The 51,392-nt window shown below is 54.6% G+C and carries 52 protein-coding genes and 1 pseudogene; 30 read left to right on the top strand and 23 right to left on the bottom strand.

Going from position 1 to position 51,392, the window contains the following annotated elements; translation table 11 throughout:
- Positions 1 to 192: 192 nt before the first annotated feature.
- Complete coding sequence (locus AXE65_RS13205) at positions 193 to 639, bottom strand: pilin (protein WP_079214007.1); 447 nt, start codon at positions 637 to 639, stop codon at positions 193 to 195.
- A gap of 85 nt (positions 640 to 724) precedes the next feature.
- Positions 725 to 1,177 (bottom strand): pilin, encoded by a 453-nt coding sequence (locus AXE65_RS02390; protein WP_068387548.1) that lies wholly within the window; start codon positions 1,175 to 1,177, stop codon positions 725 to 727.
- 335 nt (positions 1,178 to 1,512) lie between these two features.
- Here AXE65_RS02390 and AXE65_RS02385 point away from each other — a divergent pair, with 335 nt between their 5' ends.
- Both AXE65_RS02385 and AXE65_RS02380 read left to right on the top strand, forming a co-directional pair.
- The gene (locus AXE65_RS02385) at positions 1,513 to 3,087 is read left to right on the top strand and encodes a sensor histidine kinase (RefSeq protein ID WP_338061930.1); all 1,575 of its coding nucleotides are present in this window, start codon (positions 1,513 to 1,515) and stop codon (positions 3,085 to 3,087) included.
- A gap of 184 nt (positions 3,088 to 3,271) precedes the next feature.
- Positions 3,272 to 4,609, top strand: coding sequence for a sigma-54-dependent transcriptional regulator (locus AXE65_RS02380; protein ID WP_068387543.1), 1,338 nt, complete (start codon positions 3,272 to 3,274; stop codon positions 4,607 to 4,609).
- A gap of 111 nt (positions 4,610 to 4,720) precedes the next feature.
- Here the strand turns inward: AXE65_RS02380 and AXE65_RS02375 are convergent, their stop codons facing one another.
- The 4 genes from AXE65_RS02375 to AXE65_RS02360 form a co-directional block, all read right to left on the bottom strand.
- Positions 4,721 to 5,143 (bottom strand): type II toxin-antitoxin system HicB family antitoxin, encoded by a 423-nt coding sequence (locus tag AXE65_RS02375; RefSeq protein ID WP_068387540.1) that lies wholly within the window; start codon positions 5,141 to 5,143, stop codon positions 4,721 to 4,723.
- 10 nt (positions 5,144 to 5,153) lie between these two features.
- Complete coding sequence (locus AXE65_RS02370) at positions 5,154 to 5,336, bottom strand: type II toxin-antitoxin system HicA family toxin (RefSeq protein ID WP_068387538.1); 183 nt, start codon at positions 5,334 to 5,336, stop codon at positions 5,154 to 5,156.
- Positions 5,337 to 5,550: 214 nt separating this feature from the next.
- Complete coding sequence (locus AXE65_RS02365) at positions 5,551 to 6,027, bottom strand: PIN domain-containing protein (RefSeq protein ID WP_500691238.1); 477 nt, start codon at positions 6,025 to 6,027, stop codon at positions 5,551 to 5,553.
- 18 nt (positions 6,028 to 6,045) lie between these two features.
- The gene (locus AXE65_RS02360) at positions 6,046 to 6,417 is read right to left on the bottom strand and encodes a UPF0175 family protein (protein ID WP_204376500.1); all 372 of its coding nucleotides are present in this window, start codon (positions 6,415 to 6,417) and stop codon (positions 6,046 to 6,048) included.
- Positions 6,418 to 6,631: 214 nt separating this feature from the next.
- Here AXE65_RS02360 and pyrG point away from each other — a divergent pair, with 214 nt between their 5' ends.
- Genes pyrG through eno form a run of 3 tightly spaced genes read left to right on the top strand, consistent with a single transcriptional unit; the run spans position 6,632 to position 10,461 of the window.
- The gene (pyrG, locus tag AXE65_RS02355; protein ID WP_068387556.1) at positions 6,632 to 8,272 is read left to right on the top strand and encodes a CTP synthase; all 1,641 of its coding nucleotides are present in this window, start codon (positions 6,632 to 6,634) and stop codon (positions 8,270 to 8,272) included.
- Positions 8,269 to 9,111, top strand: coding sequence for a 3-deoxy-8-phosphooctulonate synthase (gene kdsA, locus AXE65_RS02350; RefSeq protein ID WP_068387534.1), 843 nt, complete (start codon positions 8,269 to 8,271; stop codon positions 9,109 to 9,111). The genes pyrG and kdsA overlap by 4 nt, the downstream gene beginning before the upstream one ends.
- Before the next feature lie 54 nt (positions 9,112 to 9,165).
- Positions 9,166 to 10,461 carry a phosphopyruvate hydratase gene (gene eno / locus AXE65_RS02345; protein ID WP_068387530.1) on the top strand — a complete coding sequence of 432 codons (1,296 nt, stop codon included), beginning with the start codon at positions 9,166 to 9,168 and terminating at the stop codon, positions 10,459 to 10,461.
- On the opposite strand, the gene mltF is transcribed toward eno, so the two are convergent.
- A complete protein-coding gene (gene mltF / locus AXE65_RS02340) occupies positions 10,442 to 11,854 on the bottom strand; it encodes a membrane-bound lytic murein transglycosylase MltF (protein ID WP_153015369.1) in 1,413 nt (470 codons plus the stop codon). The genes eno and mltF overlap by 20 nt on opposite strands.
- Positions 11,855 to 11,967: 113 nt before the next feature.
- Entirely contained in the window at positions 11,968 to 13,440 is a 1,473-nt protein-coding gene (gltX, locus tag AXE65_RS02335) for a glutamate--tRNA ligase (RefSeq protein WP_068387525.1), read from the bottom strand.
- A 252-nt stretch (positions 13,441 to 13,692) separates the two neighbouring features.
- On the opposite strand from gltX, the gene mqo reads away from it, so the two are divergent.
- Both mqo and AXE65_RS02325 read left to right on the top strand, forming a co-directional pair.
- The gene (gene mqo / locus AXE65_RS02330) at positions 13,693 to 15,174 is read left to right on the top strand and encodes a malate dehydrogenase (quinone) (protein WP_068387523.1); all 1,482 of its coding nucleotides are present in this window, start codon (positions 13,693 to 13,695) and stop codon (positions 15,172 to 15,174) included.
- Between the two features lie 308 nt (positions 15,175 to 15,482).
- Positions 15,483 to 15,698: a DUF1127 domain-containing protein gene (locus AXE65_RS02325; RefSeq protein WP_068387521.1), complete on the top strand. Its 216-nt coding sequence runs from the start codon at positions 15,483 to 15,485 to the stop codon at positions 15,696 to 15,698.
- 111 nt (positions 15,699 to 15,809) lie between these two features.
- On the opposite strand, the gene AXE65_RS02320 is transcribed toward AXE65_RS02325, so the two are convergent.
- The 4 genes from AXE65_RS02320 to gbcB form a co-directional block, all read right to left on the bottom strand.
- Positions 15,810 to 16,193 carry a BrnA antitoxin family protein gene (locus tag AXE65_RS02320; protein WP_068387518.1) on the bottom strand — a complete coding sequence of 128 codons (384 nt, stop codon included), beginning with the start codon at positions 16,191 to 16,193 and terminating at the stop codon, positions 15,810 to 15,812.
- Complete coding sequence (locus AXE65_RS02315; RefSeq protein ID WP_068387515.1) at positions 16,180 to 16,446, bottom strand: BrnT family toxin; 267 nt, start codon at positions 16,444 to 16,446, stop codon at positions 16,180 to 16,182. The genes AXE65_RS02320 and AXE65_RS02315 overlap by 14 nt, the downstream gene beginning before the upstream one ends.
- Positions 16,447 to 16,596: 150 nt before the next feature.
- The gene (locus tag AXE65_RS02310; protein ID WP_079214006.1) at positions 16,597 to 18,471 is read right to left on the bottom strand and encodes a fimbria/pilus outer membrane usher protein; all 1,875 of its coding nucleotides are present in this window, start codon (positions 18,469 to 18,471) and stop codon (positions 16,597 to 16,599) included.
- Positions 18,472 to 18,788: 317 nt separating this feature from the next.
- Entirely contained in the window at positions 18,789 to 19,874 is a 1,086-nt protein-coding gene (gbcB, locus tag AXE65_RS02300) for a glycine betaine monooxygenase reductase subunit (protein ID WP_439144668.1), read from the bottom strand.
- A gap of 238 nt (positions 19,875 to 20,112) precedes the next feature.
- Between gbcB and gbca the strand changes: the two genes are divergently transcribed.
- The gene (gbca, locus tag AXE65_RS02295; RefSeq protein WP_068387553.1) at positions 20,113 to 21,402 is read left to right on the top strand and encodes a glycine betaine monooxygenase oxygenase subunit; all 1,290 of its coding nucleotides are present in this window, start codon (positions 20,113 to 20,115) and stop codon (positions 21,400 to 21,402) included.
- Between the two features lie 55 nt (positions 21,403 to 21,457).
- Here gbca and hldE read toward each other — a convergent pair whose 3' ends face one another.
- The 4 genes from hldE to AXE65_RS14390 form a co-directional block, all read right to left on the bottom strand.
- Positions 21,458 to 22,867: a bifunctional D-glycero-beta-D-manno-heptose-7-phosphate kinase/D-glycero-beta-D-manno-heptose 1-phosphate adenylyltransferase HldE gene (gene hldE, locus AXE65_RS02290; RefSeq protein WP_439144667.1), complete on the bottom strand. Its 1,410-nt coding sequence runs from the start codon at positions 22,865 to 22,867 to the stop codon at positions 21,458 to 21,460.
- A 123-nt stretch (positions 22,868 to 22,990) separates the two neighbouring features.
- Positions 22,991 to 23,803, bottom strand: coding sequence for a class I SAM-dependent methyltransferase (locus AXE65_RS02285; protein ID WP_068387500.1), 813 nt, complete (start codon positions 23,801 to 23,803; stop codon positions 22,991 to 22,993).
- A 3-nt stretch (positions 23,804 to 23,806) separates the two neighbouring features.
- The gene (locus tag AXE65_RS02280; RefSeq protein ID WP_068387498.1) at positions 23,807 to 24,406 is read right to left on the bottom strand and encodes a nitroreductase family protein; all 600 of its coding nucleotides are present in this window, start codon (positions 24,404 to 24,406) and stop codon (positions 23,807 to 23,809) included.
- A gap of 167 nt (positions 24,407 to 24,573) precedes the next feature.
- Positions 24,574 to 24,870, bottom strand: coding sequence for a transposase (locus AXE65_RS14390; RefSeq protein WP_369126234.1), 297 nt, complete (start codon positions 24,868 to 24,870; stop codon positions 24,574 to 24,576).
- 29 nt (positions 24,871 to 24,899) lie between these two features.
- On the opposite strand from AXE65_RS14390, the pseudogene AXE65_RS02275 reads away from it, so the two are divergent.
- A pseudogene (locus AXE65_RS02275) lies at positions 24,900 to 26,082 on the top strand (RNA-guided endonuclease InsQ/TnpB family protein); the annotation flags it as partial.
- A gap of 56 nt (positions 26,083 to 26,138) precedes the next feature.
- Here the strand turns inward: AXE65_RS02275 and AXE65_RS02270 are convergent.
- On the bottom strand, positions 26,139 to 27,167 hold the full coding sequence (locus AXE65_RS02270) for a metal-dependent hydrolase (RefSeq protein ID WP_068387495.1): 1,029 nt from the start codon (positions 27,165 to 27,167) through the stop codon (positions 26,139 to 26,141).
- Positions 27,168 to 27,186: 19 nt separating this feature from the next.
- On the opposite strand from AXE65_RS02270, the gene sbcB reads away from it, so the two are divergent.
- Positions 27,187 to 28,623, top strand: a complete 1,437-nt coding sequence (sbcB, locus tag AXE65_RS02265) for an exodeoxyribonuclease I (protein WP_239685019.1) — start codon at positions 27,187 to 27,189, stop codon at positions 28,621 to 28,623.
- Positions 28,624 to 28,690: 67 nt separating this feature from the next.
- On the opposite strand, the gene mvaT is transcribed toward sbcB, so the two are convergent.
- From mvaT to yaaA, 5 genes are all read right to left on the bottom strand, one after another.
- Positions 28,691 to 29,068: a histone-like nucleoid-structuring protein MvaT gene (mvaT, locus tag AXE65_RS02260; RefSeq protein WP_068387489.1), complete on the bottom strand. Its 378-nt coding sequence runs from the start codon at positions 29,066 to 29,068 to the stop codon at positions 28,691 to 28,693.
- Positions 29,069 to 29,193: 125 nt separating this feature from the next.
- Entirely contained in the window at positions 29,194 to 29,412 is a 219-nt protein-coding gene (locus AXE65_RS02255) for a DUF2788 domain-containing protein (RefSeq protein WP_068387486.1), read from the bottom strand.
- Positions 29,413 to 29,429: 17 nt separating this feature from the next.
- Positions 29,430 to 29,942 (bottom strand): Lrp/AsnC family transcriptional regulator, encoded by a 513-nt coding sequence (locus AXE65_RS02250; RefSeq protein ID WP_068387483.1) that lies wholly within the window; start codon positions 29,940 to 29,942, stop codon positions 29,430 to 29,432.
- A 1-nt stretch (position 29,943) separates the two neighbouring features.
- Positions 29,944 to 30,816, bottom strand: a complete 873-nt coding sequence (gene trxA / locus AXE65_RS02245; RefSeq protein ID WP_068387480.1) for a thioredoxin — start codon at positions 30,814 to 30,816, stop codon at positions 29,944 to 29,946.
- A gap of 21 nt (positions 30,817 to 30,837) precedes the next feature.
- Positions 30,838 to 31,614 (bottom strand): peroxide stress protein YaaA, encoded by a 777-nt coding sequence (gene yaaA / locus AXE65_RS02240; RefSeq protein WP_068387477.1) that lies wholly within the window; start codon positions 31,612 to 31,614, stop codon positions 30,838 to 30,840.
- A gap of 504 nt (positions 31,615 to 32,118) precedes the next feature.
- On the opposite strand from yaaA, the gene AXE65_RS02235 reads away from it, so the two are divergent.
- The 18 genes from AXE65_RS02235 (at position 32,119) to nuoN (ending at position 49,352) form a co-directional block, all read left to right on the top strand.
- Positions 32,119 to 32,952: a substrate-binding periplasmic protein gene (locus tag AXE65_RS02235; protein ID WP_193393230.1), complete on the top strand. Its 834-nt coding sequence runs from the start codon at positions 32,119 to 32,121 to the stop codon at positions 32,950 to 32,952.
- 146 nt (positions 32,953 to 33,098) lie between these two features.
- Positions 33,099 to 33,470: a hypothetical protein gene (locus AXE65_RS02230; protein WP_068387473.1), complete on the top strand. Its 372-nt coding sequence runs from the start codon at positions 33,099 to 33,101 to the stop codon at positions 33,468 to 33,470.
- Positions 33,471 to 33,774: 304 nt separating this feature from the next.
- A complete protein-coding gene (locus AXE65_RS02225) occupies positions 33,775 to 34,191 on the top strand; it encodes an NADH-quinone oxidoreductase subunit A (protein ID WP_068387470.1) in 417 nt (138 codons plus the stop codon).
- A gap of 10 nt (positions 34,192 to 34,201) precedes the next feature.
- The gene (locus tag AXE65_RS02220; RefSeq protein WP_068387468.1) at positions 34,202 to 34,876 is read left to right on the top strand and encodes an NADH-quinone oxidoreductase subunit B; all 675 of its coding nucleotides are present in this window, start codon (positions 34,202 to 34,204) and stop codon (positions 34,874 to 34,876) included.
- A 9-nt stretch (positions 34,877 to 34,885) separates the two neighbouring features.
- Positions 34,886 to 36,652 carry an NADH-quinone oxidoreductase subunit C/D gene (gene nuoC, locus AXE65_RS02215; protein WP_068387465.1) on the top strand — a complete coding sequence of 589 codons (1,767 nt, stop codon included), beginning with the start codon at positions 34,886 to 34,888 and terminating at the stop codon, positions 36,650 to 36,652.
- 3 nt (positions 36,653 to 36,655) lie between these two features.
- A complete protein-coding gene (nuoE, locus tag AXE65_RS02210) occupies positions 36,656 to 37,156 on the top strand; it encodes an NADH-quinone oxidoreductase subunit NuoE (protein ID WP_068387464.1) in 501 nt (166 codons plus the stop codon).
- The gene (gene nuoF, locus AXE65_RS02205) at positions 37,153 to 38,511 is read left to right on the top strand and encodes an NADH-quinone oxidoreductase subunit NuoF (protein WP_068387463.1); all 1,359 of its coding nucleotides are present in this window, start codon (positions 37,153 to 37,155) and stop codon (positions 38,509 to 38,511) included. Before nuoE ends, nuoF begins: the two co-directional genes overlap by 4 nt.
- The gene (locus AXE65_RS02200; protein ID WP_068387455.1) at positions 38,511 to 38,795 is read left to right on the top strand and encodes a hypothetical protein; all 285 of its coding nucleotides are present in this window, start codon (positions 38,511 to 38,513) and stop codon (positions 38,793 to 38,795) included. The genes nuoF and AXE65_RS02200 overlap by 1 nt, the downstream gene beginning before the upstream one ends.
- Positions 38,776 to 41,535: an NADH-quinone oxidoreductase subunit NuoG gene (nuoG, locus tag AXE65_RS02195; RefSeq protein ID WP_068387452.1), complete on the top strand. Its 2,760-nt coding sequence runs from the start codon at positions 38,776 to 38,778 to the stop codon at positions 41,533 to 41,535. Before AXE65_RS02200 ends, nuoG begins: the two co-directional genes overlap by 20 nt.
- Entirely contained in the window at positions 41,532 to 42,521 is a 990-nt protein-coding gene (nuoH, locus tag AXE65_RS02190; protein ID WP_068387449.1) for an NADH-quinone oxidoreductase subunit NuoH, read from the top strand. The genes nuoG and nuoH overlap by 4 nt, the downstream gene beginning before the upstream one ends.
- A gap of 23 nt (positions 42,522 to 42,544) precedes the next feature.
- Complete coding sequence (gene nuoI / locus AXE65_RS02185) at positions 42,545 to 43,093, top strand: NADH-quinone oxidoreductase subunit NuoI (protein WP_439144666.1); 549 nt, start codon at positions 42,545 to 42,547, stop codon at positions 43,091 to 43,093.
- A complete protein-coding gene (locus tag AXE65_RS02180; RefSeq protein ID WP_068387441.1) occupies positions 43,090 to 43,368 on the top strand; it encodes a hypothetical protein in 279 nt (92 codons plus the stop codon). The genes nuoI and AXE65_RS02180 overlap by 4 nt, the downstream gene beginning before the upstream one ends.
- A 14-nt stretch (positions 43,369 to 43,382) precedes the next feature.
- Complete coding sequence (locus AXE65_RS02175) at positions 43,383 to 43,574, top strand: hypothetical protein (RefSeq protein ID WP_068387438.1); 192 nt, start codon at positions 43,383 to 43,385, stop codon at positions 43,572 to 43,574.
- Between the two features lie 22 nt (positions 43,575 to 43,596).
- A complete protein-coding gene (gene nuoJ, locus AXE65_RS02170; protein WP_068387434.1) occupies positions 43,597 to 44,100 on the top strand; it encodes an NADH-quinone oxidoreductase subunit J in 504 nt (167 codons plus the stop codon).
- Positions 44,101 to 44,409: an NADH-quinone oxidoreductase subunit NuoK gene (gene nuoK, locus AXE65_RS02165; RefSeq protein ID WP_068387431.1), complete on the top strand. Its 309-nt coding sequence runs from the start codon at positions 44,101 to 44,103 to the stop codon at positions 44,407 to 44,409. It begins immediately after the preceding gene.
- Positions 44,406 to 46,256, top strand: coding sequence for an NADH-quinone oxidoreductase subunit L (gene nuoL, locus AXE65_RS02160; protein WP_068387428.1), 1,851 nt, complete (start codon positions 44,406 to 44,408; stop codon positions 46,254 to 46,256). Before nuoK ends, nuoL begins: the two co-directional genes overlap by 4 nt.
- 98 nt (positions 46,257 to 46,354) lie before the next feature.
- Positions 46,355 to 47,878 carry an NADH-quinone oxidoreductase subunit M gene (nuoM, locus tag AXE65_RS02155; RefSeq protein WP_068387425.1) on the top strand — a complete coding sequence of 508 codons (1,524 nt, stop codon included), beginning with the start codon at positions 46,355 to 46,357 and terminating at the stop codon, positions 47,876 to 47,878.
- A 7-nt stretch (positions 47,879 to 47,885) separates the two neighbouring features.
- Entirely contained in the window at positions 47,886 to 49,352 is a 1,467-nt protein-coding gene (gene nuoN / locus AXE65_RS02150; protein WP_068387422.1) for an NADH-quinone oxidoreductase subunit NuoN, read from the top strand.
- Here the strand turns inward: nuoN and AXE65_RS02145 are convergent.
- Entirely contained in the window at positions 49,301 to 49,921 is a 621-nt protein-coding gene (locus AXE65_RS02145; RefSeq protein ID WP_068387417.1) for an acyl carrier protein phosphodiesterase, read from the bottom strand. The two genes, nuoN and AXE65_RS02145, sit on opposite strands and share 52 nt — an antisense overlap.
- A 125-nt stretch (positions 49,922 to 50,046) precedes the next feature.
- Between AXE65_RS02145 and AXE65_RS02140 the strand changes: the two genes are divergently transcribed.
- Both AXE65_RS02140 and AXE65_RS02135 read left to right on the top strand, forming a co-directional pair.
- On the top strand, positions 50,047 to 50,502 hold the full coding sequence (locus AXE65_RS02140) for an MFS transporter (RefSeq protein ID WP_153015368.1): 456 nt from the start codon (positions 50,047 to 50,049) through the stop codon (positions 50,500 to 50,502).
- A gap of 10 nt (positions 50,503 to 50,512) precedes the next feature.
- The gene (locus tag AXE65_RS02135; RefSeq protein ID WP_068387405.1) at positions 50,513 to 51,289 is read left to right on the top strand and encodes a class II glutamine amidotransferase; all 777 of its coding nucleotides are present in this window, start codon (positions 50,513 to 50,515) and stop codon (positions 51,287 to 51,289) included.
- Positions 51,290 to 51,392: the final 103 nt, after the last annotated feature.

Genomic DNA, 51,392 nt, shown 5'->3' with positions numbered 1-51,392 from the left:
GATTTTCGAACGTTTGAAGTACCTATTTTTACCAGTCATATCAGGAAGTTATCATGCCATAAAAACATGTTTGCTTCCTAAGACCCTAAGCAAAAACCAAAACACCGCCCCGCATAACTGCGGGGCGGTGTTTTAACTTAACTTACTTTGCTTTTCAGCTCTGCAAGATTAGACAAGGAAAGAAACTGGCATTTATACTCTGCAAGAGGTGGGCGCAAACTTACGAATTGCCGGCATACTTATGCATTTCCAGCCACCATCCTCATCACGAACCCAAACTAGCCAGCCTTTATTGAGTTTCGTATGAGCCCCCTTAAATGTAGCATGCACTAAAACCCCGCCACCCTGATTAATAGTAACATCTGGACGCCCCTGATCTAACAAATTTGACTTGATATCACCTAATGCGCATCTGTCATCGCTCGTTGGCACACTTTGCCAATCAACACCAGCATCGCGTCCTTCGATAAGACAATCTTCCAAGATAGTCTTTAAGGAACCCGTCTCACCCATCACTCGGGAAAATTGTGAGCGAGCAACGTGGTTCTGATATTGCGGGATGGCGACAGCGACCAGAATGCCTATAATGGTCACCACAACCATTAGCTCAATTAGTGTAAATCCTTTTTGTGCTTGCATGGCAAATCCCTTCTTTAAACAAGCCGCCACGCATTACTGCTGCGAGGCGGCGTTTTAACTTACTTTGCTTTTCCGCTCTGCAAGATTAGGATCGGCAAGAGGTTGGCGCAAACTCCTGAACTTCTGTAGAACTGGTGCATTTCCAACCACCATTGGTATCACGATCCCATTGTAGCGTTCCGCCATTGATTTTTGCACTGGCTCCAGTAAATGTAGCCTTAATTTGAGCTACGCCGTTATTCCCGATCGGATCCGGAGTAACATCTGGATGACCGCCAACCATTAGGTTTGAGTCAATTGCGCCCAATGCACATTTATCATCGGCCGATGGTACAGATACCCAGTCAACCGAGGTACGCCCTTCCATAAGACAAACTTCCAAGATGGTCTTTAAAGAGCCTGTCTCACCCATCACTCTGGAAACTTGTGTGCGCGCAATATAGTTCTGATATTGCGGAATGGCAATGGCTGCCAGAATACCAATAATGGCCACCACAATCATCAGCTCAATCAGGGTGAATCCTTTTTGTGCTTGCATGGTAAAACTCCCGTTTAGTGTATGCGAAGTGAATAACTTAAGCTTCAGCCAGAGAGGATGTTGAAGTTTGAGTTACTTGCCAAAATAGAGATAGCACGGAGCATGCCAAGTTTTTCCAACTCTCTCCAACTTTTTGTAAGGCACTGAGTGTATTGATATAATCACGCACTACGGCCGCTTTCAGAGAGATTTTTAGATGGGTTTGCTGGCATTGTTGGACATAAAAGGAAAAAAGCTGACCTTTATTGTCAGCACCGCTCGCAAGCCATCAGCCAACAGGAAGCGGTCAATTGCCAAGCTTAAATAACTTAAATACAGACAACATGGAAGCGCAGTTGTCTGCGCAACCCAATCGCTTGCTGCTGCGTATTTATCACTGCTACCGCGTGATTATCAGCCTGCTTTTGCAGTTGATCGTCATCGGCGGTTGGCAGCATGTGCTGTGGGGAACGTCGCCCAATCTTGCCTTTGTGGCGAGCAGTTGGCTGTATTTACTGGTTAATGTGTTGCTGGCCATCGGCCTGCCACGGCCAAAACACATGCTGTCGGTATTGGTACTGGCACTTTCCGATGTGCTTTTGCTCAGTTTGCTCAATTACACCGCAGGGGGCGTCGCCAGTGGTATTGGCAATTTTTTGGTGGTATCGGTCGGGGTGGCCAATATCCTGCTGCACGGGCGTATTGGCCTGTTTATCGCCGCCATTGCCGCGCTGGGGCTGTTGCTGCCCAATGTTTACCTCTATCTGCAGACCGATGCCGCAGTTTCTGGATGGCTGCAAGCGGGCAGTCTGGGAGGATTATGCTTTGCGGCTGCGCTGCTGGCGCAGTGGCTCAGCAAAAGATCGAGCTTAAGTGAGCGCCTTGCCGTACAACATGCCAAGTCGGTCGCCCGTCTTGAAGCGCTCAATGCGCACATTTTGCAACGTATGCACACCGGCATTTTGCTGTTTGACGAGCAGTGCAACATCTTGCTTGCCAATGCGGAAAGCCAGCGGCTGTTTGCTTCGCCGGAACTGGTTGGGCGCTCTATTGATCATTTAAGCGCTGAGCTGGTTGATTGTTTTAAGCAATGGCAAGCCAATCCCAGCCTGCGTCCACCGAGCATAAAACTTCAGCAAGACGGCCCGTTGTTGCAACTGGGGTTTATGTCGATTGAATACGGCGGCAAGCAGCACCGTTTGGTTTTCCTCGAAGACCTCGCTAAAACCCTGCAACAGGCGCAGCAAATCAAACTGGTGGCGCTTGGCAGACTGTCGGCTGCCATTGCTCATGAGATCAGAAATCCCCTGGCGGCCATTAGCCATGCGGCGCAACTGCTGCAAGAAAGCGACTGCCTGCAAAATGAAGACGCGCACTTTGTGCGCATTATTGACCAACAAGCAGGACGGCTTAATCAGATAGTCGAAAATGTCCTGCAACTGTCGCGCCCGCGAACGCTTCAGGGCGAGGCAAGCTTGATTGAGCTTGGCGCCTGGCTTTCGCAGTTTGTCCTTGAATACCAAAGCCATCTGCCGCCAGAGCAGCGCCTGCACCTTAAGCGCTGCCAAGATAAGCTGCACACACAGATGGAAGCGTCCCAGCTTAGGCAGGTATTGACCAATCTGCTGCAAAACGGCCTGCGCTACAGCGCCCGCAAAAATAACGGCAAGGGGCAAGTCTGGCTTAAGTTGTACCGACGTGAAGACAGCCAGCAGCCGGTGCTGGATATACTGGACGATGGCGAAGGCGTGCCAGAAACGATCGCCGCGCACCTGTTTGAACCCTTTAACAGCAGCGAAAGCCAAGGTACCGGCCTTGGCCTTTATGTTTCCCGCGAGCTGTGCGAGCTGAACCGCGCCCGCCTTAACTATCTACCGCGTCCGGAGGGTGGCAGTTGCATGCGTATTGCTTTCGCTTATATCAAGACTTGACATCCTCCCCTTGCTAAAGAGGCTGTCGCAAAAGGCTCCGTTATCGGATTTCTGCTGCGGATTGGTTTTATTTATATCAATAAAATCATGTGGTTAAAAATTTAAATTCAGAATAAAATAAGATCTCTGCCCTTTTGCGACACCCTCTTCAGGGCGTGGCTTGTCGCGCTAATTGGTAAAAACCATGAATGAAGCACAAAACGTACTGATTGTTGACGATGAGCAAGATATCCGTGAGCTGCTGCAAATCACGCTAAAACGCATGAAACTTGCCAGCAAAAGCGCCGAAAATTTAAATCAAGCGCAAAAGCTTTTGGAGCGCGAACGCTTTGATTTATGCATCACCGACATGCGCCTGCCCGACGGCAGCGGGCTGGATTTAGTTAAACACATCGTTTGCCACCACCCGCAAACGCCGGTCGCCATGCTGACCGCCTACGGCAGCGTAGACCTTGCCATTGATGCACTTAAAGCCGGTGCTTTTGATTTTTTAACCAAGCCGGTAGACCTTGCCCGCCTGCGCGAACTGATCCATAACGCGCTGCGCCTTGCTGAGGCGGCTCCGGCAAAAGCTGAAAGCGGCGCACTGCTCGGCCAATCCAAACCCATGCAGGAGCTTGCCAAACAAATCGAAAAACTCAGCCGAAGCCAAGCGCCGGTCTATATCAGCGGCGAATCCGGTAGCGGCAAGGAAGTGGTCGCAAGGCAAATTCACGCTGGCGGCACGCGCCGCGACAAACCCTTTGTGCCAGTTAACTGCGGCGCCATTCCCTCAGAACTGATGGAAAGCGAATTTTTCGGCCACAAAAAAGGCAGCTTCACTGGTGCCACCTGCGACAAACAAGGGCTGTTTCAAGCGGCGCAGGGCGGCACTTTGTTTTTGGACGAAGTCGCCGACCTGCCGCTTGCCATGCAAGTGAAACTGCTGCGCGCCATACAGGAAAAAGCCGTGCGCGCGGTCGGCGACCAGCAGGAAGAAAAAGTCGATGTCCGCTTGCTAAGCGCAACGCACAAAGACTTGGCCGGCGAAGTGGCCGCTGGGCGCTTTCGCCAAGACCTCTACTATCGCCTTAACGTGATCGAACTGCGCGTACCGCCACTGCGCGAGAGGCGTGAAGACATCCCATTGCTGGCTTCAGCCATCCTTGCGCGCCTCGCCGAAGCCAGCGGGCAAAGCATCACGCTCAGCACCGAGGCGCTCGCCAAACTGCAAAGCTACCGCTTCCCCGGCAACGTGCGCGAGCTGGAAAACCTGCTTGAACGCGCCAGCACCCTCTGTGAAGGCAGGCAAATTGAGCCGCACGACCTGCAACTGGCCGAAACGCCCGCAGCAATCCGTGAAACCAGTGACAGCAACAAGCCAATCGACAACCTTGACGACTATCTGGAAGAAACTGAACGCAACCTGCTGATAAAAGCCCTTGAAGAAACCCGCTGGAACCGCACCGCCGCCGCCAAACGCTTAGGCATCACCTTCCGCTCGCTGCGTCATCGGCTAAAAAAGTTGGGGATTGGGGATTAGTGCAATGTATTGGCGCAATTGCGGCAGCTACACACAGAAACGAGCGCCTGGCGGCTGGCCATCAGCAGCGGATCTAACCCGCCCACTACTCGGGACGGGGACGTCGCGCGGTTAAGCGGCCTCGGCATAGACCATTAAGCGCCTGCCCAATTTGCCAAGCGCTTGCTCTAACGTACTGATTTTCGACGGGTGCAGAAAGTCAACCAAGCGGTCGCCTTGTGGCGGACTAATCCCCAGCAATCGGCATAAGTCCGCTTTGCGCATGCCTTGTTCTTGCATGGCATTCCATAGCTCAATCTTGGCAACGGTCGCTACCGGTAGATAAATCGCTTGCTCGCCTGCTCTGGCAGCGCTGGCTTGTGGAATGACGCGGCGCTGGTCTACGTAGATTGATAGCGTGGTTTCTATCGCGTCCACCGCCTCTTGCAGGGCGTGCTCAATATCCTTGCCGTAGCTGGTCAGTTCCGGCAGGTCGCGGCAGAACACGGCAATCCCCGCCTCTGTCTGCTCAAATCGTAGCGCGTAGTGGTACATGGCGTTCCTCTCAATTCAAGCCAAGCTGCTTAATAATGGCCTTTCGTGCGGGCTCTGGCAGTTCCGCGCTGCCGTGGTCTGCAAAGACGCTTCTATTGCCATTCGGTGCAGTCAATTTGAAGTGGCTGCCTCTGCCTTTTTGGAAAGTCACGCCTTGGCTTAGCAACCACCGCCTGAATTCGCTGCACTTCATGGCTTGTCTCTATTCACTGGATCAAGGCGCATAATACAACAAAAAAGATAACAATGCATCAATTTTGTTTAATTCTCTAATAAACTTCGCCTAACTCCACCGAAAACAAGGCATGAGAGGCGAAAATAACCCCCGCGCTGATTTTTGTGCATAAAAGTTGAAAATGAGGCTGGGTCTGACTTGACAGTAAAGCGGGGAAGGCATAAGCAATAAATCAAGCCTCTCCCACCGCCTTCAGCGCAGCGGCGATCAGCGCCGGGGCAATGCGGTAGCCGTTGGCCCGCATTTGTTGCAACAGCGGAGCCAGCGCTTCGATGCGCTCCAGTCTGCGCGCTTGCACCAGCACGCCCAGCACCCCGAACAGCGGCAGGTTCAGGCTGCGCGCCGCAGCGCGACCCCGGCGTTCATCTATCAACACGCCGCATTGCAAGGCGTGGGCGAGGCTGATGGCTTGGGATTCGCCTTCATCCAGGCCGGTGATGAGCCGCGTGTAGATGGCGTCGTGCCGGTCGGCATAAACCTGTGCGTGCTGCTGCACAAAGCTGGCAATAGCGCGGGCACCGGGACGTTCGGGGTCGGTGGTGGTTTCGGCCAGTACGGCGTGCGGCAAGTGGAGTGCGTTGAACAGCTCGGTGAGCAGCGTCAAGCAGTTGCAGCCCGCCAGCGCGATCAGCGGGCCGGAATCAGCCACGACGATGAGGCGCACGGGTCAGCCCGGCCGCTGAGCGGCGGCATCGAATGCGGCCAGCTCGTCATCCAACTCGGCGGGGTCGTAGTCCACGACGGCGATGCCCTGTGCGCTGACGTAGGCCAAAAAGTCGGCCAGTTTCATGCCCGCGAGCTTGGCGGCGCGACCCGGCGGCAGGTCGCCGCTTTGGAACAGCCGGGCTGCCATTGCTACATGCACCCCGGCGCGCAGCAGGTCTTCGGTGAAGGGAACACTGACAAACAGCGGCTGGCCGTGCCGGGTGACGAGCGACAACTCGCCTTGCTCGGCGGCGCGGCTGAGGTCGCCCGAGCGTTCGCGCAGTTCGCGGATGCTGAAGGTTTGCACGGCAGCCCCCTTAATTTGTGTACACATATTGTAGATCAAATCAACAGTTTCGCCATTCCCAGGCCGAGGGCGTGTCAGTGATAAGCACAATACATCGGTTTGAGTTAATCCCCCTGCTCCCTTAAACTATGCCCCCGTCTTTATCGGCTGCCTTTGGGCTTTTCCGTGTCTTACTCGCTGCCTTCCCTTGGCACATTCCCTTAGCACAATGCAGTCACAACGCAGATTTACGGAATTTTTTATGACGCGCTATATCTTCGTCACCGGCGGAGTGGTTTCTTCATTGGGCAAGGGCATTGCGGCGGCGTCCCTGGCGGCGATTTTGGAGGCTCGCGGGCTTAAGGTGACGCTGCTTAAGCTCGATCCTTACATCAACGTAGACCCCGGCACCATGAGCCCGTTCCAGCACGGCGAGGTGTTTGTCACCGCCGATGGCGCGGAGACCGACCTTGACCTTGGCCACTACGAGCGTTTTGTACGCACCACCATGAGCCAGGGCAACAGTTTTACCGCTGGCCGTGTGTATGCCGATGTGCTGCGCAAGGAGCGGCGCGGCGATTATCTCGGCGCGACCATTCAGGTCATCCCGCATATTACGGATGAGATTAAACAGCGCATTATCAAGGGTGCGGCGGGTGCGGATGTGGCGTTAGTCGAGATTGGCGGCACAGTGGGCGACATCGAATCGCAGCCGTTTTTGGAAGCCATCCGCCAGCTTCGGGTCGAAGTCGGCGCGCGCCGCGCCATGCTGATGCACCTGACTTTGCTGCCCTATATCGCAACGGCCGGCGAGACTAAAACCAAGCCCACGCAGCATTCGGTTAAAGAACTGCGCTCGATTGGCCTGCAACCGGACGTGCTGATTTGCCGCAGCGACCATCCGGTCGATGAAGCCTCAAGGCGCAAAATCGCGCTGTTTACCAATGTGGAAGAACGCGCCGTGATCGGCCTGCAAGATGTCGATACCATCTACAAAATCCCCGCCGTGCTTAATGCGCAGGGGCTTGATGACTGGGTGGTGGAACGTTTCGCGCTCACTTGTCCGCCGGCCAATCTGGACGAATGGGACAAAGTGGTCGATGCCAAGCAAAACCCCGAGCGCGAAGTGAGCATTGCCATGGTCGGCAAATATATGGAGCTGCTCGATGCCTATAAATCGCTGATTGAGGCGATTAGCCACGCCGGCATTCAAAGTCGCACCAAGGTCAATGTCCGTTATATCGATTCGGAAGATATTGAAACCGAGGGCTTATCGTTACTGGCCGAGGTAGACGCGGTGCTGGTGCCCGGCGGCTTTGGCCTGCGCGGGGTGGAGGGCAAGATCCAGGCGGTGCAATACGCCCGCGAGCAGGGCATTCCCTATTTCGGCATTTGTTTGGGTATGCAGGTCGCCGTGATCGAATACGCGCGCAACGTGCTGGGCTGGACGGATGCGCATTCCACCGAATTTGACGGCAAAACCACGCACCCGGTGATTGGCTTGATTACCGAATGGCGCGATGCCTCCGGTGAAGCCGTGCAGCGCAGCGATGCATCGGACCTCGGCGGCACCATGCGTTTGGGAGCCCAGGATTGCTTGCTGCAAGCCGGTTCACAAGTGCATGCCTGTTATGGCAAGGAGCGCATTGTCGAACGTCATCGGCATCGTTACGAGGTCAACAATAACCTGTTGGCAGAACTGGAAAGCGCCGGACTTCGCGTCACCGGCCGCTCCGCCGATGAAGCGCTGGTCGAAGTGGTGGAAGTGCCGGGGCATCCTTGGTTTGTCGCCTGCCAGTTCCACCCCGAATTTACCTCCACCCCGCGTGACGGCCATCCGCTGTTTTCTGGCTTTATTGAGGCCGCACTTATCCATCAAGCGCAGCGGGAGCAGGCCGCATGAATAAAACCATTCAAGTGGGCGCTGTTGAAATTGCCAATAACCGCCCGATGGTGCTGTTTGGCGGCATGAATGTGCTCGAATCGCGCGATTTGGCACTGCGCGTTTGCGAGCACTACGTTAAGGTTACGCAGAAACTCGCCATTCCCTATGTATTCAAGGCAAGTTTTGATAAGGCCAATCGCTCCTCATTAACGTCTTTTCGCGGCCCGGGTCTGGATGAAGGCTTGCGTATTTTTGAAGACATTAAACAAGCCTTTGGCGTGCCGCTGTTAACCGATATTCACGAACCCTGGCAGGCCGCGCCGGTCGCTGAGGTGTGCGAGATTATCCAGCTTCCGGCCTTTCTCTCAAGGCAGACCGACTTGGTACAGGCCGCGGCAAAAACCGGCGCGGTGATCAACATCAAAAAAGCGCAGTTTCTAAGCCCCAAGGAAATGCGCCATATCCTCCACAAATGCGAACAAGCCGGTAATGAGCGGCTGATTTTGTGCGAGCGCGGCAGCAGCTTTGGTTACAACAATCTCGTCGTCGATATGCTGGGCTTTGGTCTGATGAAAGCCTTTGGCTATCCGGTGTTTTTTGACGTGACCCACGCGCTACAAATGCCCGGTGCCGGGGAAAGCAGCGCCGGTGGAAGGCGTGGGCAGATTGTGGATTTGGCGCGCGCCGGTATCAGCCAGGGTATTGCCGGATTGTTTTTAGAAGCGCACCCCAATCCCGAACAGGCCAAATGCGACGGCCCTTGTGCGCTGCGTCTTGAGCTTCTTGAAGACTTTTTAGCGCAACTTAAGGCGCTCGATACTTTGGTTAAACAGTTTGCCGAATTGGCAACGGCTTGATTTTTCTTTCCTCTCCCCCAAGTGGCGAGGGCGCTTTTTAGGAGTTGCGCAAAAGTGGCAAAAATTATCGATATTAAAGGGCGCGAAGTGCTCGACTCGCGCGGCAATCCCACGGTAGAGGCCGAGGTGGTGCTACAAGGCGGTTTTATCGGCCGCGCCTGTGCGCCGTCCGGCGCATCCACCGGCTCACGTGAAGCGCTGGAGTTACGTGACGCCGACCTTAACCGTTATCTAGGCAAAGGCACGCTTAAAGCAACCCAGCATATCAATAGCGAACTACGCCAAGCACTGTTAGGCCAAAATGCCTTCGAACAACAGGCGCTGGATCAGCGGATGCTGGATCTCGATGGCAGCGAGAACAAGGCCAAGTTGGGCGCCAATGCCATTTTGGCGCTGTCACTGGCGACGGCTAAGGCCGCGGCTAAAGCCAAGGGCATACCGCTGTATGCGCATATCGCCGAACTGTTTGGAACGCCAGGGCAGTTCAGCCTGCCGCTGCCGATGATGAATATCATCAACGGCGGTGCACATGCCAACAATAATGTGGATATTCAAGAGTTTATGATTCAGCCGGTAGGCGCTGCCAGCTTTGCTGACGGGCTACGCATGGGGGTGGAAATTTTCCACCAGCTTAAAGCGCTGCTGAACCAACAAGGCATGAGCACGGCGGTGGGCGATGAAGGCGGTTTTGCGCCGGATTTTTCCTCCAACGAACAGGCGCTTGCAGCGATTAGCGAGGCGGTTGCCAAGGCGGGCTATACGCTGGGCAAAGACGTGCTGCTGGCGCTCGACTGCGCCGCCAGCGAGTTTTACCTGGAGGGCGCTTATCAGCTTAAAGGTGAAGGCAAAACCTTTGACGCGGCGGGCTTTAGCGATTATCTGGCTGACTTTTGCGAGCGCTACCCGATTGCCTCGATTGAAGACGGTATGGACGAATCCGATTGGGCGGGCTGGAAGGTTTTAACCGATAAGCTGGGTCAAAAAGTGCAATTAGTCGGTGATGACCTGTTTGTCACCAACAGTCAAATCTTAAAACAAGGCATCGAGCAAGGCATTGGCAATGCCATTTTGATTAAACCGAACCAAATCGGCAGCTTAAGCGAGACGCTGGATACCATTCGCATGGCCACCGCGGCGGGCTACCGCTGCGTGATTTCGCACCGCAGCGGCGAGACCGAAGACTGCTTTATCGCTGATCTTGCCGTCGGCACGGCGGCCGGGCAAATCAAAACCGGTTCGCTGTGCCGCTCTGAGCGTGTAGCGAAATACAACCAATTGCTGCGCATTGCCGAAAACCTGCCGCAAGCGGCCTTTGCGGGCCGCGCCGCGCTTAATCTTGCTGCTCGCTAAGCTGCGTTTCGCCGCCTTTTTCGCCGCCTTGTGTCTCGATAGGCGGCTCATCATTGTTTGGCAGCGGTGGACTTTGTACCGGCGCATCATTCATCCAGCGCAGAATGTCGTAGTAGCGGCGCACACTGCGCACAAAATGCAGGGTTTCCCCGCCGCGGGCGGAGCCGTAGCGGGTTTTCTGGTACCACTGTTTTTGGCTAAGGCGCGGCAGTAGCGGCCTGACCTCGGCCCATAGGTTGGGGTTAAGCCCTTCGTCCTGTGCCAGTGTACGCACGTCTTCCAAGTGACCGAGGCCGATGTTGTAAGCGGCCAGCGCAAACCAGGTGCGGTCAGGCTCCTCAATGCTCGGCGGCAGACGGCTTTTAATTTGTGCCAGATATTGGCTGCCGCCCTTAATGCTTTGCGCCGCATTTAAACGATTGACAACGCCCATTTCTTCGGCGGTATTAAGGGTTAGCATCATCAGGCCGCGCACACCGGTTTTGGAGGTGGCCTCGGGCTGCCAGAGCGATTCCTGATAACCGACGGCGGCAAGCAATCGCCAGTCAAGGCCGGTTTGTTCGCCGGCTTTGCGAAAATAAGCCTGATAACGCGGCAGCCTTTGCTCAAGGTGACGGGCAAAACGCAGTGCCCCGACATAGCCCAACACATCAATATGGCCGAAATAGCGGTTTTTCAGTTTTTCCAACAGGCCGTTTGCTTCGGCTTGCTGTAGAAACTGATTGACTGCCGCCAATAAGCTGCCGTCATCACGGTTGCCCACCGCCCAGCCAAGCTGTCCATCGCCGCCTTCAAGCTCAAAGGCCACGCGCACTTTGGGAAAGTACACCTGATGAATGGCCAGGCTGTTGGAGCTGACCAAGGTCAGATCAAGCTGCCCTTCATCCACCATGCGCAGTAAATCGCCTACTTCCAGTGCAGTGAATTGCTCAAACGAAAGGTTCGGCAACTGTTCTTGCAGCACACTTAACCGTTCGGCCTGATGACTGTTTTGAATAACCCCGATGCGTTTGCCGGGTAAATCCTCCGGCCGTTTGGGCGGCGCGTCACCTCGCCGGTAAACGACTTGGGTGGAAATAGGCAGATAAGGCACCGAAAAGCGCACCCGCGCTTGCCGCGGTTCACTGATGACCAAGCCCGCCGCCGCCAGCATCGGGCCGTTTGCGCGATCTAAGCTATCCAGCAGTTGCTGCAAATTGCCTGCGCTTTGCATGGAAAGGCGCACGCCCAAGTGTTCGGCAAAGGCTTTGGCGAGTTCGTATTCAAACCCGTGGTCGCCGTCTTGGTCTTGAAACCAGGTGGATGGGCTATTACGGCTGATAACGCTGAGTACGCCCGATCGATGGATTTGTTCAAGTGTACTGAGTGGTTTGCTGGTGGATAACAAGCCCATGGCAACGAAGGGCCACCAGTAGCGTATAGCGCGTTGAAGTTGAGCGCACCGGGCGCGATCTACGCCCCACTGCGCCATTCGCTTAAAGACCATCAAGCGAATGGCAGTCAGGATTAGCTCAGCCGTTTTTCCCATTCTTTGGCTTCTTTTTTCGACACGCCGCCTAAGCATTCAATGGCTTTGCGCAGACGAAAGCGGGTTAAATCTGCGCCTAAAATCGCCATCGCATCCAGCACTGATACGGAACTGGCCGCGCCACTAATGGCCGGGAATATCAGCGGCATTAAATCGCGCAGTTTAAGCGAAAGGCTGGCGGCGACCTGTTCGATACAGGCGGTGATAGTCTCTTTTTGCCAGTCGCGCAGCGCTTCCAGTCGCCACAATATCAGTTGTAGTGCTTGGCGCACCTCATCGGCCTTAAGCTTTTTATGCGTAAACAGTTCTGCCGAAAGTGGCACTTCGCCGCTAAAAAAGAAGCTGGCAAGCGGGGCGATTTGGCTAAAGGTTTCCACCCTGCCCTGCACCAGCGGCGCGATTTGCAGCAGGTAATCGGGATTGAGCGCCCACTTTTGCACGGCTTCAGCAAAGCGCAAAAGTGGCAGTTCGCGCAGCCATTGGCCGTTGAGCCAGGAGAGTTTTTCCAAATCAAAAATCGGCCCGCCCAAGGACACGCGCGACAGGTCAAACTGTTCGATCATCTCGGCGAGTGAGAATTTTTCCCGCTCATCCGGCATTGACCAGCCCATGCGGCCTAGATAGTTGAGCATGGCTTCGGGTAAAAAACCCATACGCTGGTAAAAGGTGATGGAAGTCGGGTTTTTGCGTTTGGATAGCTTGCTTTTGTCGGGATTACGCAAAAGCGGCATATAGCAAAGCTGCGGCGGCTGCCAGCCGAAATACTGATAAAGCAAGATCAGTTTGGGCGCAGAAGGCAGCCATTCCTCGCCGCGCAGCACGTGGGTAATACCCATTAAATGGTCATCGACCACGTTGGCGAGAAAGTAAGTCGGCAGGCGGTCGGCTTTCATCAGCACCTGCATATCCATCCTGTCCCAGGGGATTTCCACCGTGCCACGCAGCATGTCCGGCACCTTGCAGATGCCCTCTGTGGGTACTTTCATACGGATAACGTGCGACTCTCCCGCGGCCATCCGGCGTTTGCCTTCTTGCGCCGGGATATGCAGGCAGTGGCCGTCATAGCGCGGGGTTTGCTTATGCTCCATCTGCTCGCGGCGTACCTGCTGCAAACGCTCAGCAGAACAAAAACAGGGAAAGGCATGGCCTTTTTCCACCAATTGAGCGGCGTGTTTTTGGTAAATCTCAGCGCGTTCACTTTGCCGATACGGACCATTCGGGCCGCCAACATCAGGGCCTTCGTCCCATTCAATCCCCAGCCAGCGCAGCGCATCAAAAATTTTTTGCTCGGATTCGCGCGAGGAGCGCAGTTGGTCGGTATCTTCAATCCTCAGCACAAACTTGCCGCCGTGCGCACGCGCAAAGCACAGGTTAAACAAGGCGATATAGGCCGTGCCGACATGCGGGTCACCGGTCGGCGACGGCGCAATGCGCGTGCGAACAACAGTCATGGAAGGTTTCTCTAGCGGCTAAAGCGGATGCGCGATTTTAGCAGGTGATTGAGCCAACAGCGGATTTTGCGCCGCAAAAAGTCGTCAGTCTCGCTTAGTTCATCGTTATAATCGCGCCCATTTTTGAAAATTTGTGCGGCCACAAGCGCACAGATTAACCGGCGGCAACTTCACAAGAGTGCGGTAAAACATGGATAACCTGAACAGAGTCAGTAGCCTTGCAGATGTTCTCCTTGGCATGGGAGTGGCGCGATGACGCAGCCAAACGAAAGCGTTGATGCGCTGTTAGTTGGCGCGGGGATTATGAGTGCGACCTTGGGCGTACTGCTCAAAGCGCTTGACCCTGCCATCAAACTTGAAATCGTTGAACTGCAAGCCAGCGGCGCGGTGGAAAGCTCCAACCCCTGGAACAACGCCGGTACCGGTCATGCCGGTCTGTGCGAGCTGAACTATACTCCGCAAGCCGCCGATGGCTCCGTGGATATTCAAAAAGCCGTGCTGATTAACAGCCAGTTTGAGGTCTCCAAACAACTTTGGCGTTGGCTGGCCGAAAGCGGCGCGTTGGCTTCGCCCAAGGACTTTATCAACCCCATCCCGCATTTGAGTTTTGTCCAGGGTGATGGGCATGTCGCTTTCTTAAAAACGCGCTTTGAAGCACTGCGCGGGCAACACGCCTTTACTTCGATGGCCTATAGCGAAGATTTTGCCCGCTTGCGCGAGTGGATGCCGCTGATGATGCAAGGCCGCGAAGGCAATGAGCGCCTCGCGGCGACTTATATGGCCGGCGGCACTGATGTGAATTTCGGCGCATTGACCGCCAAATTGCTTAAGTGGCTGGAAGGTCAAGACAACGCCCGCTTGCTCTGCCTGCAAAAAGTGACCGGCCTTGCGCGCAGTGGGGATGGCTGGAAGGTCAATATCCGCAACACACAAAACGGCAGCGAGCGGCAGGTTAAGGCAAGGTTTGTGTTTTTGGGCGGCGGCGGTGGCGCATTGCCGCTGCTGCAATTGTCCGGCATCGCGGAAGGTCATGGCTATGGCGGGTTTCCGGTCAGCGGGCAGTGGCTGCGCTGCGACAACCCACAAGTGGTTCAGCAGCACCAAGCCAAGGTCTACAGCATGGCCGCGGTGGGTGCGCCGCCGATGTCGGTGCCGCATCTCGATACCCGCGTTATCGACGGGCAAACCTCTTTGTTGTTTGGCCCTTACGCGGGCTTTAGCACCAAGTTTTTAAAGCACGGCTCCTGTTTGGACTTGCCGCTGTCGATACGCCCCGGCAACCTGTGGCCGATGCTCGCGGTTGGGCGCAGTAATCTGGATTTAACCCGTTACCTCATCCAGCAATCCATGCAGTCACAAGAACAGCGCCTTAATGTGCTGCGCCGCTTTTATCCAACGCTAAACGCTGATGATTGGCGGCTGGAAGTCGCCGGGCAGCGCGTGCAAATCATTAAAAAAGACCCGCACAAAGGCGGTATTTTGCAGTTCGGCACGGAGCTGGTCAGTGCCGCGGACGGCTCTTTAGCCGCGCTACTCGGCGCATCCCCGGGCGCCTCGGTGGCGGTATCGATCATGCTGCAATTGCTCGAACGCTGCTTTGCCGAACGCCTCAATGGCTGGCAAGGGAAGCTCGATGAAATCTTCCCCGCGCGCGAAACAGCGCTGCAACAAGATGCCGCCGTCTGGCGCAAAGTGACCGCGCGCAGCAACGAAGTATTGGGGCTTGAGGCCTAGGGTCTATTCCCGTTTCAAACGGGAATAGACCCTAATAAGCGCAATAAAACAGTTTTATAAAATATGGCAAAAACAAAACTGTACTGCCAGGAAAACCCGCTTGCCTGCTCAAGGCTGCGGCTGGATGCAGGTCAAATACGCCCGCAAGCAGCACAGATAACGCGCTGCCAAGCAGTACAGTTGAGCGATAACATTACAGAAATCACGCAACTTGTGCCCATCTGTGACTGGTGAAAAAGCGCGGCGAAACGCATCATGTACACCGTCAAATCTATTTCATCCCGCCACAAGCGGAAAGGAGCACTACCATGGAACGTACCTTAGATTCCAACCTGAACTTCGCCGAGCAATCCTCGGTTCAATACGGCCACTTACCGGTTCGCCTGTTCTCCAACTTTATGCTCTGGCAGCGCCGCATCAATACCCGCCGCGAACTCGCCCGCTTGGACGACCGCCTGCTGGCCGATGCCGGTATCAGCGAAGCCCAGCGCCAGCGCGAACTGAAAAAACCCTTCTGGCGTTAATCTAAATGCCAGTCACACAAACCCCGCCATCGTGCGGGGTTTGTTGTTTATGTTTAGCGCAAATACGCGCACTGGCGGCCAAAAAAAGCGCAGGGAGCGTTAGATAACGCCCTACACTCGCCCTTGCTCCACGGCCTCGCGCAGCAGCGCATCAATGCGCGTTTGCCAGCCGCGACCCGTCGCACGGAAAGCGTCTATGACTTCGGGCGATAGCCGGATGGTGGTGGGTCGCTTGGGATTTGCCACCGGTGGGCGTCCCGTGCGCTTTTGTCTGGCACGGTCTTGTTCGTCCGTGACTAGCGTGATCGTGGCGGGTTTGCTCTTGTCGGTCAGCGCCGCATATACGGCGGGCGGCAGCACCTCGCGAGCGGGGCGGGCATTGCGCCAAAACGCCTCATCCAGTGGTGGATTATCAGGGTCTGCCAGTGCTGCCGCATGGATGGCCGCGTCTTCTTCGTCGGTGGGGCTGATATGGTTAGGCTTAAGCTTTGGCATAACGTCGTTCCTCGTATTTTTCAGCGCGGCGCAAACTGATAGCGCGAGGAGTATCGCCGCGCATACAAAAAATCAGCACATACAGGCGCTGCCCGATATATCCGGTAGCCTTAAAGCGCTGTTCGTCGTAATACTCGCTGCGGTCTTCCTCAATCTGCGCAGTATCCCACTCAAAATCAGAGGCGAGCATCAGCGACAGCTTGTGCTTGTCACGGTTAATCGCATCTTTGGCGGGGTCGAATTCAATCAGCATAAATTAATTGTATTGACTTTTGCTCAAAAATAGCCAGAAAACGGCATTTCTTAGCCTGTTACCTCTAAAAATACATTCCTATAAGAAATTTTAGCGATAAAAAAGAGGCACGCACTGCGCACCTCTCCACTGGCTTACTGGGCTGTCTGGCTAAGTGGGATTGCCCTTTTTATTCTGTTGTTGGGGCTTGTGAGGCTTGCGAAAATGCAGCTTGACGGTCGCCCCGGCGTAAGGCGCAATCTGTTGTTCTTGAACAACATTATCTTTGGACTTAAGCGCGATACGGTTATAGCGATAGGGCGATAAATGGGGTACCAGGGCGTAACCGTTACGATCAATGCGACTTTGTGGATAGCCGTCTATCTGCGCTCCTTTTGCGCCTTTGGCTTTGACCAGGGCAAAGGTATCGCTAAGCGGAGGACCAAAGGTCAGGCCGCCGCTGTGCAGCGTGACAGCGCCTTGCAGGTCGCTGGAAAGCTGCCAGTAATCTTGCCCGCGGCTGCCTGCAAGTTGCCAATTCACGCCAGCAAAGTCCTGCTGCAACTTGGCGTTTAACACCGGCCTTCGCTGCTGCTCGCTATGACTGCTGCCCAGGTTGTAGCGCGAATATTCGCTGAACTGGCCCAAAAGCTCGGTATCGTATTGAGCGCCGTTACTGGTGCTGTGCTGAAAGCCACTGTGCACACGGGTTTTGCCACTGCTGCCCAAGGGGATCGAGACGGATAAGCTGGTTACGGTTTCCTCGCGCCCGCTCTTATCTTTCACTGTACCGCTGTACTGGCGCAGCAGTGACAGACCAAGGCTAATGCCGTTTCCCCAAGTTTTGCGGTAACCCAATTGCCATTGCTGGTCATCGGTTGCGCTGCCGCGCCAGTCTTTGCGCACAGCCGCAATAAAGACTTCGCCGTAGTCACCCAGACTCTGGTTGAGATTGACTTCCAGCCTTGAGCGCTGTTGCTGCAAGTCCTGTGTTTGCCTTGGCTTTCGGCCACGAGCCGCCGCCCGTTCGGCCTGTACTTGCGGCAGTTCGCGGTAGCCTTCAGTGGAGTAGCGATAGCCGGCAATGGCAACGCGCGTATTGCTCTTGGCAAAGGTGCGGCTGTAGCTAAGCCCGGCCAACCAGCCGCTGCGTTGCTGATCATTGGGCAGATGGGCACGGCTGTGACTTAAGTTAAGGTCAAACGCGCCCAAGGCATTGCTGTAGACGGTATCGACGACCAGCCGCCCATAGCCTTCAGCCAAGCGCAGCCCGCTGCCGACGCTTAGGTTATTACGCAGTCCGTATTGATAGATCGCATCGGCAAACAGGCTATTGGCCGCGCTATCACGGGTACGCCCGAGCGCCAAGTTATAGCTGGAATGCCCCATACGCAAGGATTGCGGCAGGGCGGCAAACGGCAGGCTGAAGCGCTTGACCGAACCATCGGCTTCCTCGACCGTGACCTCCAGGTCGCCGTTGTAGCTGGTCGGCGACAGGTCATCAATCACAAAAGTCCCGGCGGATACCGAAGTTTGGTAAATCTCGCGCCCGTTCTGACTGATCAATACCCGCGCATTGCTCTGCGCCACGCCTTGCACCACCGGCGCATAACCGCGCTGATTGTCACTTAGCATGCGCTCATCGGAAGCCAGCTCAATGCCGTTATAGGCAAGGGCGGGGAACAAGCGTCCGCTGCTATAAAGCTCGCCGACCGAAAGCTCGCTGCCGATGCCCACCAGCGGCCTTTGCAGATAGCGTTGCAGACTATGCCAATGCACGCTGTCGCCTTGTACTTTGGCCAGATTGCCCTGCTGGCGAAACTGCCACAGCCCCAGATTAAAACCGCCCTGTAGCGATAAAAATGCCGAATCCTGCCGACTGTTCTGCTCGCCGCTGCGCTGCGCATGCCAGTAGTTGCCCTTGTAGTTGGCAAATAGCAGACGAGTGCCTGCGTCCAACTGCTGCGGCGCCAAAGCGGCCGCTTTTACATAAACCGGGGCGATCAATGCCAGCGTGAATAAGCGCTTAACTGTGGTTCGTGGCAAATCTTAAGATCCCGCTTAAATTCCAGGGGCTGTTCCCGTTTCAAACGCGGCCGCGACGGAGGCAGATTTTTCGCGCGGCAAGGCGCGAGAAGCGAAGTTTGCTCATGCAAATGAGCGACGAGTAACGCAGCGGCGCGAAAAATCTGCCCCGTCCCTTCGGGCTGCGCCCAAAATTTCGCCATACGTCGTTGCAGCATTTGCCAAGGTTGTACACATTGGCTGCATGCTGCGCCTAGTCTGGCGAAATTTTGAGCAGCAGCGCGGCTCGCGTTTGAAACGGGAACAGCCCTAGGATTTCGGCGGGAATGGGCAAAACTTTAGAACTCAACCACCACATCCGTCAGCGGCTTGCTGCAACAGGAGAGAATGTAACCTTCGGCGAGGTCTTCATCGGTAATGCCGCCGTTGTGCTCCATCTCCACCTCGCCGGATTTTTTGAGCACTTTGCATGTGCCGCAGATGCCCATGCCGCAGGCTTTGGGAATATGCAGGCCGAGTTTGGCGGCGGCGCTGTGGATGGTTTCAGAAGGTGCAATCGCAACGCTTTTACCGCTTTCACTAAACTCGATTTTGCAGTGCTCTTCGCTTGGCTGTGCATCCAGCGCCAGCGCCTCGCTGTTTTGCTCACGCACTTCTTCTTGAATATCCGCCGGGGTAGGACCGAAGGCTTCTTCGTGATAACGGTTTAAATCAAAGCCGTTTGTTTGCAACAGATGTTTAACCGCCTTCATATAGGGCGTAGGGCCGCAGCAGAACACTTCGCGCTCTTGATAATCCGGCGCGATCAACTCCAGCATGGCTTGGCTTAAATAGCCGCGATAGCCCGCCCAGGTTTCGCCTATCTCATAACGCTCACAAATTAAATGCAGTTTAAAGTTACTGATGCGCGAGGCCATATGCCGTAGTTCGCGGTGGAAGATAATGTCTTTCGGCGTGCGTGCACTATGCACAAAGACCATATCCACATTGCCATTGGTATCAAAAAACCAGCGAGCCATCGACATCACCGGGGTAATGCCCACACCGCCGGATAAAAACAATACCTTTTCCGCCGGAAAATCCATCGCATTAAAGTTGCCGACCGGCCCGTGTACCGCCAGTGTGTCGCCTTCTTTTAAATGATCGTGCAGCCAGTTGGAGACCTTGCCGCCCGGCACGCGCTTAATGGTTAAAGAAAAACTGTAAGGCACCGAAGGCGCACTGGAAATAGTGTACGAACGCATCACTGGCTCGCCGTTAATTTCCAGTTCCAGCGTCACAAACTGGCCGGGTTTAAAGAAAAACAACATCGGCTGGTCGGCGGAAAAACAAAAGGTGCGCACATCGTGGGTTTCTGCAATCACCTTGACGCAGCGCACCGGATGGCGGCCATTGCTCCAAGTCTGGGTAGAAACCGGCTGCATCGCCGCCGGGTTAAAGACATTGTTATTCATTGAAATGGCTCCGCACGGACAGAATTTATTTAGCCGCTATTTTGCGCCGCTGGGCGCGGCGGATATTTACCTGCCAGCGACCTATATCTGCACTATTCACCACAAAGTCGGAAAAAGTCTTTCGGCAGGTCGCCTGCAAGCAAGGTTACTTTCGCGTGTTTATCCACACTACAGGCTCCAAGAAAGCCTGCATAACAATGAGGAATGCATGATGAGCCACCATAGCAACCTGGTCGATACCCTGCAAAATGCCCGTCAAGCCACGGCCGCCATGCTTAAAGAGCGCGACCATAACTTCTCTCTGCCGCAGCCGTTTTATTGTGATGACCGACTGTTTGATATCGACATGCAGGAGATTTTCGGTAAGGAATGGCTGATTGCCGGAATGACCTGTGAAATCCCGGCCAAGGGTCACTTTATCTCGCTACAAATCGGCAAAAACCCGATTGTGGTGGTGCGCGGCGCAGAAGGGAAAATCCACGCCTTCCACAACGTTTGCCGTCACCGTGGCTCGCGCCTGTGCGTGACCGACAAGGGTAAGGTCGCCAAACTGGTCTGCCCCTATCACCAATGGACTTACGAACTCGACGGCCGCCTGCTATTTGCCGGAACCGAAATGGGCGCGGACTTTGACATGGCGCAGTACGGCCTTAAACCGGTTAATGTGAAAAGCGCAGGCGGCTATATTTTTGTCTCGCTCGCCGAAAATCCGCCCGCCATCGATGATTTTCTGCGCACCTTGGAGCACTACATGGAGCCGTATGACATGGAAAATACCAAGGTCGCGGTCGAATCCAGGCTGATCGAGCAGGCCAACTGGAAGCTGGTCATGGAAAACAACCGCGAGTGCTACCACTGCAACGGCTCGCATCCCGAACTGTTGAAAACCCTGCTGGAATGGGACGACGTTACCGACCCACGGGCGAGCCAAGCCTTTAAAGACCAAGTCGCCGCCTGCACCAAACGCTGGGACGCGGACAAAATCCCTTACGCGCATGCGAGCTTTGGCCTGCGCAATCGCATTGTGCGCATGCCGCTACTGGACGGCACGGTTTCCATGACGCTGGACGGCAAGCCCGGCTGCAACAAACTGATGGGGCGAATTAAAGACCCAGATTTAGGCTCGATGCGCATCCTGCATCTGCCGCATGCCTGGAACCACTGCATGGCCGACCATATGATTGTGTTTACCGTATGGCCGATTAGTGCGCAGGAAAGCCTGGTCATTACCAAATGGTTGGTGCATAAAGACGCGGTAGAAGGCCAGGACTACGACCCGCAGCGGCTGCGCGAAGTCTGGGATGCCACTAACGTGCAAGACCGTCGTCTCGCTGAGGAGAACCAACGCGGTATCAATTCCACCGCCTACCAGCCCGGCCCGTACTCAAAAACCTATGAGTTCGGCGTCATCAACTTCCTCGACTGGTATAGCGAACGCATGCTGCACCATCTGGACGGCACGCCCTCACAAGTGCCGCAGCTACGTCAAGTGGCTTAACGCGGTTCCCTCCCCTCGCCCATTGATGGGAGAGGGGCATGGGCGAGGATAGCGTTTAACGGATGAGGATTTTTTCCACGATGGCGGTGGTGGAGCTGTTTTCGACCAATCCCAGCACTTTAACTTCGCCGCCGTAAGCACGAACGATGTCCGCGCCGACTACGCCATCCAGACTGTAATCGCCGCCTTTGACCAGCACATCCGGGCGGATTTGCTCCAGCAGCCTACAGGGGTTGTCTTCGCTAAAGCTCACTACCCAATCCACCGCTTCCAAGCCGGCCAGTACCGCCATGCGTCGTTCGACCGCGTTAATCGGCCTGCCTGCGCCTTTTAGGCGGGTGGTGGAGGCATCGTCGTTGACGGCAAGAACCAAACGATCGCCCAAGGCGCGGGCTTGCTCCAGATAGGCGACGTGTCCGGCGTGCAGGATGTCAAAGCAGCCGTTGGTAAAGACAATTTTCTCGCCAGCCGCGCGCGCGTCCTCGATGCAGGCGAGCAGTTGCTGCGTGCCTAGAACGCCGCGTTCACTGCCAGTCTCGCGTTGCAAGGCGCGGCGTAGTTCCGGCGCACTGATGGCGGCTGTGCCGAGTTTACCGACAACAATTCCAGCGGCGAGATTAGCCAGTTTGACCGCTTGCGGCAGTGCCTCGCCCGCCGCCAGTGCGCAGGCCAAGGTGGAAATCACCGTATCGCCCGCGCCGGTGACGTCAAACACTTCGTGCGCCCGAGCGGGTAGATGCATGGGTGCGAAAGCATTGCTAAACAGTGTCATGCCCTGTTCGCCACGGGTAATCAGCAGTGCGTCCAGATTAAGTTCAGCAAGCAGCGCGGTGCCTTTGCTTAAAAGCTGCCGCTCATCGGCGCAGTGGCCGACGATGGCTTCAAATTCGGCCAAATTCGGCGTGAGTAGTGTTGCGCCTTGATAGATGGAAAAGTCGCGCCCTTTGGGGTCGGCCAATACGGCTATGCCACGAGCGCGGGCAAGGGCAATCAGTTGTTGATGATTTTGCAAGGTGCCTTTGCCGTAGTCCGATAGCACCAGTACGCAGCAGTCGTCCAGATGGCTGGCGATTTGTTCGGTCAAGGCGCGGCTATCGGTCGCAAAGGGCTGCTCAAAATCCAGCCGCAGCAGTTGCTGATGACGGCTGATCACGCGCAGCTTGACCAAGGTCGGCTGCGTGGCAATCGGCTGAAAGTGCGTTTCGACCCCGGCACTTTGCAGGCTGGTGGCGAGCGTTTGCGCCGCCTCATCCACGCCGGTAACGCCGACCAAACGCACGCTCGCGCCAAGAGCCGCCAGATTAAGTGCCACGTTGGCAGCCCCCCCGGGGCGCTCTTCGCACTGCTCAACCTTGACCACCGGCACTGGCGCTTCTGGCGAGATACGGCAGGTGCTGCCGTGCCAGTAGCGATCGAGCATGACATCACCTGCGACCAGCACGCGGGCAGCGGCAAAGTTGGGCATTACAGGTTGCACGATTTGTTCCTTTAAGGCGAGGAAAACAGCGAAGTCTAGCCAGTTGGCAGAATGACTGCCAATGTTTTAACGCGCTTTTAACGTTCTTTGGTCACTTGTGGGGCGAGCCTATCAATCACGCAGTCCCAATAGATAAAGGCCATACAGCGGCACGCCGCTAACCGCATGCAACAGGCCGCGCACCAGGCGCTGCGGCAGGTGGCCGTATCCCGCCATCGGCTCGCCGATGTTAAGCAGCTTAAGGCGCGGGTGTGGCGCGGTGAGTTCGCTAAGCCTGCGCGGCCCCCACTGAAACAGTGCTCCGCTGCGCCGTACTGAGGGATTGTATTGCCTGCGTCCGGCGGCCAGAGCACAACTGGCATCGAAAGCAAGCTGCGAGCCGCTGGGCGCGTATTCGGCAAAGGTTCGCAAAATGGCGGCGACCGCGTTCGGCGGCAGGTACATCAGCACGCCTTCGCAGAGTAGAAACAGTGGCTGGCTGCTTTTGTTCGGCAACTCAAGCGCAGTCCACCAGTCGGCGGCGGTTAAGTCACACGCAGCCAGACGGCAGCGTGCATCGGTCGTTGGCAGAATGCGGCGGCGCAGCGCGATAACTTCGGCCAAATCGGCAGCCACCGTCTGCATGCGGCCATTATCCAGCCACTGGCGATAGTCGCTTAAGCCACAGCCCAGGTTGACCAGCAACGCATCGGGAAAGCGCTGCAAAAAGTGCCCAGCCTGCTTACGAAACCAGTGCGTGCGCCGCAAAATTCCATATACGGTGCGCGGGTCTTGCAGCAGGCTTTTGCCGTCCTCGCCCAAGGCGTGCAATGCGTTTTTGGCATGGCGGTCATCGACGGCCAGATGCGGGAACAGCTTCCCGCCCAGCGCCCGTGCCGCCAGCGGAATGCACAGCGTTGAGGAGACGGGCGGCAGTTTATTCATGCGTTAGGCAAAAACCTTAAAGCGCACCGCGTCTTCGATATAGGATTTTTGCGGGAAGTCACCTTCATGCGAGCCAAATGGCATTTGCGCGCGCAGTTGCCAACTGGACGGAATGCCCCACTGCTGCCTGACCTGTTCATCCACTATCGGGTTGTAATGTTGCAGGCTCGCGCCAATGCCCGCTTCGGCCAGCGCCGTCCATACGGCAAATTGCGCCATGCCGTTGCTGTGCTCGCCCCACAGCGGGAAGTTATCAGCGTACAACGGGTAGTCCGCCTGCTGCTTTGCGATAGTCTCGCTATCAACAAAAAACAGCACAGTCCCGACACCAGCGGCAAAACTCGCCAGCTTGTTTTCGGTCGCGGAAAACGCCTCAGCGGGCACCAGCGGGCGCAGCGCCTCTTTGACCAAATCCCAAAAACGCACACTGTGCTCGCCGTACAAAATCACTGCGCGGTTGGGCTGCGAATTAAAGGAAGAAGGCACTTCACGCACCGCGTGTTGAATCAGTTCGGTCAGCGCTTGCTGTTTATGCTTAAGATTGCGACCCAAGGCGTATTGGCTGCGGCGTTTTTGAAACAGGGCAATGGCGGGTGTATTCATGGCAGTTCCATTAAGTAAGTCGGTACAGGGAGTGGCAATTTAGCAATAAATCCGCCGCAAAAACCATTTTACCGAGTTGCGCAGAAAGCCACGTCCTGAAGAGGCTGTCGCAAAAGGCTCCGCTACCGGATTTCTGCTACGAATTTTATTGGTTTATATCAATAAAATCATGTGGTTAAAAATTTAAATCCAGAATAAAAATGAGTTCTCTGTCCCTTTTGCGACACCCTCTTCAGGGCGTGGATGGATAGCGCGGACGGCGCAGCCGTCCTTGCAGCGTAACGATTCAGTGTGGTGTTTTTTTGCTGTTCGATGAACTGCCGGATGATGTTGATGGACGTACCGCCACAGCTACCCGCGAAGTAGGACGGCGACCAGAGGGTATTGCCCCATCGTTTTTTTTCGGATGCTTGGGTGTTTTCTTGCGCAGCAGTGGCTAGTACGCCATTGAGGCTGTTCACCAAGGAAGAGATGGCAACCTATACTGTCAGGCATGCAACGTCTGCAAGCCTATAAATACGAACTGATGCCGGGCGGCCAGCAAAAGCGCGATATGAGCCGCTTTGCCGGTTCGTGCCGGTTTGTCTATAACAAGGCGCTGGCGTTGCAAAAGGAGCGCTACGAGTCACAGGGCAAAAAACACAGCTACTCGGCGTTGTGCAAGCTGCTGACACAATGGCGGGCAAGTTTTGAAACCCCGTGGCTTTGCGACAGTCCATCCCAAGCGTTGCAGCAATCGCTCAAAGACCTTGAGCGGGCGTATGCCAATTTCTTTGCCAAACGGGCGGAATTTCCACGGTTCAAAAGGAAGGGCGTGCGCGACAGCTTCCGCTATCCGCAGTCGCAGCAAATCAAACTGGACGAAGCGAACGGGCGGATATTTCTGCCCAAGCTGGGCTGGATGCGCTATCGCAACAGCAGAAATATTCAGGGTCAAGTACGCAATGCCACGGTGTCGCTGCGGGCGGGCAAGTGGTTTGTATCGATACAGACCGAGCGGGAAGTGGATCAGCCATTGCCCGAAGCCACCAGCGCCATTGGTATTGATGTTGGTATTGCCCGTTTTGCTACGCTCTCGGACGGCAGCTACCTTGCGCCGCTCAACAGCTTCAAACGGCATGAAACGGCGCTGAGAAAAGCGCAACAGTCATTGAGCCGAAAGGAGAAATTCAGCAGCAATTGGAGGAAAGCCAAGCGCAAAGTTCAGCGCCTGCATGCCCGCATCGGTAATGCCCGCCACGATTACCTGCACAAAGCCACAACCACGATCAGCCAAAACCACGCGATGGTGTGTATTGAGGATTTGCAGGTACGCAATATGTCGAAATCGGCGGGGCGCAATGTCCGTGCCAAGTCTGGCCTGAACAAGGCCATACTCGACCAAGGTTGGTTTGAGTTCCGTCGGCAGTTGCAATACAAGCTGGACTGGAACGGCGGGATGCTGATAGCGGTGCCGCCGCAAAATACCAGCCGAACCTGTCCCGCATGCGGGCATGTATCGAAAGATAACCGCCGGACGCAAGCGCATTTCGCGTGTGTCGAATGCGGCTACGAAAACAACGCCGACATGGTCGGCGCGATCAACATATTAAGGGCAGGACATGCCCGGTTAGCCTGTGAAGTGAATCCTGATGTAGGGATCAGCAGCAGGAACCCGCCGAGGTGATCCAGCAAAGCGACAACGCTTCGCTGGACGCGGTAGGAGCCCCTTTGTTTTAGCAAGGGGAGGATGTCAAAGGCGTTGCCAAAGATAACGAGCGGCGGCTTTGATACGTTCGCTGCGTGTGCGCCCTTCTGGATCGGGCGGCCAATCGAGCAGCAAGCGACGCGGCACGGTGGCTTGCCAGTGGCCGTCCTGCCAACGCGCAACGACAAAATTAAAGTTGTAATTGGGTTCTAATCCCATCCTAAGGTCGCTTAATACCAGCTCGCCGTTTTCCACCCGCGCGCGCATAAAGCCGCGGTTAAACCAGTTCAGTTCGCGCACCGCGGGAATATCCGCCGCCGCCCGCAGCGCGGCGGTGTCGGACGGGTAGTGGGTAAAGCGCATGGCTCCCTTATCCGATAACAGCGAGCGGTCGCCGATTAGATAGCCGTCCTCGCGCATTACCACCACGCGCCAAAGCAAGGTCGATAAAGGCAGCGGCACGGAAAAACGCGGCGCTTCGGCAAGTCCCATTGGGCGCAGCGCTTGTTCGGCGGCTTGCTCGACTTGGTATTTGGCCATGAGCGACCAACCCAAATAAGCGCTGCTAAGCAGTAATCCACCGACCAGCATGCGCTGCACCAAAATCCGCTTAGAACACCACCAAGCCATAAGACAGGCAATCAATAGCCACAGGGTATATAACGGGTCGATCACAAACACCGAAGACCACATCACCGGATGCCCGCCAAACGGCCAAAAAAGTTGTGTGCCATAAACGGTGAAAGCATCTAGCACGGGATGCGTGACCAGCGCCAGCACGATGGCAATCCACCAGCGCCAAGGATGAGCCTTCACCCGTCCATTGCCAAAGCGCCAAAACAGCCAAGTGATCAGACTGCCGAAAAGCGCCAGTAGCGGCAGTGAATGGCTGATGCTGCGATGCGCCGTCATCTGTATCACCGGATTGTCGGCAAGCCAGATCAAAGGCAGACCGTCCAAATCCGGCAGCGTGCCAAGCGCCGCTCCCGCGAGCAATGCGGCGCGGCGCTCAGACGCTGGCACAATGGCCGCAACCAGCGCCCCACCCAAAACGATTTGCGTTAATGAATCCATCCATTTAATCCCAAGGAGAATAACAGTGCCGTGCAGCCTTTTATGGTACGACTATGAAACCACCGGTATTGACCCACGCCGCGATCGCCCGCTGCAAGTAGCCGCCATTCGCACCGATGAAGCATTCAATGAAATAGGCGAACCGCTTAACCTGTATTGCCAGTTGGCGGACGACATTCTGCCGCATCCAAAGGCTTGTTTGGTCACTGGCATTAGCCCAGAGCAATTAAAAGAACAGGGTTTGCCTGAGGCTGAATTTATCCAAAAACTGCACGAACAAATGGCCGTGCCTGGTACTTGCACGGCGGGTTACAACAATCTGCGTTTTGACGATGAATTAACCCGTCATAGCTTATGGCGCAATTTTTATGACCCCTATGCCCGAGAATGGCAAAACGGTAACAGCCGCTGGGATTTAATTGACCTGTTGCGTGCAGCCTATGCACTGCGCCCGCAAGGTATTGAGTGGCCAGAAGAAGACGGCCAAGTCAGTTTGCGTTTGGAGCTTATCAGCGCGGCCAATGGTTTATTGCATAGCCAAGCGCACGATGCACTGTCCGATGTCCGCGCGACCATTGAACTGGCAAGACTGATAAAACAAAAACAACCGAAACTCTATGACTATTGTTACCGACTGCGCAGCAAGCACGAAGTACAGCGGCAGATTAAGTTATTGCAACCCATGCTGCATGTCTCCGGTCGTTTTGCTGCGCAGCGGCATTATCTTGCGGCGGTATTACCGCTGGCTTGGCATCCGCATAATCGCAATGCGCTGATTGTCTATGACCTGCATTATGACCCGACACCTTTGTTGCACGAAGAAGTGGACACGCTAAAACAACGGCTCTACACCAAGCGGGTGGATTTAATCGAAGGGCAATTGCCGCTGGCATTAAAGTTGCTGCATATCAATCGCTGTCCACTGGTCGCGCCGCTGTCTGTATTGCGTGAGCAAGATCATCAACGTTTGCAACTTGACATGACCTGCTATCAACAGCGGGCGGCCGAGTTGATACAAACACAATCCATCTGGCAAGACAAACTGCAAACACTTTACAGCGAGGAACTAAAAAATAGCAGCCAAGACCCGGAACAACAACTCTACGGCGGATTTTTATCGCAAGCGGACAGGCACTTATGCGAACAGATACGGCGGATGGAGCCTGCTCAGTTGGCTGGGCATTATCTGCCTTTTAAGGATGAGCGTTTGCAGAAGTTATTGTTTCGTTACCGTGCGCGCAACTTCCCGCAAAGCTTGACAGAAGATGAAAAGCAGCAATGGCAGCGTTTTTGTCAGAACCGACTCAGTCTTGATGAGTATGGAGCGCCCAATACCTTGGCTGATTTTCGCAGTGCATTAAATAGCTCATGGGAAGCTGCCAGCGAAATGCAGCAGAGCCTATTACTCAAATGGCAAAGCTATGTGGATAGTTTGGCGGCTCGTTTTTGCCTTTAAATAATCGCCCAATAAAAAAGCGCTTGCTTTGGCAAGCGCTTTGCTTGATTTAAGTCAAGCGCGGTGCTTAACCAAGCAGAGTGCCCCAGCTTTCTACTACATCACCACCCCATTTTTGTTTCCACTCTTTCAGGATGCGATGGTTGCCACCGCGGGTTTCAATCACATCACCGGTATGCGGGTTTTTGTATTGTTTCAATTTACGTTGACGCTTGCTGCCAAATGCCGGACGACCTGCCACGCGTGCTTTTAATGTACGCGAGCTGGGGTCAAGAATGGCATTGATGTCGCGCAGTGATTTGCCGTAATCATCCATCAGCTTGCGCAGTTGCTTTTCAAAATCCAATTCTTTTTGCAGATTGGAGTCTTCAGCGAGGTTTTTTAGACGGTTCTGAAGTTCTTCAATGGCTTCTTTGGTAGAGCGGTATTCATTGATAAGGGACATGGTTTTTACCTTTTCCTTTTCGATTATTGGGAAGATGTGTTACATCGTCGCAGATAATAGTCGGCTATTTTTTACAAGTAAAGTCGTTTGGCATTTTTTGGCACAATTTTAATGGCTTTTTTTCTTTAAGCCGGGATGCCGCGAAAGGTTTCGATAAGCCAGGCAATTAACGGCTTGGCCAAAAAGGCAAACAAACACAGTCCCAGTCCCAAAAACAAAATAGCGGTACCCAAGCGACCGGCTTTGGACTTTTTGGCGAGATCCCAGATAATAAAGGCCATAAAAGCAATCAAACCGCCAATCAGGCTGTACATCATCAGACTTTCAAGCTGCTCGGGTTCCATAAAATTCCTTGGGTTATTTAAGCATTCTCAGCAACTGGGCCACTTCTGCGCGGATCGGGTAAATGGGTCAGTGGCAGTTCGGTGCTTGCCGTAATTTGATCCAGTACAAAGCTCGAACGCACAATGGAAACACCTTCAATGCGTGTTAACGTGCCGAGCAACCATTGTTGATAGTGTTCCATATCCGGCACTATCACTTTAAGCTGATAGTCGGCGTCCATACCTGTGACCAATGCGCACTCCACCACTTCGGGGCACTTACGGATGACTGATTGAAAGTGTTCAAAGCGTTCCGGCGTATGCCGGTCCATACCAATCAACACAAAAGCGGTGAGCGACAGCCCCAGTTTTTTACGATTAAGCAAGGCCACTTGGCGGACGATATAACCTTCATCTTGCAGTTGTTTAACCCGTCTGGAACAAGGCGAAGGCGACAGGCCAATACGTTCGGCCAGCTGCTGATTGGAAAGCCCCGCATCACGCTGCAATTCGGCGAGGATTTTCAGGTCGTAGCGGTCAAGTCGGCTCATATCAATACAGTGCTTGATAGAGTTTGCGGCGATAATCCACGACCAATGGATGCTCGCTGCCGAGTAGTTCAAATACTTGCAGCAGGATTTTATGCGCGGGATTTTCGGCAGGTTTAGGTTTTTTTAAAAATAGCCCGAATAACGCAGGTAGTGCGGTTTCGTATTGCCCGCGGGCCAGTTGGTAAATGGCCAGTTGCGTTGTCGCTTCATCATCGGCTGGATTTTGCGCCAAACGGCTTTTTAGCAGCGCCGCTTCCGGCAAATCTTTGCTCTGCTTTAAAAAGGCAAGAGCCGCCAGTGCTGCGGCCCGTTCTTTTTTATATGTGTCGTCGGTGACTTCATTGAGGATGCGCTGAGCTTCATCCAGTTCATCACGTTCTGCCAAACAACGGGCATATAAAATATGAGCCGCTGCATTATTACTGTCTTCTGCCAGTAGCGCGGCAAGGCGGTTTTCTGCCTCAGCAAAGTGGCCTTGGTTAAATAAGTCCTGTGCTTGTTGCAGCGGGTCTTCGCAGGTCTCAGCTGGAGGCGGCAGATGCGTTTGCAGTAATTCACGGATAACCGATTCGGGTTGTGCGCCGCTAAAGCCATCCACCGGCTGACCGTCTTTAAATAAAACGACGGTAGGCAGGCTGCGAATACCAAATTGAGCGACGATGCTTTGCTCGGCATCACAATCAATCCGCGCCAAATGCAATTGACCGCGAAACTCAGCGGTGATTTTTTCCAGTAGTGGCAGCAATGCTTTACAGGGAGCGCACCACTGCGCCCAAAAGTCCACCAGTACTGGCTGATTAAAGGAGCTTTCCAGTACGCGCTGCTGAAAATCAGCCAGGCCAGATACATCAAAACTGTAGGGGGTTGTGTTCATCACTTTCTCAAGTTGCTTCGGTTATTGTGGCGTGTCACGTAAAAAGACCAAGCGGTTTTCGCTCGAAAGCCCTTTCGAGAAATAATAGCCTTCGGCGTTGAAGGCTTTGAGTGCATCAAGTTGACGCACCCGTTGTTTAATCACAAAACGCGCCATCAAGCCGCGCGCTTTTTTGGCGTAGAAGCTGATGATTTTGTACTGACCGTTTTTCAGGTCACGAAATTCCGTATCGATAATCTGCGCATTCAATGCCTCTTTTTTAACGGCGCTGAAATACTCGCTGGAGGCCAGATTAAGCAGCAGATTATCGCCCTGCTGCGCGAGCGCCTGGTTAAGCCACTGGCTGATTTGCGTGCCCCAAAAGGCATACAGGTCTTTGCCCCGCTGGTTTGCCAGACGCGTACCCATTTCCAATCGATAAGGCTGCATTAAATCGAGCGGACGCAACAGGCCGTACAAGCCAGAGAGTATGCGCAGATGATTTTGCGCAAAGGCAAAGTCTTGTTCGCTAAAATCCTCCGCAGCAAGGCCGGTATAAACATCTCCTTTAAAAGCGAGCAACGCTTGTTTGGCGTTATCCAAGCTAAAAGGCGGCTGCCAACTGGCGTAACGCGCAACATTAAGACCGGCGAGTTTATCGGACAGTTGCATCAATTCACTGATTTGTGCGGGCGTCATCTCGCGCAGTAGCGCAATCAACTGCGCCGATTGTGCTAAATATTCGGGCTGGCTGAATGTTTGTGTGACGGGCTTTGTTGTGTAGTCCAGCGTTTTGGCTGGAGAAATAACCATTAGCATAAAAGGGCTTTCGTTAAATCAGGCGCAAAGAATGCGTAGATTATAGCGAAAGCCGCCTAAGGTTTGCCGAAAACTGTTAGCGCAGCACTTATTTGGCTTACCGATTACCCGCTAAAGCGACTTCATCAGCGGCGACTTCAGGAAAGCCGCTAATACGCCATTGGTTCATCTCGGTCATGGAATACTTTTTTTCGTACTTTTTCCGAGCAATGAAAAACTTGAATGCCAGGTGATGCCTAAACTTTTACAGCTGAACGAACTGCCATGTGCTTTCTCCTGACCTAAGCGTACGACGGAGTCAATGGTTTCAAAAACAGGGTCTGGTCAAGCGCATTGTGCATGATACTTTTTGTTACAATAGCCGTGCCCAATGGATCACTCAATTATCATTATCAAATGATTTTATCAGGAAATTATTTATACAGTTATGCCCTGCGCGCTTGTGCTTGGCTACTTTGCTCGCTCCTGCCTGCTGTCTTCATCCCTGCGCAAGCAGCCGAGCTGGTGCACTACCCCCGTCACAGTAGCGATGCCAATCCAGAGCGCTATGCCACTGAGCTACTGAACCAAGCGTTAAAGCGCGGCGGTGAAGCGTTCAGCTTGCAGCCCTCGCCACTGCCAATGTCACCGGCGCGGGCGATGTACTCGCTGCAACATAACGATGGAAAAATCCAAGTGCTTTGGGCGATGAGTGCCGATCAACGTACTAAAGCTTTACAAGCCGTCAGCATCCCTATTTATCGGGATTTAATCGGCTGGCGTGTGCTGCTGGTACGCAGCAAAGATAAGCCGCGCCTGGCTTCAATTAACACACTAAGCGAGCTTGCTCATCTGCGTTTTGGTCAGCGCAGCGAATGGTCTGATGTCGATATTCTGCGTGCCAATGGGCTGCGCGTACAAACCAGCAACGCCTATCCCAGCCTGTTTTCCATGCTCAATGCCGGTCGCTTCGATTTGCTGCCGCTGGAAATTCTGGTCGCCGCCGAAGAGCAGCAGCGTTTTGCCGCACTGGGTTTGGATTTAGCCTTGGATGACCACCTGTTGCTGCATTATCCCAGCACTTATTACTACTTCACCTCCAAACAAAACCCCAAGTTGGCTGCCGCCATCCGCCGTGGTCTTGAGGCCATGTTGGCCGATGGCAGCTTTGACCGGTTGTTTAACGAAAACTTTGCCGTATCCCTACGTGCGCTTAATTTGGAAAATCGGCAAGTGATTGAACTGAGCAATCCCCTATTGCCAGAAGTCCCCAGCGAACAGCAAAAACGGCATGACCTTTTGTGGCAAAAACGCTTGCCCTCCACCCGTCAAGCAGCGACTGCTCAAGACAGCCAATAAAGGGCTGTGTATTTCATGACATTTGCCCACTGATGGACTACAGTCACTGGCGCTGAATGACTTGTGCAAGGCAGGGTGTATAACCCCGCCTTAAAATAAGTCGAAGTCTCTGCACAAAACCAATATCAAAGCGGAGCACCAACCCCATGCGTATGATCCATTTATTTTATACTTTATTGCTACTGCCCATTATTGCTCAGGGGTTTGATGGTAATGGGAATTATATTTACCGTGAAAATGACAATACCTTTATGCAACTGAGCTTTAAATCAGGCGGTGAAGTTGATTTTAATATCGTCTCGCTAACACGCAACGGCTCGGCTTCTGGCCGTTTTGTGCAGCAAGGGGAAATACTGACCGTCACTTTTCCCGATGCCATGAAAAAATACCCCGAATTAAAATCCGCCTTTCCCGAACGCAAATCAGGACAACTGGAAGGCCGACTTTTTATTGAGCAAGACGGCTCGCTTTCGGTTGAAGGCATGTGGGCATTACAGTTTAAACCTGTCGCTCATTAATACCTATCTTGATTATTTGCCATCGACTCGATTTAAACAAAAAGGTTATTGCCTGCGAGCTGATCAATCAAGCTGACGGGCAATAATCCAAGTGGGCACACAAACAATATCGATAATGAGAATGTATATCAATCAAGCCACTACCCTGTAATCCCAAGCAAAATACTCTGTTATTTTTTAATCCAGCCGTTTTGCTTTCCTTATCGGGGCAGCATAAAATACGTGGCGCTGGATTTGAGCTTATAATTTTTCATTTTGCGGCCACCTTAATTATTACGCCGCCGTTTCCCGCCAGGATTTGACTATGTCTTCCGCCACTGCCGCCACACTCTCGCACAACATTGCTTTTACCATCTTTGTGCTGGGGGTCTTTGGGCTGTGTGCCTTTATGCTGGGTGTTTCCAGCCTGCTCGGCAGCCGCGCGGTTGGGCGCAGCAAGCATGAACCTTTTGAATCCGGCATGCTGCCGGTCGGCAGCGCCCGTCTGCGCTTTTCCGCCAAATTCTATTTGGTGGCGATGCTGTTTGTTATCTTCGATGTCGAAGTCCTCTTTCTTTACGCCTGGGCGGTATCAGCACGCGAAAGCGGCTGGTTCGGCCTTGGCGGTGCTGCGATTTTTATTACCATTCTGTTCGCAGGTCTTGTCTACGAGGGAGCCATCGGTGCGCTGGATTGGGCACCCATGGCTCGCAAAAAAGCGAAGGCGAGGCACGCACAATGAGGCTTTGGCAATGCAATACACCCTTACCCGGGTTGACCCCGAGGCAGATAATGCGCAGTACCCCATAGGCAGCCGCGAGCGGGTAGACGACCCGCTTGAGACGCAAGTACACCGCAATGTGTTTCTCGGCAAACTCACCGATGTGCTGACTAAAACGGTTAACTGGGGGCGTAAAAACTCCCTGTGGCCGTACAACTTTGGTCTGTCCTGCTGCTATGTGGAGATGACCACGGCTTTTACCGCGCCGCATGATATTGCGCGTTTTGGTGCGGAAGTCATTCGTGCGTCCCCACGGCAGGCCGATTTTATGGTGGTGGCCGGCACTTGTTTTATCAAAATGGCACCGATTATCCAGCGCCTGTACGAGCAGATGCTTGAACCCAAGTGGGTGATTTGCATGGGTGCCTGCGCCAATTCCGGCGGCATGTACGACATTTATTCGGTGGTGCAGGGGGTGGACAAATTCCTGCCGGTGGATGTCTATGTCCCCGGCTGCCCGCCGCGTCCTGAAGCCTTTTTGCAGGCGCTGATGCTATTGCAGGATTCGATTGCCGAAGAGCGTCGCCCGCTCTCTTGGGTGGTCGGCGATCAAGGTATTTACCGCGCCGAAATGCCTGCGCAGCGCGAAGTTAAAAAAGCGCAGCGCATTGCTGTCACTAATCTGCGCAGCCCGGATGAGGTGTAAGGCCAAACCATGACCCCGATCGCCGAACTGCAAACCGCCGATTACGCCATTATCAACACCTTGCGGCTGCGCTTTGCTGAAGACGCCGTTAACGTGCAACAAACCCGCACCGGTATGCCGGTGCTTTGGGTGGCTCGTGAAAAACTGATTGAGATACTGCGCTTTTTGCGCGAAGTCCCGCAGCCTTACAGCATGCTGTATGACCTGCACGGGGTGGACGAGCGCTTGCGCGTGCAACGCAGCGGCTTGCCCGATGCGGATTTTTCGGTGTTCTACCATCTGCTGTCGATTGAGCGTAACAGTGATGTACTGATTAAAGTCGCGCTCAGTGAAAACGACCTCAATCTGCCGAGTGCAACCGGCATTTGGCCGAATGCCAACTGGTACGAGCGCGAAGTGTGGGACATGTTCGGCATTAGCTTTGACGGCCATCCGCACTTATCGCGCATTCTGATGCCGCCGACCTGGCAGGGTCATCCGCTGCGCAAGGACTATCCCGCTCGTGCCACTGAGTTTGACCCGTTCGCGCTAAGCCAGGCCAAGCGCGAGATAGAAGAAGAAGCCGCGCGCTTTAACCCCGAGGCTTGGGGCATGCGCCGTCATGGCGAGAATGAGGACTATATGTTCCTCAACTTAGGGCCGAACCACCCGTCGGCGCACGGTGCGTTTCGCATTATTTTGCAGCTCGACGGCGAGGAAATTCTCGACTGCGTGCCGGATATCGGCTACCACCATCGTGGCGCGGAAAAAATGGCCGAGCGCCAGTCTTGGCACAGCTTTATTCCCTATACCGACCGTATCGACTATTTGGGCGGGGTGATGAACAACCTGCCCTACGTGCTGGCGGTGGAAAAACTCGCCGGTATTAAAGTCCCCGATCGCGTGGATGTTATCCGCGTGATGCTGGCAGAGTTTTTCCGTATTACCAGTCACTTACTGTTTTTGGGCACTTATATCCAAGACGTTGGCGCCATGACGCCGGTCTTTTTCACCTTTACCGACCGCCAACGCGCCTACAAAGTCATCGAGGCGATCACCGGCTTTCGCTTGCATCCGGCTTGGTATCGCATCGGTGGCGTGGCACACGACCTGCCGCGCGGCTGGGATGCCTTGGTGAAGGAATTTGTCGATTGGCTACCGCGGCGCCTTGATGAATACGAAAAAGCCGCGCTGCAAAACAGCATTCTAAAAGGGCGCACCATAGGCGTTGCCGCCTACAACACCAAAGAAGCGCTGGCATGGGGCGTAACCGGTGCCGGGCTACGCGCGACCGGCTGTAATTTTGATTTGCGCAAGGCGCGGCCTTATTCCGGCTATCAGCATTTTGATTTTGAAGTGCCGCTCGCGGTCAATGGCGATGCTTACGACCGCTGCATCGTGCGTGTGGAAGAAATGCGCCAGAGCATTCGCATTATCGAGCAATGCCTGAAAAACATGCCCGAAGGGCCGTACAAAGCCGACCACCCGCTGACCACGCCACCGCCGAAAGAGCGCACCTTGCAACATATCGAAACGCTGATTACCCACTTTTTGCAGGTCTCCTGGGGGCCGGTCATGCCCGCGAACGAAGCCTTCCAGATGATTGAAGCGACCAAAGGCGCCAACAGTTATTACCTTTTCAGCGATGGCGGCACCATGAGTTACCGCACGCGCATTCGCACGCCCAGCTACGCGCATTTGCAGCAGATACCTTCGGTGATTCGCGGGCAAATGGTGGCGGATTTGATTGCCTATCTAGGCAGCATTGATTTTGTGATGGCCGATGTGGACCGCTAAAACATGAGCCAGACAACCCTGATCCAAACCGACCGCTTTGCTCTGTCTGAACAAGAGCGCAGCGCGATTGAACACGAAATGCAGCACTACGAGGACAGCCGCGCGGCCTCCATTGAGGCACTGAAAATCGTGCAAAAACAGCGCGGCTGGGTGCCCGATGGCGCGATTGATGCCATTGCCGAAGTGCTTGGCATTCCCGCTTCCGATGTCGAAGGCGTGGCGACTTTTTACAGCCAGATTTTCCGCCAGCCGGTTGGGCGGCACATTATCCGTGTGTGCGACAGCATGGTTTGCTATATCGGCGGGCATGAATCGGTGCTATCGGCCATTCAAAATCAGCTAGGCATTGGTCTTGGGCAAACCACGGCGGACGACCGTTTTACCCTGCTGCCGGTCTGCTGCCTTGGCAACTGTGACAAAGCCCCCGCTTTAATGATTGACGACGACACTTACGGCAATATCACGCCCGCGCAAGTGGCCGAACTACTGGAGAGCTACCCATGACCCGCCCGCTGACCTCCATTGGCCCGATTAACCGAAGCCTGCGTAGCGAACAAACCCACCCGCTAACCTTTCGCCTGCGCGAAGACGGCGCGCCGGTTTGGCTTGCCGAGTACCACTCCAAAGGCGGCTACGCTGCAGCGAAAAAAGCGCTTCTTCAGATGAGCGCCGATGAGATCGTAGAGCAAGTTAAAGACTCCGGCCTTAAAGGGCGCGGCGGCGCGGGTTTCCCCACCGGCGTTAAATGGTCGTTAATGCCCAAAGACGAATCCATAAACATCCGCTATCTGCTCTGTAATGCCGATGAAATGGAGCCGAACACCTGGAAAGACCGCCTGCTGATGGAGCAACTGCCGCATCAGCTGATTGAAGGCATGTTGATTAGCGCCAAAGCGCTTAAAGCCTTTCGCGGCTATATCTTTTTGCGCGGAGAATACGTCGATGCCGCCGCCAACCTTAACCAGGCCATAGGCGAGGCCAAAGCCGCCGGATGGCTGGGCAAAAACATCCAGGGCAGCGGTTTTGACTTTGAACTTTTTGTGCATACCGGTGCCGGTCGCTATATCTGCGGCGAAGAAACCGCACTGATCAACTCGCTCGAAGGCCGCCGCGCCAATCCACGTTCCAAACCGCCGTTCCCGGCCGCCGTCGGCGTTTGGGGCAAGCCCACCTGTGTCAATAACGTCGAAACCCTAAGCAATGTTCCGGCGATTATTGTAGGCGGCGTTAACTGGTACAAAAGCCTCGCCCGTCAAGGCAGCGAGGACATGGGAACCAAACTGATGGGCTTTTCCGGCAAGGTAAAAAGCCCGGGCATTTGGGAAGTCCCCTTTGGCATTACCGCACGGGAACTTTTCGAGGACTACGCCGGCGGCATGCAAGACGGCTTTTCGCTGAAATGCTGGCAACCTGGCGGCGCCGGAACCGGCTTTTTACTGCCCGAACATTTAGACGCACGGATGACCAGCGCCGCTATCGGCGCAGTCGGCACGCGCATGGGTACCGGCCTTGCAATGGCGGTTGATAACCGCATCAATATGGTTTCCCTGCTACGAAATATGGAAGCCTTTTTCGCCCGCGAATCCTGCGGCTGGTGCACCCCCTGCCGCGACGGCCTGCCGTGGAGTCTAAAAATCCTGACCGCCCTGGAACAAGGCAAAGGCCAGCCTGGCGACATCGAAACCCTGCTGCAACTGGTTAAAAACTTGGGGCCGGGGCTCACCTTCTGCGCCCACGCCCCCGGTGCGATAGAACCCTTGGACAGCGCAATTAACTATTTTCGTGATGAATTTGAATCCGGCATTGCCAAAACGCCTGTTCCTGCCGCCACGCGGATAAAAGAAATGGAGGCAGCTTGATGGAGCGCAATAAGTCCTATTCATCAAACAAAGAAAATCACAAAGAAAGTCGCGCATTGTTTTTATGTCTTTCTTTTATGCTATTGACTTTATTTTATGCTTATAAAGGCTCTTATACTCCAAACCTTAATGGAGCCTATCTATTTAAAAACAACGGCAAAGTAGCCGTTCAATCTATGGGCATGGTAACTGCCTATGACTTTATAAGCCCATCACCCCTTTTATTTTATGCAACCCGAATTTCTCTAAAAGACTTAAAGCACAATGGCCACTATCCATATTGACGGCAAAGCCTACGAGGTAGACGGCGCAGACAACCTGCTGCAAGCCTGCCTGTCGCTTGGGCTGGATATACCTTACTTTTGCTGGCATCCGGCGCTGGGCAGCGTGGGCGCTTGCCGCCAGTGTGCGGTCAAGCAATATGCGGACGAAAACGACAAGCGCGGGCGGCTGGTCATGTCCTGCATGACCCCGGTTGCCGATAACAAAACCTGGATTGCCATTGAGGACGAAGAGGCCAAAGCCTTCCGCCAAAGCGTGGTGGAATGGCTGATGACCAACCACCCGCACGACTGCCCGGTGTGTGAAGAAGGCGGCCACTGCCATTTGCAGGACATGACGGTCATGACCGGCCACCGCGAGCGGCGCTACCGCTTTAGCAAGCGTACCCACAAAAACCAAGAGCTAGGGCCGTTTATCGCGCACGAGATGAACCGCTGCATCGCCTGCTACCGCTGCGTGCGCTTTTATAAGGACTACGCCGGTGGCACCGATTTGGGCGTCTACGGCGCACACGACAACGTTTATTTTGGCCGCGTGCAAGACGGCACGCTGGAAAGCGAGTTTTCCGGCAACCTGACCGAAGTCTGCCCCACCGGCGTATTTACCGACAAAACCCATTCGGCGCGTTACAACCGCAAATGGGACATGCAGTTTGCCCCGAGCATCTGCCACGGCTGTTCCTCCGGTTGCAATATCAGCCCCGGCGAGCGCTACGGCGAACTGCGTCGTATCGAAAACCGCTACAACGGCTCTGTCAATCGCTACTTTTTATGCGACCGTGGCCGCTTTGGCTACGGCTATGTCAACAGGGGCGACCGCCCACGCCAGCCGCTGCTGATCAACGAAGGCAGCGAATGGCCGCTCACCTTGGACGCGGCACTGGATACCGCCGCCGAACGCTTAAGCGGCAAACGCCTGATTGGAATTGGCTCAGCACGTGCCAGTTTGGAAAGCAACCACGCACTGCGTGAACTGGTCGGCAAGGACAATTTCTATTGCGGTTTGCCCGCAAACGAGTGGGCGAACCTGCAACAGGCGCTTTCCATCTTGCAAAACAGCCCGCTGCCGATTCCTTCCATCCGCGAGATCGAAGCGCACGATGCCATCTTTATCTTGGGCGAGGATTTAACGCAAACCGCCGCCCGCCTGGCGCTTGCCGTACGCCAAGCGGTACGCAGCAAAGGCGCGCAACTCGCGGCCAATATGAATGTGCAGCCTTGGCTGGATGCCGCCGTGCGTACCATTGCGCAAGACGCGGCGCACCCCTTGTTTATTGCCAGCCTCTCGACGACCAAGCTGGACGATATCGCAGAAAGCTGCCTGCACGGCGCGCCGGACGACCTCGCCCGCTTGGGCTTTGCCGTCGCCCATGCCATTGATGACAGCGCCCCGGCGGTTGCCGATTTGGACGAAGCTACCGCTGCACTTTCCGCACGCATTGCCGCTGCCTTGCAACAGGCCAAGCGCCCGTTAGTCATCGGCGGCATGTCCCTTGGTAGCAAAGCGCTATTGCAAGCGAGCAGTAATATCGCCAAAGCGCTGCACAAACAAGGCAAAAACGGCTCGCTCAGTCTGGTAGTGCCGGAGGCCAACAGTCTGGGACTGGCGATGCTCGCGGCCGATGACCACAAACATCTGGACAGCGCACTGGACGCGCTTGCCAGCGGCGAGGCGCAGGCCGTACTGGTGCTGGAAAACGACCTGTATCGCCGCGCCGCCAAGTCCAAGGTAGACCGCGCCCTAAACCAAGCCGAACTGATTATCCACTGCGACCATCAACGCAGCAAAACCAGCGAACGCGCCCATTTGCTGCTGCCAGCCGCAAGCTTTGCCGAAGGCGATGGCACGCTGGTCAGTCAGGAAGGCCGCGCGCAGCGCTTCTTTCAAGTCTTTGAGCCGTCCTACTACGACCCCGCCGTGCTTATTCGCGAAAGCTGGCGCTGGCTGCACGCACTGCACTGCACCTTGCAGGGCAAAACGGTGGACTGGACGCTGCTTGACCAAGCCACAGCCGCTTGCGCGGCCAGTAATCCACAGCTTGCGGCGATAGTCGATGCCGCACCTTCGGCTTCATTTCGTATCAAAGGATTGAAACTCGCACGCGAGCCGCTGCGCTACAGCGGGCGCACCTCCATGCGAGCCCACTTAAGCGTACACGAGCCGCGTCAACCGCAAGACCCGGATTCGCCCTTTGCCTACTCGATGGAAGGCTATTCCGGCGCAAAAGAAGACCGTCAACAGATTCCCTTTGCCTGGTCGCCAGGCTGGAACTCGCCGCAAGCCTGGAACAAATTCCAGGACGAAGTCGGCGGCCACTTACGCGCCGGTGACCCCGGCGTTCGCCTGATTGAGCCAGAAGACGACAATCTCGACTGGATCGACAGCATTCCCAGCGCGTTTGTAGCAGGTAGCGATGCACAGCGCTTGCTGATCGTGCCCAAACATCATCTGTTCGGCAGTGAAGAAACCAGTGCCCGCGCCGCGCCTATCGCCAAACGCATGGATGCGCCCAGCGCCAGCCTAAGCCCCGCTTGCGCCGCGCGTTTGGGACTTTGCGAAGGCGAACTGCTCGAACTTTCCAGCGAAAACGGCCTATATCTGCGCCTGCCGCTTAAGCTCGACCCGGCGCTGGCCGACGGCCTGCTCGCGCTGCCCGCCGGATTCGATGGCATGCCGATTTTGGCGGCCGACCAATGCACCCAAGTGCAAGCCGCGGCAAAGACTGAGGAGGCGCTGTCATGAGTTGGCTCAGCCCCGAAGTCATCGACATTCTGCTGGCCGTGATTAGAGCCATCGTGATCCTGCTCACCGTAGTCGTTTGCGGCGCGCTACTGTCTTGGGTTGAACGTCGCCTGCTCGGCTGGTGGCAAGACCGTTATGGGCCAAACCGCGTGGGGCCGTTTGGCGCGTTTCAGCTTGGCGCAGACATGATCAAGATGTTCTTTAAAGAGGACTGGATACCGCGCTTTGCCGATAAATCGATTTTTATTATCGCGCCCATTGTCGCCATGAGCGCCATGCTACTGGCCTTTGTCATTATCCCGATTACCCCCACCTGGGGCGTGGCGGATTTAAATATTGGCCTGCTGTTTTTTATGGCAATGGCCGGGCTTTCTGTTTACGCGGTGCTATTTGCCGGTTGGTCAAGTGCCAATAAATATGCCCTGCTCGGCGCATTAAGAGCTTCGGCGCAAACCGTCTCTTATGAAGTCTTTATGGGTGTTGCCTTAATGGGCGTGGTACTGCAAGCCGGTTCGTTTAATCTGCGCGATATTGTCGAATATCAGGCACAAAATTTTTGGTTTATTATTCCGCAGTTCTTTGGCTTTTGTACCTTCTTTATCGCCGCCATTGCCGTTACCCACCGTCACCCGTTTGACCAACCGGAAGCCGAACAGGAACTCGCCGATGGTTATCATATTGAATACGCCGGCATGAAATGGGGCATGTTCTTTGTCGGCGAATACGTTGCCATTGTATTTATTTCCGCGTTATTAACTACCTTATTCTTTGGCGGCTGGCACGGCCCGTTTGGATTATTCCCGCAAATTCCCTTTATCTGGTTTGCGCTGAAAACGTCCTTTTTTATTATGATATTTATCCTGCTGCGTGCCTCGGTACCACGTCCGCGTTACGACCAGGTAATGAGTTTTAGCTGGAAGTTCTGCCTGCCGCTGACTTTAATCAATCTGCTCATTACTGGCGTTTTAGTTGTGGCGGCAGGCTAAAGGAACAGACCATGATCAAGCAACTGATTAACTACATTATCCACGTACTGCACGGCACTTATACACAACTGCGCAGCGTAGTGATGATCTTCGGCCACGGCTTTCGCAAGCGCGATACTTTGCAATATCCGGAAGAGCCGGTTTATTTGCCGCCGCGTTATCGCGGGCGCATTGTCTTAACCCGCGACCCGGACGGCGAAGAGCGCTGCGTTGCCTGTAACCTCTGCGCAGTCGCTTGCCCGGTCGGTTGCATCTCGCTGCAAAAAGCGGAAAAAGACGACGGGCGCTGGTTTCCTGAGTTTTTCCGCATTAACTTTTCACGCTGCATTTTTTGTGGCCTGTGTGAAGAAGCCTGCCCAACTACCGCCATTCAATTAACCCCCGACTTTGAAATGGCCGAATATAAACGCCAAGACTTGGTCTATGAAAAAGAGCATCTGTTGATTTCCGGCACCGGTAAAAATCCAGATTATAACTTCTACCGTATTGCCGGTATGGAAATTGCCGGCAAAGCCAAAGGCGCGGCAGAAAACGAAGCCGAGCCGATTAATGTAAAAGGTCTGCTGCCATGATTATTATGCTAAAACCGCAAATCAAACAGACTATTGCCCAGGTGGAACAGTGGCTTGCCCAACATGCCGCAGGAAAACCCGCACCGCTGTCCACCCCTACACTTAAATCGGTACACTTTCAACTGAATAAAATGCTGGTTTGCATGAGCCCCAAACTCTATCGCCCCACTTACCCAAAATTTTTAATTGATTGCTGGCAGGATAACGAGATAAACCAGCAAGCGGTTAATACTCTAAATACGTTGGCTGGCAACTATAACCAGATTAACCATTAAAAAGGAGCAGTATCATGGCGGACGAAAAAGACGACTTGTTTTTTAGCGAAGAAGACTTTGAAGATAAAGCCGAATGGCTGGAATATTCCAAGCATGTGCATAAAGAAGAAGAAGAACGCGAGAAGAAAGAGCAAGAATTTCTGCGCACTCATCCGGGCGCAAGCCATGCCGACTATCTTGCCGCTAAAGAGGCTGCCAAAAAATGATTAAAGGAGGCGCAATAAAGCCATGCCGATAGCCTTTTACTTGGCCGCCGGTGCTGCGGTATTTGCAACGCTTAGGGTCATTACTGGCAGCAATCCGGTGCATGCATTGCTGTATTTGGTGATTTCCTTAATTGCCGTGGCCATGTGTTTTTTCTGCCTGGGTGCACCACTGGCCGGAGCGCTGGAAATTATCGTTTACGCCGGTGCCATTATGGTGCTGTTTGTATTTGTGGTAATGATGCTCAATTTAGGTGCGCAAGTGCTCCAGCAGGAAAAAAAATGGCTGCGCCCACAAATCTGGATTGGCCCATCCATCTTGGCCTTATTGCTGCTGGCTGAATTACTCTATGTATTATTGGTATCCGGCCAAAATACGGCGATTGGACTTGAAACCGTCGATGGCAAAGCCATTGGCATCAGTTTATTTGGCCCATTTATATTGGTCGTGGAACTTTCCGCGCTGTTGCTATTGGCGGCGCTGGTGGCGGCTTTCCACTTGGGTCGCCAAGAAGCCAAGGAGTCATAAATGCAGGCCGTAGCACTGGAACACGCGCTGATGCTCTCGGCGATACTCTTTTGTTTGGGACTTTGCGGGCTGTTAATGCGCCGCAATATTCTATTTATCCTGATGAGCCTTGAAGTAATGATGAATGCGGCAGCACTGGCTTTTGTCGCTGCCGGCAGTCGCTGGGTAGCCGCAGATGGGCAAGTGATGTTTATTTTAATATTAACCTTGGCCGCCGCCGAAGCCTCCATTGGCCTTGCCCTATTACTGCAACTGTACCGCCGTTTTCATACCATGGATATTGACGCGGCCAGCGAGATGCACGGATGAATACTTTGTTTTTATGCCTGTTATTTCCGCTGTTGGGCTGGGCAATACTAGCCTTTTCTCGTGGGCGTTTATCAGAAAAGCTAAGCGCCGTCATTGGCGTGGGCAGTGTCGGCTTATCAGCGCTATTTGCCTTTTGGATTATTGTCCAATTTAATTTAAATCCGCCGCAAAATGGCGTATTTATTCAGCATCTGTGGAACTGGGTAAGCGTCGCTGATTTTACCCCGGGCATTACCCTGTATCTCGATGGATTATCTTTAACGCTGCTCGGCGTAGTCACCGGCGTAGGCTTTTTAATTCATCTATTTGCCTCTTGGTATATGCGCGGTGAAAACGGCTACTCGCGCTTTTTTGCCTATACCAATTTATTTATCTTTAGCATGCTGCTGCTGATATTGGGTGACAGCCTGCCGCTATTATATTTTGGCTGGGAAGGCGTAGGGCTTTGTTCTTATTTATTGATTGGCTTTTATTACAGCGAACGTAAAAACGGCAATGCCGCGATGAAAGCCTTTATCGTCACCCGTATCGGTGACGTATTTATGGCGATTGGCCTGTTTATTCTGTTTGCCCAATTAGGCACGCTCAATATCCAGCAACTGTTAATACTCGCTCCGCAACGCTTCGCCGCGGGCGATTTTTGGATTGAACTCGCCTGCTTGATGCTGCTCGGCGGTGCCGTCGGCAAATCCGCGCAACTGCCGCTGCAAACCTGGCTGGCCGATGCCATGGCAGGCCCCACGCCGGTTTCTGCGTTAATCCACGCAGCGACTATGGTCACTGCCGGGGTTTACTTGATTGCCCGCTGCCACGGCCTGTTTAGCTTGGCACCGGAAACCTTGGAGCTGGTCGGTATCGTCGGCGCGGCCACCTTGGTCATGGCCGGATTTGCCGCGCTGGTACAGACCGACATCAAGCGCATTCTGGCTTATTCGACCATGAGCCAACTCGGCTACATGTTTTTGGCGCTCGGCGTAGGCGGCTGGAGCGCGGCGATTTTCCACCTGATGACCCATGCGTTTTTCAAAGCGCTACTGTTTTTGGCCTCAGGCTCAGTGATTATCGCCTGCCATCATGAGCAAAATATTTTCAAAATGGGCGGGCTGTGGAAGAAATTACCACTCGCCTATGCCTCGTTTATCGTCGGCGGCTGCGCACTGGCCGCCTTGCCGTTGCTTACTGCGGGCTTTTACTCCAAGGATGAAATCCTCTGGGAGGCGTTTGCCAGCGGTCACAGCAGCTTGCTCTATGCCGGTTTGCTTGGCGCGTTTATGACCTCGCTCTACAGCTTTCGGTTAATTTTTATTGCCTTCCACGGGCAGGCGAAAACCGACGCGCACGCGCCCAAAGGATTGGCGCATGGACTGCCACTGCTCACGCTGCTGGTTTTATCGACCTTTATTGGCGCACTGATTAGCCCGCCGCTCGCGCAGGTACTGCCGCAAAGCCCCGGCCAGGGTTTGCAGGCGGGCAAGCACGCGCTGGAGATTACCTCCGGATCCATTGCGCTCGCCGGTATTGTGCTGGCTGCGCTGCTATTTTTACTGCGCCCTGATCTTTCGCAAAAAATCGCACAAAGTGCGCTCGGACGTTTTTTGTCTGCCTGGTGGTTTGCCGCCTTTGGTTTTGACTGGCTGTACGACAAGCTGTTGGTAAAACCCTACCTTTTCATCAGCTACGGACTGCGAGCCGACCCGGTCAATAGCGGCATTGGCGTGATCCCCAAGCTGGCGCGACGGCTTAACCAAGCGGCCAGCCTTTCGCAAAACGGCAAGCTGCGCTGGTACGCCGCCGCCATGACCGCCGGTGCCATCGCTCTCTTGGCCGTATTGGTGCTACTGCCGTGATGATGCTAAGGGTGCCCGCTTGCGCGATAGAGGGCGAGACCAGGCGCAAACCGCATTTTTGTAACCCACTGATTTTTTTTACGGACTGATAGACCACCATGATTTTGCCCTGGCTTATTCTCATTCCCTTTATCGGCGGGCTGCTGTGCTGGCAGGGCGAGCGCTTTGGCAACCGCTTGCCGCGCTTGATTGCCTTAATCAGCATGGCGCTGCTGTTTTTCCTTAGCCTTTGGCTGTGGGCGGCGGCGGATTTTTCACTCGCGCCCGCACCGGGCGAGCTGCGTTGGGCGAGCGAGTTCAGGCTGCCTTGGATTAGCCGTTTTGGCATTGATTTTCATCTGGCGCTCGATGGCCTTTCCGTGCTGATGGTGGTGCTAACCGGCCTTTTGGGTGTGCTCTCAGTGCTTTGTTCGTGGAGCGAGGTGCAGCGGCGCGTGGGCTTTTTCCACCTAAACCTGTTGTGGATTTTGGGCGGCGTGGTCGGCGTATTTTTAGCGATTGACTTGTTTTTGTTCTTCTTCTTTTGGGAAATGATGCTGGTTCCCATGTATTTTTTGATTGCGCTCTGGGGGCATTCCGGCAGCAGCGGCAAAACCCGCATCAACGCAGCGACCAAGTTTTTTATCTACACCCAGGCCAGCGGTTTGGTGATGCTGGTCGCCATCTTGGCGCTGGTTTTAATCCACTACCAACAAACCGGCGTTTTAACCTTTGCCTATCAAGCGCTGCTTGAGACCGAGCTATCGGCGGGTACTGAATACCTGCTGATGCTGGGCTTTTTTATCGCCTTTGCGGTGAAGTTTCCGGTGGTGCCGCTGCACTCTTGGTTGCCTGATGCACACGCGCAAGCACCTACCGCAGGTTCGGTGGATTTGGCCGGTATTTTGCTAAAAACCGCCGCTTACGGCCTGATGCGCTTTGCCTTGCCGTTATTCCCTAATGCTTCGGCAGAATTTGCGCCGATCGCCATGTGGCTTGGCGTCTTTGCCATTGTTTATGCCGCGCTGCTGTCCTTTGCACAACGCGACATCAAGCGCCTCGTTGCTTATTCGAGCATCTCGCATATGGGCTTTGTGCTGATTGCGATTTATTCCGGCAGCCTCTTGGCGCTGCAAGGCGCGGTGGTGCAGATGGTCGCGCACGGCCTGTCGGCGGCGGCGCTGTTTATCCTCTGCGGGCAGCTTTACGAGCGTATCCATACCCGCGATATGACCCAAATGGGCGGCATTTGGGCGCGACTGGCCTGGCATCCGGCGTTTTCCCTGTTCTTTGCCGCCGCCGCGTTGGGGCTGCCGGGCACCGGTAACTTTATCGGCGAATTTTTGATTTTGCTGGGCAGCTTCCCCGTTGCACCTTGGGTCACGGCAATTGCAGCCAGCGGCTTGGTGCTGGGGTCGGTGTATGCACTATCGATGATTCACCGCGCCCATTTTGGCCCGGCGCAAAGTGACCAGCCGCTGAAAGGGCTTGGCAAACGCGAGCTTTGCATGGTGATGGGTCTTGCCGTGCTTTTAATTGCGCTTGGCCTGTATCCGCAGCCGGTACTTGATACCAGCGCCGCCAGCATGCAAGGCGTACAGCACTGGTTTGAAGCGGCTTCCAGCCATTCGCTCGGGGACTAAACAGTTTATGCAAACCTTTACTTTTGACGACGCGCTGGCGCTATCTCCTATTTTGATCACCAGCCTGAGTGCCTTGGCAGTCATGCTCGCCATTGCCGCCGGACGCAACCATACGCGCACCTTTATCCTTTCGGTGATCGGCCTTAACCTTGCGTTGCTATCGATGCTCGCTGCGCTTTCCGTACCGCCCAAGCTGTTTATGGAACTGCTGTGGCTTGACCGCTTCAGCTATTTTTACTGCACCCTCATTCTGGTAGCGACGCTCGCCTGCGTGACCCTGTGCCACGCCTATATGGGCGAGCGTCAACAGGACAGAGGCTTTCCCGGTAACCGCGAGGAAATCTATCTGCTGCTATTACTCGCGGCCGTGGGCGGCATGGTGCTGGTCAGCGCGCAACACCTGGCGAGCCTCTTTATTGGCCTTGAGCTGTTATCCGTGCCGGTTTACGGCATGGTCGCCTACGCCTTCTTTAATCGCCGTTCACTGGAAGCGGGCATCAAATACATGGTGCTTTCCGCCGCCGGTAGCGCTTTTTTACTGTTCGGCATGGCGCTGCTGTATGCCGATTTAGGGCAGATGGACTTTTACGGCATCGGCCAGCACCTCGCACAAACCAACAGCCTGCTGGCGCGTCTTGGTCTGGGACTCATGTTGGTGGGACTGGGCTTTAAGCTGTCGCTAGTGCCTTTTCACCTATGGACGGCGGATGTCTACGAAGGCGCTCCCGCACCGGTTGCCGCCTTTTTGGCTACCGCCAGCAAAGTGGCCGTATTTGCCGTGCTGCTGCGCTTACTGCAATGGATTCCGGGCGCTACCGAAGGCGCATTAGGCATTTTGCTTGGCCTGATTGCCGCCGCCTCCATCCTGGTCGGCAACCTTGCCGCCTTAATGCAAAATAATCTCAAACGCCTGCTCGGCTTTTCCTCCATTGCCCATTTTGGTTATCTGCTGATTGCGCTGATTGCCGGTTCAGGAATGGCGGTGGAAGCCGTCGGCGTGTATCTCGCCACCTATGTGATGACTACGCTCGGCGCATTCGGCGTGATTACGCTTATGTCCACCCCGTACAGCGGTCGTGATGCCGATGCCTTGTACGAATACCGCGGCCTGTTCTGGCGCAGGCCTTGGCTGACCGTCGTGCTTACCGTGATGATGCTGTCCTTGGCCGGTATTCCGCTGACCACCGGCTTTATCGGCAAGTTCTATGTCATCGCGAGCGGCGTGGAATCCAAGCAATGGTGGCTGCTGGCGACGCTGATTATCGGCAGCGGGATAGCCGTGTTCTATTACCTGCGCGTGATGGTCGCGCTCTATCTGGTCGAGCCCAATCTAAAACGCCACGACGCACCGCTCCATTGGGGCACCCACGCGGGCGGCATTATGCTGCTGATCGTCACCCTGCTCGCCTTTATTCTGGGCGTTTATCCGCAGCCACTGCTCGATTTGGTGCAGGCCGGAGCGCTGGCTGGCTGATTGGCCTGCCTGGCGGCAAACGCCTGAAGCTGTGGATAGACTTCAGCAAAGTCCGCACTCAACTTCGGGTAAAGCCGCTCAAGCGCCAAAAAAGCGCCTCGAAACAGTTCGGGGCGCGACAAACGCCGCGCCATATCCTCAAGCGCCCGTTCCAGTACGGCAAAGTCGCGGTAGCTGCCAAGCCAGTCCTGTGCCGCCATGCGCGGCGCAATGACCCTCAGCCGTGCGGGCAATTCAGCTTGCCGCAACAGCCGGTAAACCCGCGCAGTAAACCGCGGCAAAGGTTCTGCGCTGTACTGCGACCAGTCACGGGCAAGGCAGTGGTCAAAAAACAAATCCAGCAAAATACCGGCAACCCGCCGCTGCTCGCCGGGAAAACGCGCACGGCTTACGGCAAACAGCGGATGCGTGTCCGTCAACTGGTCAATCGCGCGGTGCAAGGCAATGCCCGCCTCAATACCCGGACTAAAACGCCCATTAAGAGCGCCTTTGACAAAATCGCCGTACAGACTGCCCAGCAGTTGCTCGGGTTCATTGCCGCCCAAATGCAAATGCGCCAGCCAGTTCAAGGCAGGTTCTCCTGTTTAGGGTCTGTTCCCGTGCATAAAAGCGTTACGCAAAACCATGCGCAAACCTCCTGTATCAACGGGCAAAGTCGCTATCATAGCGGCTTTATTTTTTACGTAAGTGACCCATGATGAATGAACAGGAATACCTGCTCGCTTGGTCTGTTTATATCGCAGCAGCGCTTGGCCTGCTGCTGGTCTGTTTTCGCTTAACGGCTTGGATGTGGCGACCGCTGCGCGAATTGCTGCGCCTTGGCATTTGCGTGCTGCTGTTTACCCCGGCGCTGATTGAGCAAGGACTACTTGCGCCTTCGCTGGCGGTGGTCGCTTTGGACATACTGAAAATGGGCGAGCACAGCGAAAGTGCCTTGCGCAATCTGCAACTGAGTGCAGTGGTCGCCTTAGCGCTGTATCTGCTGTGGGTGTTCCTGCGACTGTTCTGGCACAACCTGCTCACTACATCTGCATCACCGGCATCTCCTCGTGCCAGCAGGCCAAGAAAACCAAGCTCCCCAACATTGGTCGATAAAAAGCAGCCCGCCCTACCGGCAAGCCGCTTTTCCCGCATTGAGCCGTACCTGTAAGGCATCTTTTATGTGCGAACTGCTTGGCATGAGCGCCAATGTGCCCACCGATATTGTTTTTAGTTTCAGTGGCTTAATCCAACGCGGCGGCGGCAGCGGACCCCATCGGGACGGCTGGGGCATTGCCTTTTATGAAGGGCGCGGACTGCGCCTGTTTCAAGAACCCTCGGCCAGCGCGCATTCGGAAATTGCCCGCATGGTGCAGCGTTATCCCATTAAAAGCGAAGTGGTCATCGGCCATATCCGCCAAGCCAATGTCGGACAAGTTAGCCTCGCCAATACACACCCCTTTGTGCGCGAACTCTGGGGGCGCAATTGGTGCTTTGCGCATAATGGACAATTAAAGGATTTTTATCCCGAACCTGGTTTTTACCAACCGATTGGTGACACCGACAGCGAAGCGGCCTTTTGTGATTTGCTTAACCGCCTGCGACAAAAATTCCCCGAACCTGCCGCGCCACAAGCATTACTGGCGGATTTATTGACGGCCTGTGATCACTATCAAACAAAAGGCGTATTTAACTGCCTGCTCAGCAATGGCGATTGGTTATTTACCTTTTGCAGCACAAAACTCGCGCAAATCACCCGCCGCGCTCCCTTTGGCTGCGCACAGCTTAAAGATATGGATTTAACCGTAGACTTTAAAGCACAAACCACACCGGATGATATTGTCACGGTGATTTCAACTGAGCCTTTAACCTGCAATGAGAAGTGGCAGTTAAATCAACCGGGGGATTGGTATTTATGGCAGCGCGGCAAGTGTATTGGCAGTGGTAATGTTTTTTAGAAGCCACATTATCTAAGGGTCTTAGGAAGCAAACGCGATCAAAGCGGCTGTTCACGCAGTAATTTTAGCAAGGCCAGATAGATGTTTTCATGTCGATGATTGA

The organism is Ventosimonas gracilis (assembly GCF_001580025.1).
GTDB classification, from domain to species: domain Bacteria; phylum Pseudomonadota; class Gammaproteobacteria; order Pseudomonadales; family Pseudomonadaceae; genus Ventosimonas; species Ventosimonas gracilis.
Note: the sequence above shows the minus strand (reverse complement) of the source record. Positions and strands in the feature narration are given on the sequence as shown.

Excerpts from the sequence above, each read along its gene's own strand:
- nuoJ (WP_068387434.1), top strand. The coding sequence starts at position 43,597 with ATGCCGATAGCCTTTTACTTGGCCGCCGGTGCTGCGGTATTTGCAACG.
- mltF (WP_153015369.1), bottom strand. The coding sequence starts at position 11,854 with ATGGGCTTGTTATCCACCAGCAAACCACTCAGTACACTTGAACAAATC.
- AXE65_RS02280 (WP_068387498.1), bottom strand. The coding sequence starts at position 24,406 with ATGAATACACCCGCCATTGCCCTGTTTCAAAAACGCCGCAGCCAATAC.
- gbcB (WP_439144668.1), bottom strand. The coding sequence starts at position 19,874 with ATGCAGCCGGTTTCTACCCAGACTTGGAGCAATGGCCGCCATCCGGTG.
- nuoE (WP_068387464.1), top strand. The coding sequence starts at position 36,656 with ATGAGCCAGACAACCCTGATCCAAACCGACCGCTTTGCTCTGTCTGAA.
- nuoM (WP_068387425.1), top strand. The coding sequence starts at position 46,355 with ATGATTTTGCCCTGGCTTATTCTCATTCCCTTTATCGGCGGGCTGCTG.
- trxA (WP_068387480.1), bottom strand. The coding sequence starts at position 30,816 with ATGAACACAACCCCCTACAGTTTTGATGTATCTGGCCTGGCTGATTTT.
- gltX (WP_068387525.1), bottom strand. The coding sequence starts at position 13,440 with ATGACTGTTGTTCGCACGCGCATTGCGCCGTCGCCGACCGGTGACCCG.
- AXE65_RS02380 (WP_068387543.1), top strand. The coding sequence starts at position 3,272 with ATGAATGAAGCACAAAACGTACTGATTGTTGACGATGAGCAAGATATC.
- AXE65_RS02220 (WP_068387468.1), top strand. The coding sequence starts at position 34,202 with ATGCAATACACCCTTACCCGGGTTGACCCCGAGGCAGATAATGCGCAG.
- nuoN (WP_068387422.1), top strand. The coding sequence starts at position 47,886 with ATGCAAACCTTTACTTTTGACGACGCGCTGGCGCTATCTCCTATTTTG.
- kdsA (WP_068387534.1), top strand. The coding sequence starts at position 8,269 with ATGAATAAAACCATTCAAGTGGGCGCTGTTGAAATTGCCAATAACCGC.
- gbca (WP_068387553.1), top strand. The coding sequence starts at position 20,113 with ATGATGAGCCACCATAGCAACCTGGTCGATACCCTGCAAAATGCCCGT.
- mqo (WP_068387523.1), top strand. The coding sequence starts at position 13,693 with ATGACGCAGCCAAACGAAAGCGTTGATGCGCTGTTAGTTGGCGCGGGG.
- yaaA (WP_068387477.1), bottom strand. The coding sequence starts at position 31,614 with ATGCTAATGGTTATTTCTCCAGCCAAAACGCTGGACTACACAACAAAG.
- pyrG (WP_068387556.1), top strand. The coding sequence starts at position 6,632 with ATGACGCGCTATATCTTCGTCACCGGCGGAGTGGTTTCTTCATTGGGC.
- AXE65_RS02180 (WP_068387441.1), top strand. The coding sequence starts at position 43,090 with ATGATTATTATGCTAAAACCGCAAATCAAACAGACTATTGCCCAGGTG.
- AXE65_RS02270 (WP_068387495.1), bottom strand. The coding sequence starts at position 27,167 with ATGGATTCATTAACGCAAATCGTTTTGGGTGGGGCGCTGGTTGCGGCC.
- hldE (WP_439144667.1), bottom strand. The coding sequence starts at position 22,867 with ATGCCCAACTTTGCCGCTGCCCGCGTGCTGGTCGCAGGTGATGTCATG.
- AXE65_RS02140 (WP_153015368.1), top strand. The coding sequence starts at position 50,047 with ATGATGAATGAACAGGAATACCTGCTCGCTTGGTCTGTTTATATCGCA.
- AXE65_RS02375 (WP_068387540.1), bottom strand. The coding sequence starts at position 5,143 with ATGTACCACTACGCGCTACGATTTGAGCAGACAGAGGCGGGGATTGCC.
- AXE65_RS02315 (WP_068387515.1), bottom strand. The coding sequence starts at position 16,446 with ATGCTGATTGAATTCGACCCCGCCAAAGATGCGATTAACCGTGACAAG.
- AXE65_RS02285 (WP_068387500.1), bottom strand. The coding sequence starts at position 23,803 with ATGAATAAACTGCCGCCCGTCTCCTCAACGCTGTGCATTCCGCTGGCG.
- AXE65_RS02250 (WP_068387483.1), bottom strand. The coding sequence starts at position 29,942 with ATGAGCCGACTTGACCGCTACGACCTGAAAATCCTCGCCGAATTGCAG.
- AXE65_RS02320 (WP_068387518.1), bottom strand. The coding sequence starts at position 16,193 with ATGCCAAAGCTTAAGCCTAACCATATCAGCCCCACCGACGAAGAAGAC.
- nuoH (WP_068387449.1), top strand. The coding sequence starts at position 41,532 with ATGAGTTGGCTCAGCCCCGAAGTCATCGACATTCTGCTGGCCGTGATT.
- AXE65_RS02390 (WP_068387548.1), bottom strand. The coding sequence starts at position 1,177 with ATGCAAGCACAAAAAGGATTCACCCTGATTGAGCTGATGATTGTGGTG.
- nuoL (WP_068387428.1), top strand. The coding sequence starts at position 44,406 with ATGAATACTTTGTTTTTATGCCTGTTATTTCCGCTGTTGGGCTGGGCA.
- nuoK (WP_068387431.1), top strand. The coding sequence starts at position 44,101 with ATGCAGGCCGTAGCACTGGAACACGCGCTGATGCTCTCGGCGATACTC.
- nuoG (WP_068387452.1), top strand. The coding sequence starts at position 38,776 with ATGGCCACTATCCATATTGACGGCAAAGCCTACGAGGTAGACGGCGCA.
- AXE65_RS02135 (WP_068387405.1), top strand. The coding sequence starts at position 50,513 with ATGTGCGAACTGCTTGGCATGAGCGCCAATGTGCCCACCGATATTGTT.
- nuoF (WP_068387463.1), top strand. The coding sequence starts at position 37,153 with ATGACCCGCCCGCTGACCTCCATTGGCCCGATTAACCGAAGCCTGCGT.
- AXE65_RS13205 (WP_079214007.1), bottom strand. The coding sequence starts at position 639 with ATGCAAGCACAAAAAGGATTTACACTAATTGAGCTAATGGTTGTGGTG.
- AXE65_RS02225 (WP_068387470.1), top strand. The coding sequence starts at position 33,775 with ATGTCTTCCGCCACTGCCGCCACACTCTCGCACAACATTGCTTTTACC.
- AXE65_RS02325 (WP_068387521.1), top strand. The coding sequence starts at position 15,483 with ATGGAACGTACCTTAGATTCCAACCTGAACTTCGCCGAGCAATCCTCG.
- AXE65_RS02200 (WP_068387455.1), top strand. The coding sequence starts at position 38,511 with ATGGAGCGCAATAAGTCCTATTCATCAAACAAAGAAAATCACAAAGAA.
- AXE65_RS02175 (WP_068387438.1), top strand. The coding sequence starts at position 43,383 with ATGGCGGACGAAAAAGACGACTTGTTTTTTAGCGAAGAAGACTTTGAA.
- AXE65_RS02360 (WP_204376500.1), bottom strand. The coding sequence starts at position 6,417 with ATGTGTACACAAATTAAGGGGGCTGCCGTGCAAACCTTCAGCATCCGC.
- AXE65_RS02370 (WP_068387538.1), bottom strand. The coding sequence starts at position 5,336 with ATGAAGTGCAGCGAATTCAGGCGGTGGTTGCTAAGCCAAGGCGTGACT.
- nuoC (WP_068387465.1), top strand. The coding sequence starts at position 34,886 with ATGACCCCGATCGCCGAACTGCAAACCGCCGATTACGCCATTATCAAC.
- AXE65_RS02255 (WP_068387486.1), bottom strand. The coding sequence starts at position 29,412 with ATGGAACCCGAGCAGCTTGAAAGTCTGATGATGTACAGCCTGATTGGC.
- mvaT (WP_068387489.1), bottom strand. The coding sequence starts at position 29,068 with ATGTCCCTTATCAATGAATACCGCTCTACCAAAGAAGCCATTGAAGAA.
- AXE65_RS02230 (WP_068387473.1), top strand. The coding sequence starts at position 33,099 with ATGCGTATGATCCATTTATTTTATACTTTATTGCTACTGCCCATTATT.